General features: G+C 68.7%; 54 protein-coding genes and 1 tRNA gene (2 of these 55 cut by a window edge). 19 read left to right on the top strand and 36 right to left on the bottom strand.

The features are described 5' to 3' along the window. From pgsA to AN478_RS08245, 4 genes are all read right to left on the bottom strand, one after another. On the bottom strand, nucleotides 1-379 hold the 5' portion of the coding sequence (gene pgsA, locus AN478_RS08260) for a CDP-diacylglycerol--glycerol-3-phosphate 3-phosphatidyltransferase (RefSeq protein WP_074471325.1). The gene continues 197 nt to the left of window position 1, outside the view; 379 of the gene's 576 nt are visible here — the first part of the coding sequence; its start codon is at nucleotides 377-379; the stop codon falls past the left edge of the window. After that, complete coding sequence (gene uvrC, locus AN478_RS08255) at nucleotides 376-2202, bottom strand: excinuclease ABC subunit UvrC (protein ID WP_054966140.1); 1827 nt, start codon at nucleotides 2200-2202, stop codon at nucleotides 376-378. The genes pgsA and uvrC overlap by 4 nt, the downstream gene beginning before the upstream one ends. A 29-nt stretch (nucleotides 2203-2231) precedes the next feature. Beyond that, nucleotides 2232-2933 (bottom strand): rhomboid family intramembrane serine protease, encoded by a 702-nt coding sequence (locus AN478_RS08250; RefSeq protein ID WP_054966139.1) that lies wholly within the window; start codon nucleotides 2931-2933, stop codon nucleotides 2232-2234. 137 nt (nucleotides 2934-3070) lie between these two features. Next, nucleotides 3071-3385 (bottom strand): gamma-butyrobetaine hydroxylase-like domain-containing protein, encoded by a 315-nt coding sequence (locus tag AN478_RS08245; protein WP_054966138.1) that lies wholly within the window; start codon nucleotides 3383-3385, stop codon nucleotides 3071-3073. Between the two features lie 192 nt (nucleotides 3386-3577). Between AN478_RS08245 and efp the strand changes: the two genes are divergently transcribed. Next, on the top strand, nucleotides 3578-4141 hold the full coding sequence (gene efp, locus AN478_RS08240) for an elongation factor P (protein ID WP_054966137.1): 564 nt from the start codon (nucleotides 3578-3580) through the stop codon (nucleotides 4139-4141). Between the two features lie 117 nt (nucleotides 4142-4258). Here the strand turns inward: efp and AN478_RS08235 are convergent, their stop codons facing one another. The 4 genes from AN478_RS08235 to AN478_RS08220 all read right to left on the bottom strand — a co-directional run bounded on the left by AN478_RS08235 (nucleotide 4259) and on the right by AN478_RS08220 (nucleotide 9933). Continuing rightward, nucleotides 4259-5407, bottom strand: coding sequence for a choice-of-anchor F family protein (locus AN478_RS08235; RefSeq protein ID WP_054966136.1), 1149 nt, complete (start codon nucleotides 5405-5407; stop codon nucleotides 4259-4261). 556 nt (nucleotides 5408-5963) lie between these two features. Then, the gene (locus tag AN478_RS08230; RefSeq protein ID WP_054966135.1) at nucleotides 5964-7778 is read right to left on the bottom strand and encodes a hypothetical protein; all 1815 of its coding nucleotides are present in this window, start codon (nucleotides 7776-7778) and stop codon (nucleotides 5964-5966) included. A gap of 274 nt (nucleotides 7779-8052) precedes the next feature. Further along, nucleotides 8053-9483, bottom strand: coding sequence for an RtcB family protein (locus AN478_RS08225; protein ID WP_054966134.1), 1431 nt, complete (start codon nucleotides 9481-9483; stop codon nucleotides 8053-8055). 27 nt (nucleotides 9484-9510) lie between these two features. Further along, nucleotides 9511-9933, bottom strand: a complete 423-nt coding sequence (locus AN478_RS08220) for an archease (RefSeq protein WP_054966133.1) — start codon at nucleotides 9931-9933, stop codon at nucleotides 9511-9513. Nucleotides 9934-10052: 119 nt separating this feature from the next. Between AN478_RS08220 and mutS the strand changes: the two genes are divergently transcribed. Next, a complete protein-coding gene (gene mutS / locus AN478_RS08215) occupies nucleotides 10053-12641 on the top strand; it encodes a DNA mismatch repair protein MutS (RefSeq protein WP_054966132.1) in 2589 nt (862 codons plus the stop codon). 210 nt (nucleotides 12642-12851) lie between these two features. Next, nucleotides 12852-13490: a TIGR04211 family SH3 domain-containing protein gene (locus AN478_RS08210; protein ID WP_054966131.1), complete on the top strand. Its 639-nt coding sequence runs from the start codon at nucleotides 12852-12854 to the stop codon at nucleotides 13488-13490. A gap of 21 nt (nucleotides 13491-13511) precedes the next feature. Here AN478_RS08210 and AN478_RS08205 read toward each other — a convergent pair whose 3' ends face one another. From AN478_RS08205 to AN478_RS14120, 23 genes are all read right to left on the bottom strand, one after another. Next, entirely contained in the window at nucleotides 13512-15182 is a 1671-nt protein-coding gene (locus AN478_RS08205; RefSeq protein ID WP_054966130.1) for an ABC1 kinase family protein, read from the bottom strand. Then, nucleotides 15179-15529 carry a hypothetical protein gene (locus AN478_RS08200; protein ID WP_054966129.1) on the bottom strand — a complete coding sequence of 117 codons (351 nt, stop codon included), beginning with the start codon at nucleotides 15527-15529 and terminating at the stop codon, nucleotides 15179-15181. Before AN478_RS08200 ends, AN478_RS08205 begins: the two co-directional genes overlap by 4 nt. 85 nt (nucleotides 15530-15614) lie before the next feature. Continuing rightward, on the bottom strand, nucleotides 15615-17645 hold the full coding sequence (gene ligA / locus AN478_RS08195) for an NAD-dependent DNA ligase LigA (RefSeq protein WP_054966128.1): 2031 nt from the start codon (nucleotides 17643-17645) through the stop codon (nucleotides 15615-15617). A 28-nt stretch (nucleotides 17646-17673) separates the two neighbouring features. After that, nucleotides 17674-18456: a type II secretion system protein N gene (gene gspN, locus AN478_RS08190; RefSeq protein WP_054966127.1), complete on the bottom strand. Its 783-nt coding sequence runs from the start codon at nucleotides 18454-18456 to the stop codon at nucleotides 17674-17676. Further along, complete coding sequence (gspM, locus tag AN478_RS08185) at nucleotides 18453-18959, bottom strand: type II secretion system protein GspM (RefSeq protein WP_054966126.1); 507 nt, start codon at nucleotides 18957-18959, stop codon at nucleotides 18453-18455. Before gspM ends, gspN begins: the two co-directional genes overlap by 4 nt. 1 nt (nucleotide 18960) lies before the next feature. Further along, nucleotides 18961-20223 carry a type II secretion system protein GspL gene (gene gspL / locus AN478_RS08180; RefSeq protein WP_082432966.1) on the bottom strand — a complete coding sequence of 421 codons (1263 nt, stop codon included), beginning with the start codon at nucleotides 20221-20223 and terminating at the stop codon, nucleotides 18961-18963. Next, the gene (gene gspK / locus AN478_RS08175) at nucleotides 20224-21189 is read right to left on the bottom strand and encodes a type II secretion system minor pseudopilin GspK (RefSeq protein WP_082432965.1); all 966 of its coding nucleotides are present in this window, start codon (nucleotides 21187-21189) and stop codon (nucleotides 20224-20226) included. Next, nucleotides 21146-21811, bottom strand: a complete 666-nt coding sequence (gene gspJ / locus AN478_RS08170; RefSeq protein WP_054966123.1) for a type II secretion system minor pseudopilin GspJ — start codon at nucleotides 21809-21811, stop codon at nucleotides 21146-21148. Before gspJ ends, gspK begins: the two co-directional genes overlap by 44 nt. Further along, a complete protein-coding gene (gspI, locus tag AN478_RS08165; RefSeq protein ID WP_054966122.1) occupies nucleotides 21808-22299 on the bottom strand; it encodes a type II secretion system minor pseudopilin GspI in 492 nt (163 codons plus the stop codon). The genes gspJ and gspI overlap by 4 nt, the downstream gene beginning before the upstream one ends. Then, complete coding sequence (locus tag AN478_RS08160; RefSeq protein WP_074471324.1) at nucleotides 22296-22820, bottom strand: GspH/FimT family pseudopilin; 525 nt, start codon at nucleotides 22818-22820, stop codon at nucleotides 22296-22298. The genes gspI and AN478_RS08160 overlap by 4 nt, the downstream gene beginning before the upstream one ends. Beyond that, complete coding sequence (gene gspG / locus AN478_RS08155) at nucleotides 22792-23256, bottom strand: type II secretion system major pseudopilin GspG (protein ID WP_399354197.1); 465 nt, start codon at nucleotides 23254-23256, stop codon at nucleotides 22792-22794. Before gspG ends, AN478_RS08160 begins: the two co-directional genes overlap by 29 nt. A 66-nt stretch (nucleotides 23257-23322) precedes the next feature. Next, nucleotides 23323-24534, bottom strand: coding sequence for a type II secretion system inner membrane protein GspF (gene gspF / locus AN478_RS08150; protein WP_054966120.1), 1212 nt, complete (start codon nucleotides 24532-24534; stop codon nucleotides 23323-23325). A gap of 1 nt (nucleotide 24535) precedes the next feature. Further along, the gene (gene gspE, locus AN478_RS08145; RefSeq protein ID WP_082432964.1) at nucleotides 24536-26203 is read right to left on the bottom strand and encodes a type II secretion system ATPase GspE; all 1668 of its coding nucleotides are present in this window, start codon (nucleotides 26201-26203) and stop codon (nucleotides 24536-24538) included. Continuing rightward, entirely contained in the window at nucleotides 26200-28164 is a 1965-nt protein-coding gene (gene gspD / locus AN478_RS08140; protein WP_176758748.1) for a type II secretion system secretin GspD, read from the bottom strand. Before gspD ends, gspE begins: the two co-directional genes overlap by 4 nt. 9 nt (nucleotides 28165-28173) lie before the next feature. Then, the gene (gspC, locus tag AN478_RS08135; RefSeq protein ID WP_176758747.1) at nucleotides 28174-29073 is read right to left on the bottom strand and encodes a type II secretion system protein GspC; all 900 of its coding nucleotides are present in this window, start codon (nucleotides 29071-29073) and stop codon (nucleotides 28174-28176) included. A 507-nt stretch (nucleotides 29074-29580) separates the two neighbouring features. Beyond that, nucleotides 29581-31089: an AbgT family transporter gene (locus tag AN478_RS08130; RefSeq protein ID WP_269434446.1), complete on the bottom strand. Its 1509-nt coding sequence runs from the start codon at nucleotides 31087-31089 to the stop codon at nucleotides 29581-29583. Between the two features lie 102 nt (nucleotides 31090-31191). Then, a complete protein-coding gene (locus AN478_RS08125; RefSeq protein ID WP_054966116.1) occupies nucleotides 31192-33591 on the bottom strand; it encodes an ATPase, T2SS/T4P/T4SS family in 2400 nt (799 codons plus the stop codon). An 18-nt stretch (nucleotides 33592-33609) separates the two neighbouring features. After that, nucleotides 33610-34035, bottom strand: coding sequence for a hypothetical protein (locus tag AN478_RS08120; protein WP_054966115.1), 426 nt, complete (start codon nucleotides 34033-34035; stop codon nucleotides 33610-33612). Then, complete coding sequence (gene rlmD, locus AN478_RS08115; protein WP_054966114.1) at nucleotides 34032-35366, bottom strand: 23S rRNA (uracil(1939)-C(5))-methyltransferase RlmD; 1335 nt, start codon at nucleotides 35364-35366, stop codon at nucleotides 34032-34034. Before rlmD ends, AN478_RS08120 begins: the two co-directional genes overlap by 4 nt. Further along, entirely contained in the window at nucleotides 35356-36150 is a 795-nt protein-coding gene (locus AN478_RS08110) for a 3'-5' exonuclease (protein WP_054966113.1), read from the bottom strand. Before AN478_RS08110 ends, rlmD begins: the two co-directional genes overlap by 11 nt. A gap of 180 nt (nucleotides 36151-36330) precedes the next feature. Beyond that, nucleotides 36331-37218, bottom strand: coding sequence for a cysteine synthase CysM (cysM, locus tag AN478_RS08105; protein ID WP_054966112.1), 888 nt, complete (start codon nucleotides 37216-37218; stop codon nucleotides 36331-36333). Nucleotides 37219-37263: 45 nt separating this feature from the next. After that, nucleotides 37264-37590 (bottom strand): tetratricopeptide repeat protein, encoded by a 327-nt coding sequence (locus tag AN478_RS08100; RefSeq protein ID WP_054966111.1) that lies wholly within the window; start codon nucleotides 37588-37590, stop codon nucleotides 37264-37266. 143 nt (nucleotides 37591-37733) lie between these two features. Further along, nucleotides 37734-38048, bottom strand: coding sequence for an MTH1187 family thiamine-binding protein (locus AN478_RS14120; RefSeq protein WP_054966110.1), 315 nt, complete (start codon nucleotides 38046-38048; stop codon nucleotides 37734-37736). A gap of 126 nt (nucleotides 38049-38174) precedes the next feature. Between AN478_RS14120 and AN478_RS08090 the strand changes: the two genes are divergently transcribed. After that, a complete protein-coding gene (locus AN478_RS08090; protein ID WP_054966109.1) occupies nucleotides 38175-39038 on the top strand; it encodes a DMT family transporter in 864 nt (287 codons plus the stop codon). Between the two features lie 112 nt (nucleotides 39039-39150). Further along, the gene (locus AN478_RS08085; RefSeq protein ID WP_054966108.1) at nucleotides 39151-39486 is read left to right on the top strand and encodes a hypothetical protein; all 336 of its coding nucleotides are present in this window, start codon (nucleotides 39151-39153) and stop codon (nucleotides 39484-39486) included. A 143-nt stretch (nucleotides 39487-39629) separates the two neighbouring features. Here the strand turns inward: AN478_RS08085 and AN478_RS08080 are convergent, their stop codons facing one another. Together AN478_RS08080 and AN478_RS08075 are read right to left on the bottom strand one after the other, a co-directional pair. Further along, nucleotides 39630-39902, bottom strand: a complete 273-nt coding sequence (locus AN478_RS08080) for a hypothetical protein (protein WP_054966107.1) — start codon at nucleotides 39900-39902, stop codon at nucleotides 39630-39632. A 21-nt stretch (nucleotides 39903-39923) separates the two neighbouring features. Continuing rightward, a tRNA-Ser gene (locus AN478_RS08075) sits at nucleotides 39924-40011 on the bottom strand. A gap of 995 nt (nucleotides 40012-41006) precedes the next feature. Between AN478_RS08075 and AN478_RS13580 the strand changes: the two genes are divergently transcribed. The 14 genes from AN478_RS13580 (at nucleotide 41007) to AN478_RS08010 (ending at nucleotide 54072) form a co-directional block, all read left to right on the top strand. Further along, complete coding sequence (locus AN478_RS13580) at nucleotides 41007-41183, top strand: Flp family type IVb pilin (protein ID WP_074471321.1); 177 nt, start codon at nucleotides 41007-41009, stop codon at nucleotides 41181-41183. 123 nt (nucleotides 41184-41306) lie between these two features. Beyond that, entirely contained in the window at nucleotides 41307-41807 is a 501-nt protein-coding gene (locus AN478_RS08070) for an A24 family peptidase (RefSeq protein ID WP_176758746.1), read from the top strand. A 25-nt stretch (nucleotides 41808-41832) separates the two neighbouring features. After that, nucleotides 41833-43212, top strand: coding sequence for a hypothetical protein (locus AN478_RS08065; protein WP_054966105.1), 1380 nt, complete (start codon nucleotides 41833-41835; stop codon nucleotides 43210-43212). Nucleotides 43213-43245: 33 nt separating this feature from the next. Continuing rightward, nucleotides 43246-44142: a Flp pilus assembly protein CpaB gene (cpaB, locus tag AN478_RS08060; protein WP_054966104.1), complete on the top strand. Its 897-nt coding sequence runs from the start codon at nucleotides 43246-43248 to the stop codon at nucleotides 44140-44142. An 11-nt stretch (nucleotides 44143-44153) separates the two neighbouring features. Further along, entirely contained in the window at nucleotides 44154-45686 is a 1533-nt protein-coding gene (locus tag AN478_RS08055) for a type II and III secretion system protein family protein (protein WP_054966103.1), read from the top strand. A gap of 11 nt (nucleotides 45687-45697) precedes the next feature. Further along, complete coding sequence (locus AN478_RS14115) at nucleotides 45698-45970, top strand: hypothetical protein (RefSeq protein WP_054966102.1); 273 nt, start codon at nucleotides 45698-45700, stop codon at nucleotides 45968-45970. Between the two features lie 20 nt (nucleotides 45971-45990). Continuing rightward, nucleotides 45991-47445 carry a TadE/TadG family type IV pilus assembly protein gene (locus tag AN478_RS08045; RefSeq protein ID WP_054966101.1) on the top strand — a complete coding sequence of 485 codons (1455 nt, stop codon included), beginning with the start codon at nucleotides 45991-45993 and terminating at the stop codon, nucleotides 47443-47445. Nucleotides 47446-47482: 37 nt separating this feature from the next. After that, a complete protein-coding gene (locus AN478_RS08040; protein WP_054966100.1) occupies nucleotides 47483-47932 on the top strand; it encodes a TadE/TadG family type IV pilus assembly protein in 450 nt (149 codons plus the stop codon). Further along, nucleotides 47922-48443, top strand: a complete 522-nt coding sequence (locus AN478_RS08035) for a TadE/TadG family type IV pilus assembly protein (RefSeq protein ID WP_054966099.1) — start codon at nucleotides 47922-47924, stop codon at nucleotides 48441-48443. Before AN478_RS08040 ends, AN478_RS08035 begins: the two co-directional genes overlap by 11 nt. A 48-nt stretch (nucleotides 48444-48491) precedes the next feature. Beyond that, complete coding sequence (locus tag AN478_RS08030; protein ID WP_054966098.1) at nucleotides 48492-49706, top strand: AAA family ATPase; 1215 nt, start codon at nucleotides 48492-48494, stop codon at nucleotides 49704-49706. A 14-nt stretch (nucleotides 49707-49720) separates the two neighbouring features. Next, nucleotides 49721-51058, top strand: coding sequence for a CpaF family protein (locus AN478_RS08025; RefSeq protein ID WP_054966097.1), 1338 nt, complete (start codon nucleotides 49721-49723; stop codon nucleotides 51056-51058). Between the two features lie 8 nt (nucleotides 51059-51066). Further along, on the top strand, nucleotides 51067-52056 hold the full coding sequence (locus tag AN478_RS08020; RefSeq protein ID WP_054966096.1) for a type II secretion system F family protein: 990 nt from the start codon (nucleotides 51067-51069) through the stop codon (nucleotides 52054-52056). A 15-nt stretch (nucleotides 52057-52071) separates the two neighbouring features. Beyond that, nucleotides 52072-53055, top strand: coding sequence for a type II secretion system F family protein (locus AN478_RS08015; RefSeq protein WP_054966095.1), 984 nt, complete (start codon nucleotides 52072-52074; stop codon nucleotides 53053-53055). Nucleotides 53056-53103: 48 nt separating this feature from the next. Continuing rightward, nucleotides 53104-54072 (top strand): tetratricopeptide repeat protein, encoded by a 969-nt coding sequence (locus AN478_RS08010; RefSeq protein ID WP_082432959.1) that lies wholly within the window; start codon nucleotides 53104-53106, stop codon nucleotides 54070-54072. Nucleotides 54073-54087: 15 nt separating this feature from the next. Here AN478_RS08010 and AN478_RS08005 read toward each other — a convergent pair whose 3' ends face one another. The 3 genes in view from AN478_RS08005 to uvrB are tightly spaced (at most 49 nt apart) and all read right to left on the bottom strand, a layout consistent with a single transcriptional unit that may run on beyond the window. Further along, on the bottom strand, nucleotides 54088-54948 hold the full coding sequence (locus AN478_RS08005) for a fructosamine kinase family protein (protein WP_054966093.1): 861 nt from the start codon (nucleotides 54946-54948) through the stop codon (nucleotides 54088-54090). Continuing rightward, entirely contained in the window at nucleotides 54935-55444 is a 510-nt protein-coding gene (locus tag AN478_RS08000; protein ID WP_054966092.1) for a low molecular weight protein-tyrosine-phosphatase, read from the bottom strand. Before AN478_RS08000 ends, AN478_RS08005 begins: the two co-directional genes overlap by 14 nt. Nucleotides 55445-55493: 49 nt before the next feature. Then, nucleotides 55494-56196, bottom strand: partial view of an excinuclease ABC subunit UvrB gene (gene uvrB, locus AN478_RS07995; protein WP_054966091.1) — the 3' portion only. It continues 1310 nt past the right edge of the window; only the last 703 of its 2013 coding nucleotides appear in the window; its start codon lies off the right edge, out of view — the gene reads right to left on this strand; its stop codon occupies nucleotides 55494-55496.

The raw sequence follows: 56196 nt of genomic DNA, 5'->3' as shown, positions 1-56196 counted from the left end.
GCTTGCCCATCCAGGAAACCGCCACGGCGGCCCGCTTGCCGAGCTCCGCCATCCACTCCCGCAGGGCAGAGATGGTGATCTCGCGGCCGATGATGATCACCGTGAGGATGGCCGGAGCGCGGCCGTCGGCGGTAAGCAGGACCAGGGCCGTGGCCACCATGAGCTTGTCGGCCACCGGGTCCAGGAAGGCGCCGAAGGCGCTGGTCTGCTCGTAGCGGCGGGCCCAGTAGCCGTCCACCCAGTCGGTGATGGCGGCGAGCACGAAGACCACTGTGCTCGCCAGGTAGCCGGGCCAGCCCGGGATGAAGAACAGGCCCATCAGCAGGGGGATGGCCCCGATGCGGATGAGGGTCAAGATGTTCGGAACGTTCCAGTTCACCCGTTACTCCCCGAATGGAATTCCGCGTAGATGCGCTCCGCCAGGGAGCGGCTGATCCCCTCCACCTTCTGGAGGTCTTCCACGCCCGCGGTCCGGATGCCCTTGAGGCCGCCGAAGTGGCTCAAGAGGGCCTTCTTGCGCTTGCCCCCCACCCCGGGAATGCCGTCCAGGGCGGACTCGCGGCGAGCCTTGCTGCGTCGTTGCCGGTGGCCGGAGACCGCGAAGCGGTGGGCCTCGTCCCGGATCTGCTGCAGGAGGTGCAGCGCCTTGGAATGCGGGTCGAGGCTGAAGGCGTGCGCCTGGCCCGGCTGCCAGAGATCCTCCTCGCCGGGGCGGCGCTCCGGGCCCTTGGACACCCCGAGCAGCTCCACCCCGGAGATCTGCAGCTCCTCGAAGACCCGTTCTGCCACATGCAGTTGGCCCTGGCCCCCGTCCACGATGACCAGGTCCGGCAGCGGCGCCCCTTCCCGTTTCAGCCGGCCGTAGCGCCGGGACAGGGCCTGCTCCATGGCCGCGTAGTCGTCCCCCGGCTCGATGTCCCGGATGTTGAAGCGCCGGTAATCGGATTTCCGCGGCCCCTCCCGGTCGAACACCACGCAGGAGGCCACCGTGCCCTCCCCCCGCGTGTGGGAGATGTCGAAGCACTCCATGCGCTCCGGGGGCGCTTCGAGACCGAGGGCGTCCGCCAGGGCCTGGTAGCGGGCCTCCAGGCTGGCCGAGTCGGAAATCCTGCGCTGCAGGGCATTATCCGCGTTGTGCTCGGCCATGGCCACCCAGTGGCGCTTCTCGCCGCGCTGCGGATGGGTGATGGTCACCTTGCGCTCCATGCGCTCGGCGAAGGCCTCCTCCAGGGCCTCCTTCTCGTCCAGGGGCTGGTTCACCACCACGCTCGGCGGGACCGGCTTGTCGTCGTAGAACTGGGTCAAAAACGCCTGCAGCACCGCCTCGGGGGGCACCCCCTCGGTGTGGCTGGGGAAGAAGCCCCGGTTGCCCAGGTTGCGTCCGCCCCGGATGAAGAACACCTGCACGCAGGCCACCCCCGCCTCCATGCGTACGGCGATCACGTCGTGGTCGCCGCTGCCGCCGCTGACGTGCTGGTGCTCCTGGACCCGGCGGATGGCCCGGATCTGGTCGCGGAGGCGCGCCGCCTCCTCGAAGCGCATCTCCGCCGAGGCCTGCTCCATCCGCTCGGTGAGCTCGCGGTCGAGTTCCTCGTTGCGCCCGGCGAGGAACAGCTCCGCCTGACGCACGTACTCCCGGTAGGTCTCCTCGTCGACCTCGCCGGTGCAGGGGCCGCTGCAGCGCTCGATCTGGTACTGCAGGCACGGTCGCGACCGGTTGGCGAAGAAGGTGTCCTCGCACTGGCGCACCGGGAAAATTTTCTGCATCAGCTTCAGGGTCTCCCGCACCGCCCCGGCGGACGGATAGGGCCCGAAGTAGCGCCCCTTCTCCTTCTGGGGCCCGCGGTGGAAGGCCAGCCGGGGGTAGTCGTGGCTGCGGGACAGGAAGATGTAAGGATAGCTCTTGTCATCCCGCAGCAGGACGTTGTAGCGCGGCTTGTGGCGCTTGATGAGGTTGCTCTCCAGGAGCAGGGCCTCGGTCTCCGTGTGCGTCAGGGTGGCGTGGATGTCGTGGATCTGGCGCACCATGGCGCGCGTCTTGGCGTCCGTATCCGCGTTCTGGAAATGGCTGCGGATGCGGTTGCGGATGTTGCGCGCCTTGCCCACGTACACCACCACCCCGGCCTCGTCCACCATCTGGTAGACGCCGGGGCCGGTGGGCATCTTATGAATCAGGGCGTTACGCTGCTCGCTTTCGGTCATGCCTTAACGCGGTACAGGTTCCTGCCGGATCAGCGCCCATCGCCGAAAAGCGGGACACCCCGGCGTTTGAACAGGAACAGGAGGACCATGCCGGCGAGGAAACCGCCAATGTGGGCCATCCAGGCCACTCCCCCGCCCCCTTCCTGGGCACCCGCGAACACGTTGGAGAGGAACTGGAATAGGAACCACAGCAGCAGGACTACCACCGCCGGAAGACGCACTAGCTGGAGGATGATGCCGATGGGGATCAGCACCGCCACCTGCGCCTTGGGGTACAGCAGCAGGTAGGCCCCGAGCACCCCGGAGATGGCGCCCGAGGCGCCGATCATGGGCACCTCGGACACGGGGTCCATGTAGATATGGGCCAGGGCCGCAACCACCCCTCCGGCGAGGTAGAACAGCAGGAAGCGGAAGTGGCCCAGGGCGTCCTCCACGTTGTTACCGAAGATCCACAGGTACAGCATGTTCCCCCCCAGGTGCAGCAGCCCCCCGTGCAGGAACATGCTCGTGAACAGGGTGGCATGCGCCGGTGCCGCGCCCGCCAGATCCGGATGCAGGCGCAGCTCGCCGGTGATCACCGCCGGAATGGCCCCCAGCTGGTAGATGAGCCGGGTGGCGGCCTGCTCGCTCAGGGAGATCTGACCCAGGAACGCCAACACGCAGAGGGCGATCAGGGCGACCGTGACCACCGGCGGGCGGCTTGTGGGGTTGTCGTCGTACAGGGGGATCATGGGGTATGGGGTATCCCTTGGACCGGGCCCCGGACCGATACCGGTCCGGGGCATCCGGGAGCGCGGGGAATCCGGGCCGCCCCTGGGGCGGCCCGCGCCTCATTCCTTCCTCGGGACGGCTTGGTTCCCGGAGGCCCCTAGGCCTCGGCGGAGGTGTCCAGCCGGCGCAGGTAGTCCCAGGTGAAGATGCCGGTATTATGGCCGTCGTCGAAGGAAAGCTGGAGGGCGTAGTTCCCCACCGGCTGGAAGTCGGTGATGTCCACGTTCTCCTTGCCGGTGATGGTCTTCGCCTGGTCGGGGGTGTGGCCCTTGCAGTCGGCGCAGGGGCATTCCACCCGCAGGTATTCGTAGGTGAGCTTGGAGATGTGGCCGTCGTCCCACTCGATCTCGAGGATCTTGGATTTGGTGTGGGGGCGGATCTCCACCGGCTGATGGCTGCTATTCTGGCTCATGGCCGTAAACGCTCCTCGATCTCGGTTCACTGACGTCCCGGGACCGACTTAAGCTGGCTGCACGGGATATGGTAAAAACGGCCCCGGCCTCCGGCCCCTTGGGAAAGCCTGATTCCTTGGACCGGACCGTAATTTATCAGTTCTTGATAATATGTTCGCCCCACCCCACCGGAAATCGAAGAGAAGGGAACCATGAAGCTTGAGGCACTGCAGATCCGCAAGGGCAATATCATCGAGTTCGAAGGCGGCCTGTGGCGGGTCCTGAAGACCGAGCACACCAAGCCCGGCAAGGGGGGCGCGTTCATTCAGGCGGAGCTCAAGAACATCGAGACCGGGACCAAGACCAACCACCGCTTCCGCTCCGAGGAGAAGGTAGAGAAGGCCGTGGTGGAGCCCCGACCCATGCAGTTCCTCTACCACGACGGCGCCCACTACGTCTTCATGGACCAGGAGACCTACGACCAGGTGACCATCGGCGAGGACGTCCTGGAGGGCTCCACGGACTTCCTCCTGCCTAACACCGAGGTGGAGGTCCTCTTCCACAACGAGCGCCCCATCGGAATCGAGCTCCCCAAGGCCGTGGAGCTCAAGGTGGTGGAGGCGGAGCCCGTGGTGAAGGGCCAGACCGCCAGCGCCTCCTACAAGCCCGCGGAGGTGGAGACGGGCGTGACCGTCATGGTACCGCCCTTCGTTGAATCCGGCGACGTGATCCGGGTGAACCCCGCCGACGGCACCTACGAGGACCGGGTGAAGTAACGCACCGTCCGGGGCTCCCGCCCCATACGACGATGCCCCGGCTCCCCGAAGGGGAGCCGGGGCATTCTTTTCCTGGGCCCTCGGGGCGGCCCCGGGCCGGGGCCGCCTTATCCCGGGTCAGCAGGGGCCGGCTTGGCGGCGCCGGCCGGCGACCACCAGGGCCAGGCCGGTCAGCAGCAGCCCGGCGGTCTGCGGGGCGGGAACGTCCACCGCCCTATCCGGGGTCAGCCGCAGGGTGAAGGTCCCCACGCCCTGCTCGTAGGTGCTCCAGTCGGTGACATTACCCACGTTGACGAAGTAGTTGAGGTTGAGGTTGGCCAGGTCGGTGACAGCGGCGCTGTAATACCCGTCCTCCAGCAGCTCCGCCTCGGAAACCTCCGTGGGCTCGATGGGCACGGCCTCGCCGTCCTGCTCCTCCCGGCGTTGGATCCAGGCGCCCTCCTCCTCGTCGTAGGTGGCCATCAGGATGTCCTCGGTCTCCGGGTCGTTGTCGTGATCCCAGAAGTACCCGTCCGGGACCTCGCCGTTGTCCAGCCAGTCGCCGAAGAAGTCCCCGTAGGCGCCGTAGAACCCGCTGCTGGCCATGGAGTCCTCCGCCAGGTCCAGCTCGTAGCCGGAGGTGGCCGTGGGGTCGTAAAACCCGGACAGCTCATGGAACGGGTGCTCTTCCGCGTCCCCGAACAGCTCGAACGGGAACTGGGTCCGCGCCTCGCTGCCGAAGCTCAGTCCATCCTCGGCGGTGGACTGGGTGAAGTCCTCGCCGATGCCGAAGCCGAGCTCCCGCTCGAAGCCCTCCAGGGAGCCACCGGTGTAGTTGCTGATCTTCTCGAAGACCCGGTAGTCGGTGGTCTCCTGGGAGTCCACCACGTTGAAGACCAGGTCAATGGGCTCGGCTTCCGTCGCGTGCAGCTTGTAGCGCTTGCCGCTCTGGAAACCGCTCTCGCAGGTGGCGTCCCCCGCCGCCATGATGCAGTTCCCGATGTCCTGGCCGGGATTGAGATCCGGGGCATCGTTCATCACCTTCATGCCGGGGGCCGCACCCTCCGGGGGCTCGAAGGCCATACGTCCGTTGGTGGCTGCATCCCCCACCCCGCCCGTAACGGGCTCGTCGTAGATGGTGCTGTAGTAGGTCGTGCCGTCCGCGTAGGGCCCGGGGTCCACCGCGACATTGTCGAGGTTCCAGTTGAGGATCGTCCCCCCTTGGGCCCCCGTTGCGGTGCCCAGCAGGATGCCTGCCGCCGAGAGGCCAAACAGCTTGGAGCGCATATGTCCCTCCTTGAAATCGGTTCATGGTCCGGGAAGGTATTCCAGACCTCTTCCCGTTGCATTTATGCCTATTCAAATAGCGAGCCAACTTAAAAGGTTTTTAAAAACAAACAACTAAAACTATTGGTAAAATATTAAAAATTCTGTCCGTTTGCCTTCTGTAAAGCCCGTCAACGGCCTAGTGCCGGTGTGCGGCGCCGCATTTTTCGTGGAGAAGGGCTCGGTGGGATCGGCCACTGCAAAGTGGCCGACGGGATCCGTGGAATACATGTTATCCAAGGCAGGCAGGATCCCGGATTGCGAGGGCTTCCGCCGTAAAAGCCATCGAAAAAAAGGGGCCCTTACGGACTCCGGCCACGTGTCCCATGCGTACGGCTTGCCGGCCGGCGGGCATGTGCAGTACGGGGGAAGATCCCTCCTTATTGTCCGGATGGAAAATTTTCCCCTGCAGGGATGGAAACGCCCTGGAGAGGGAAATGGCGCGGGCAGGCAGGGCCAAAAAAAGGCCGCGGGCAGAGCCGCGGCCGGACAGGTTCGAGGGTGGGCCCGGGGCCGGTCAGGGCAGGCTCCGCTCCATGACCGCCAACTGTTCCACCGCCGGTGGCATGGCCCCGTACATGGCCTTGAACCGGCCCACCTTCTCATCCTCGGCATGGAGGCCCTCTACGAAGCTGGGCCGGATGGTCTGATAGCGGAGCTCGGCCCGGACCGTCAACGACCCCTGAGCCTCCGCTAACGGGATCCGGTAATGGACCGTGTCCCGGCCGGATCCGGGGCCGTCGGCGTTGCGGTTGAAGTCGCCGTCCTCCCGGGCCGCCCCGGCCACCGCCGTATCCGGAACGAATCCCGCCCCGGATTCGGTAAAGCCCTCCGGCGGGATGCGGTTGTCCTTGAGGTAGGTATCGGCGTGCAGGAGCACGTGGGTGACATGCCCGTTCACATCGCCAAGCACCGCCTCGTACACCGCCACCTCCTCCTCGGACCGGATCTCGTTCCGGTGCGGCTCGTAGCAGCCGGCATTGGTGAACCCTTCCGGCTTCTCCACCGCCAGGCAGTTCTCCCGGAGGGGGTCGCTGCCCATGAGAAGCCGGCCCTTCTCGTCCACCGCCCCGGACTCGAACACCACCTCGCCCTCCGCGTCGGTGACGGTGAGGTGCAGCCACATCCGCCGGCTGGGGAAGCTGGTGGGCAGCTTGTGTCCGGTAAGGTTGTGGATCTCCACGTCCGCGAGAAGCTCGGCCCCCGAGCGTTCCAGGCGGGGGATCCGCAGTTCGGCGGCCTGATTGCCCAGGAATGCCCGGGTCTGTTCGGCCTTTTCCTCCAGCTGCTCCTCCACGCCCGGACGCAGGCCCAGCTCCTCCCGGAACTCCTCCATGACATCCAGCATGTAGGCGTTGCCGCCCAGCAGCGCATGGCGATGGAAGGGGGTGCGCTCGGGCAGGGCCGGTTGCGGCTCGCCGCTCTGCCGGACGGCGATGCGGGTGGCGTACCCATCCTCGGGCTGCGGCATGTGGCAGTCCTGACAGGAGCGCTCGCCGGCGAAGCGGCTGTTCTTCCACTCCAGATGAGGGCCCTGCTCCAGGAACTCGTCCCCGGTAGGGTTGCCCTCCAGATCGAAGGTGGGCGTGTACAGGTTGTGGCAGGTGGCGCAGGTCTCGGATCGGTCCATGTGGGGGGCATGGACCGGGGTGTAGCCGGAGATGTTGGCCATGCCGGTGCCCCGGGGATTCTCGAAGGGGCCGAAGATCTCGGGGGTGGAGGGGTCCGCGGAGATGGAGTACTTTCCGGAGTAGCCCTCCTTGGTCCCCAGGCTGCCGTCGTCCTGGATCTGGTGGCAGACCGTGCAGCTCACCCCCTCCCGGGCGTGCTCCTGGCCCCAGGCCGTCTCCATGCGGAAGCAGCCGTCAGGATTCAGCTGGCAGTTCTCGCCGGACAGCCCGGTGCCCGTCTGGTGGGCGTGGGTGCGGGCCATGGGCGCGTGGCAGGTCAGGCATTTGTCCTCGATATCCCCCGCGTAGTGGGGGAACCGCTCGGCCTCCTCGGCCACCACCGCCTGGTAATAGGGGTCGTGGAAGGCCTGGTCCATCATGCTGCCGCCCCACCCGCCCGCCGGGCTCACGTCCGCGCCGTCGGCGTCCGGGTAGCGCATCACCGCGGGGGTGGCCCCTTCGGGAGAGGCACGGTGGCACCGCTGGCAGGTGGTAGCCTCGGTGAAGACCCCTACCTTGCCCCAGTGGGGCTCGAACGGGGCGATTCCCGTTTCCGGCACCGCCTCGCCGCCATCGGTTTCCGTGGCCCCCCCCGATCCGCCTTCCGATTGATTTTCGGAATCGTTTCCGGGGGTCTGGGTGGCGGAGTCCTCGTCCGCCAAGGCGGGGTTCCCCCCTTCCCCCGCCGAATCACCGCATCCCGCCAGCAACAGGGCGCCGGCAAGCGTACCGGCAAGTACCAACCATGCAATTCGAGGCCTATTCCCCCCCATGCTCCCCTCGTTCGGTGCCGGATCAGAACACGCGGGCTTCCCTCCGGCTCTGGCGAAGCCCGGAAAGACCCTACATTAATTGTCACTAACATGCCAAGCGGGAAATTCCGCGAGCGAATGAGGGGAAGGTGAGCGGGAAAGAAAGGCTCGCGGTGGTAAGGTGTTATCCCTTGATGGTGACAAGGGGCTCCACACGGGCGACCCGGCGGGATAGCCCGGCGGACTCCGCCGCCTCCACCACTTCCTCCACGGCCTTGTAGGCCCCGGGGGCCTCCTCGGCCACGCCGCGCATGGAAGGGCTGCGGATGAGGATGCCCCGGTGGGCGAGCTCGCGGACCACCTGGTCGCCGCGCCACTGCTTCTTGGCCTGGTTGCGGCTCATGCGCCGCCCGGCGCCGTGGCAGGAGCTGCCGAAGGAGCGGGTTTCGTTGCCCTCCTCGCCCACCAGGATGTAGGAGGCGGTGCCCATGGTGCCGCCGATGAGCACCGGCTGGCCCACGGGGCGCAGGGGTCGGGGCAGATTGGGATTGCCGGGGCCGAAGGCCCGGGTTGCGCCCTTGCGGTGCACGAACAGGCGGCGGGTCTCCCCGTCCAGCCGGTGCTCCTCTTCTTTGCAGGTGTTGTGGGAGACGTCGTAGAGGAGCTCCAGGGTCGCTTCGGGGAAGATGTCCTGGAAGCCCTGCCGGGCCAGGTGAGTGATGATCTCCCGGTTGGCCAGGGCGCAGTTGATGCCGGCCCGCATGGCGCCGAGGTAGGCCTGCCCCTCCGGAGACCGCAACGGCGCGCAGGCCAGCTCGCGGTCGGGCAGCTCGATGCCGTGCCCGGGGGCGGACCGGGCCATGGATTTCAGGGTCTCGGTGCCGATCTGGTGGCCCAGCCCGCGGGAGCCGCAGTGGATGGTCATCACCACGTCGCCCTCCCGGAGGCCGAAGGCGCTGGCGGTATCCGGATCGTAGACCGCGGCTACCTTCTGCACCTCCAGGTAGTGGTTCCCGGACCCCAGGGTACCCATCTCGTCCTTCTGGCGCTCCTTGGCCCGTGCGGAAACCTGGCCGGGGTCGGCGCCGGGCATGCAGCCGTACTCCTCGATCCGCTCCAGGTCCTCCGGCTCGCCGTAGCCCTCCTGCACTGCCCAGCGGGCCCCGCCGGCGAGCATGTCGTCCATCTGGCCGGGGGACAGGTGGATCTTGCCGTGGCTGCCCAGGCCCGCCGGGATGCGGTGGAAGAGCATATCGGCCAGGGCCTTCTGGTGCGGCCGGATATCCTCTTCAGTGACTCCGGTGCGCAGGGTGCGGACGCCACAGGAGATGTCGAAGCCCACCCCGCCGGCGGAGACCACCCCGCCGGCGTCGGGGTCGAAGGCCGCCACCCCGCCGATGGGAAAGCCGTAGCCCCAGTGGGCGTCGGGCATGGCGTAGGAGGCCTTGACGATCCCCGGCAGGGCGGCGACGTTGGCCACCTGCTCCAGGACCCGGTCGTCCATGCCTTCCAGCAGTGCTTCGTCCGCATAGAGGACGCCGGGCACCCGCATGGCCCTTTCCGGCTCCAGCACCCACTGGAAGTCGTCCACCTTGTGCAGCCGGTCGATATCCATGCCAGCCTCCTCCCGTGGGGTTCCGGTCTAGACGTCCACCACGCACTGGGCCGTCCAGGTGCCGGCCTCCGTTCGGGCTACCCGCAGGTCGGTGAGGGTCGCCCCCTTCACCTCCACGGCGGGCTGGTGGCGCGCCCGGTCCACGGGCTCGCCCCAGGCCGTGGCGGCCAGGCCCTCCTCCGTCAGGGACACCTCGAAGGCCCCGAACAGCATGGAACGGGTGGCCATCTCGTAGACGAGGGCGTCGAGCCACTCCACCAGGAGGAATTCGGGATCGGGGGCGGACACCTCGATGGGAACGGGATCCTGGGGGACCACCGCCTCGGGCTCGGTAATCACCGCCGTCAGGCCCAGGGCGGCCTGGACCAGGGTTTCCTCCAGGGTGGGACCGAAGGCGCGGATCCCCACATCGGCCTGGTGCTCGTAGTGGGACCATCCGGACTGCGCCATCGCGTTGCCTCCGGCACCTGAAAGCGCGGCAAAATTTGAGTATGTTACCGTTTCCCGGGCCGCTCAAGCGGCGCCCCGTCCGTGGGTTCCCCTACTCCCTGCACCAGACGCGAGCACCCATGACCCAGGCCAACGCCCACACCCCCATGGTCCAGCAATATCTCCGCATCAAGGCGGAATACCCGGACATCCTGCTGTTCTACCGCATGGGGGACTTCTACGAGCTCTTCTTCGAGGACGCGCAGCGCGCCGCGGGGCTGCTGGACATCACCCTCACCCAGCGTGGCGAGAGCGGCGGCCAGGCCATCCCCATGGCCGGGGTCCCGGTACACAACCTGGAGCCCTACCTGGCGCGGCTGGTGAAGGCGGGAGAATCGGTGGCCATCTGCGAGCAGATGGGCGACCCCAACGCCGCCAAGGGGCCGGTGGAGCGCAAGGTGGTCCGGGTGGTTACCCCCGGCACCCTCACCGAATCCCACCTGCTGGAGGAGCGGGCCAACAACTTCCTGGCCGCGGTGGTACCCGGGCCGCAGGGGGACCGTTGGGGCCTGGCCGCCCTGGACCTGTCCACGGCGCGGTTCACGGTAACGGAACTGGACTCGGAGGAGTCCCTGGGCGGTGAGGTGACGCGCCTCGACCCTGCGGAGATCCTCCTCCCCGAGGGCCACGCCCTCCCGGAGAGCGTGGGCCCGCCCTACCGGGACCGGGCCCAGCCGCGCCCCACCTGGGGCTTCCAGGAGGACACCGCCCGTGAGTACCTCACCGAGCAGTTCGGCACCCGGGACCTTTCGGCCTTCGACTGCGAGGGCCTTTCCGCCGGCCTCCCCGCGGCGGGGGCCCTGCTGATCTACGCCCGGGAGACGCAGAAGGGCCTGCTGCCCCACGTGCGCACCCTGGAGCGCGAGCGCACGGCGGAGACGGTGGTCATGGACGCCGCGACCCGCCGCAACCTGGAGATCGACCGCACCCTCTCCGGAGAGGGCGACACCCACCTGGTGGGCGTCATCGACCGTACGGTGACCCCCATGGGAGCGCGGCTCCTGCGTCACTGGCTGAACCGGCCCCTGCGCGACATGGAGGCCCTCCGCCGGCGCCACCAGGCGGTGGGCTCCCTGCTGGACCGCGGCCGGTTCCTGGAGGTGCGCGAGATCCTGGACCGCGCCGGGGACATGGAACGGATCCTGACCCGGGTCGGCCTGGGCTCGGCCAATCCGCGGGACCTCAAGAAGCTAGGCGAGACCCTGGCGGTAGTCCCCGCGCTGCGCGAGGTCCTGGAGTCCCACGACAGCCCCCGGCTCGCGGAGCTGGCGGAGGCCTTGCCCCCGCAACCGGAATGGGTGGGCCACCTCCAGCGCGCCCTGGTGGATCAGCCTCCGGCCACGGTGCGCGACGGCGGCTTCATCCGGCCCGGCTTCGACGCCGAGCTGGACCAGCTCAAGGACGTGGGCGACAACGCCGGCGACTACCTGGTTCGCCTGGAGGCCGAGGAGCGGGAGGCCACCGGCATCGACACCCTCAAGGTGGCCTACAACAAGGTGCACGGCTACTACATCGAGGTGTCCAAGTCGCGCCTGGGCCAGGTCCCGGAGCGCTTCATCCGCAAGCAGACCCTCAAGAACGCCGAGCGCTTCGTCACCCCCGAGCTCAAGCGCTTCGAGGAGCAGGCCCTCTCGGCCGCCGAGCGGGCCCTGGCCCGGGAGAAGGCCCTGTTCGAGGAATTGGTGGAGTCCCTCCGGGCCGACCTGCCCGCCCTGCAGCCCCTGGCCCAGGCGATCGCCGAGGCGGACGTGCTCGCCTGCTTCGCCGAGCGGGCCGAGGCCCTGGATTACGTGCAGCCGGAATGGACCGAGGATCGCTCCCTCACCATCCGGGAGGGCCGCCATCCCGTGGTGGAGGCCGCCAGCAGCGATCCCTTCGTGCCCAACGACCTGATCCTCAACAACCGGCGGCGCATGCTGCTCATTACCGGCCCCAACATGGGCGGCAAGTCCACCTACATGCGTCAGGTGGCCCTTATCACCCTGCTCGCCCACGCCGGCAGCTACGTGCCCGCCGCTGAGGCGCGCCTGCGCCCGGTGGACCGCATCTTCACCCGCATCGGCGCCCGCGACGACCTCGCCTCCGGGCGCTCCACATTCATGGTGGAGATGACCGAGACCGCCAACATCCTCCACAACGCCGGTCCCGACTCCCTGGTGCTCATGGACGAGATCGGCCGCGGCACCTCCACCTTCGACGGGCTCGCCCTGGCGTGGGCCAGCGCCGAGCGCCTCGCCGAGCACAACCGCTCCTGGGCCCTGTTCGCCACCCACTACTTCGAGCTCACCGATCTGGCCGACCGGCTCTCCGGGGTGGCCAACGTCCACGTCTCCGCCCGGGAGCACGGCGACCGGGTGATCTTCCTGCACACCGTGCGCGACGGCGCGGCCGACCGCAGCTACGGCCTGCAGGTGGGCTCCCTGGCCGGCCTCCCCGCCCCCGTCATCGAGCGCGCCCGTGACCTCCTGGAAGAGCTGGAGTCGGGGGCCGTCACCCCCACCCACGAGCCCGGAGATCCCCAGCCGGCCCCGCAACTCGATCTGTTCGGCAGCGCCGCGGACCCCCTGGTGGAGCGCCTGCGGGAGACCGATCCCGACAGCCTCACCCCCCGCCAGGCCCTGGAGCTTCTCTACGAGCTCCAGGGCCTGGCGAGCGCCCGGAAGTCCTGACCCTGCCCTGGATGCCTCCAGCCCTCCCCTTCCTCTTCAGTATCCCTTATGGGAATACAGGAAATTTCTAATCCAAAAGGCGGCTTGAAATCAGGAGTTTATTCCGAATGTTGGCGTTCCGGAGTGCAATGGGGTTTGAACCCGGGCCGGGAAATGGGCATCATCTAGGCCCGAACAAGGCCATCCCATACGGTTTTAGAATTCCAAGAAATGCTACGCAAGACCACATTCCTGCTCATGCTTCTCCTTGCCTTCTCGGCTATCGCTGCCCAGGCGGAGACCCGCTACGTCAGCGACCAGCTGGAGATTACGCTCCGGCGCGGCAAGTCCGTCCAGCACAAGATCCTGGCGTCCCCCGATAGCGGCACCCCGCTGGAAGTCCTGGAGGTGGACCGGGAGGCAGGGTTTTCCCGCGTCCGGACGCCTTCCGGCACGGAAGGCTGGGTCCTGACCCGCTACCTGATGGACGAGCGGCCGGCGCGGGACCGGATCGCCAACATGCGGGAGCGCATGGAACGCAACCAGGCCCGCATGGAAAAGATGGAGGGGCAGCGCGAAGAGCTGGAGGCTCTGCAGCAGGAAAACGGGGAGCTCAAGCGGGAGCTCGAGGAGCTCAAGGAGACAAGCTCCAACGCGGTCGCCCTGAAAGAGCGCGCGGAGACCCTGGAGCGGCGCAACCAGGAGCAGGCCGAGGAGCTCAAGCGGTTGCAGGAAGAGAACAGGCAGCTTCAGGACCTCTCCGCCCAGACCTGGTTCACCCGCGGGGCCGGCGTGGTTGTTGCCGGGATGCTGGTGGGCCTGATCCTGCCGCGCATCCGCTTCCGCAAGAAGCGCCGCTACGAGCTGTAGGCGGAGGCAAGCGCCGGGGCGTCAGAGGCGCCCCGAGCGAGAGATGGCCACGATCAGCCACAGGCCGAAGAAGGCCGCCACGCCGAAGCCCACCAGGCCGAACATGGGCAGGCCGTAGACCTCCGGGCCCGCTCCCGCCACCACCAGCTGGGCGGAGCCGATGACCAGGGCGGCAACCACCAGGGCAAAGGCGATGCGGTTGCTGGCCCGGTCCAGCTCCTGCTCCAGGCTGCGCAGCTGGCGGAACTCGAACTGGATGGGGGTGCCCTGCCCCAACCGGCGCAGGGCGCTGCGGAAATCGCGGTAGATCGCCTGGGTCTCCGCGCCCCCCGCCTCCACCCGGCCCAGCATGCGCCTGGCCATCTGGTCCGGGCGATAGCGCGCCCGCATCACCGCCCGCAGGTAGGGCTCGGCCTCGGAGACCATGTCGAATTCGGGGTCCAGGACCTGCCCCAGCCCCTCCACCGTGATGAGGGCCTTGGCGAGCAGGGCCAGGTCGGGCGGGAGGGTGATGTGGTGCGCCCGGATGAGGCGCACGAACTCGAGCAGGATCTCGCCGAGCTGCAGGTTCTCCAACCGCACGCTGTGGTAGCGCTCGATGAAGCGCTCGGCATGGAGCAGCAGTTGGTCCCGGTCCAGGTCCGCCGGGGCCCGGCCGATGCTGAGGAAGGCGTCCACCGCTTCCTCGGAATTGCGCTCGATGAGGGCGAGCAGGAGGCCCAGGAGCTGCTCGCGCAGCTCGGGCCGAAGCCGGCCCACCATGCCGCAGTCGATGAAGCAGACTCGGTCGGGCTCCGGGAAGATGACGTTGGACGGGTGCGGGTCGGCGTGGAAGAAGCCGTCCTGGATGATCATCTTGAGGAAGGCCCGGGCGCCCACGCGGGCCAGGCGGTGGCGGTCGTAGCCCAGCTCGTCCAGCTCCTCGGGCGGGGTGAGGGCCATGGGGCCGTCGATGAGCTCGGTCACCAGCACCGTCTCCCGGGTGTATTCCCAGTGCACCTCGGGGAACCGTACCTCGCGCCGGTTGCGGAAGTTCTCCCGGAACCGTTCCAGGTTGCGCCCTTCCTGGGTGAGATCCAGTTCGGCGCGGAAGCTCTCCGAGAACTCCTCGGCAATCTGCACCGGATCGTGGTGGGCCAGCTCGGTGATATGGTCGGCGGCCAGCTGGGCGAGCCGCTTGAGGATCCGCAGGTCCACCTCCACCTGCCCCTGGATCCCCGGCCGGCGCACCTTCACCGCCACTTCCTCCCCCGTGTCCAGGGTGCCCCGGTGGACCTGGGCGATGGAGGCGGTGGCCATGGGCTCGCGGTCGAAGCGGGCCAGCCGGTGCCACCCCTCGTCCCCCCAGGCGGCGCGCAGCTCCTCCTCGATGTCGGCGAACTCGATGGGGGGCAGGCGCCCCTGGAGGTTGGAGAGCTCTTCGATCCAGTCGGGGGGCAGCAGGTCCGGACGGGTGGACAGGATCTGACCGATCTTGATGAAGGATGGCCCCAGCTCCTCGCAGACCCGGCGGACCCGTTCGGCGGTGGTCAGCCCCCGGGCCCGCTCGGGGCCCTTCCGGGCCCAGGAGGGCAGGAAGCGCCCCAGCCGCAGCTGCTGGACCAGCTCGCCGAACCCATAGCGGGCGAGTACCCCCAGAACCTCCCGCAGCCGATTGATCTGCCGGAGCCCGTCGAAGCCGAACCGGCTCACTCCCGGTTTCCCGTGTCGGAATCCGCCATCCGGCGCTCCATCTCGGCCACCCGGGCCTGGAGCTGGGTGATGCGGCGGGTCAGTCCCTCCAGGTCCTCGCGGGTCACGAGGTGCATGCCGTGCAGCACCCGGGTGCTCTCCTCCCGGACGCGCTCCTCCACCTCGTGGATCGACTCCCGGCCCGACTCCCGCCAGGTCTCCGTCTCCCGGTCCACGCGCTCCTGGAAGCGCTCACGACTGGCCCGGCCGGTCTCCGCCAGCCCGGCCGCACGCCGCCGCGCGCCCCGCCAGCCGGTTACCGCCGCCCCCAGGGCGACATCCACCGCGGTCCTCAGCCGCTCGCGCATCCTCCCGCTCCCTTTCTCGCTGGGGGTATGGGGGTTATTCGTACCTAGGACCCTAGCAGAAGAGGCGCGGAACAAGCCACGGGGTTCAGGCAGCCCCCTCGTGAAGCAGCCGCTCCAGGCCCTCCTCGTCCAGGATCCGAACCCCCAGGGATTCGGCCTTGTCCCGCTTGGAACCCGGGTCTGCCCCGGCCACCACATAGTCGGTCTTGGCCGACACCGAGCCCGTGACCCGGGCGCCCCGGGACTCCAGGGCAGCCCGAACCTCGTCCCGGGTCCAGCGCTCCAGGGTCCCGGTCAGCACCAGGCGGAGTCCCGAAAGGTCGGGCCCCTCGGTAGAACCCTGGCCGCTCTCCTCGATCCGAAGCTCCCCCCGGAGGCCGTCGATGACCTCCTGGTTGTGGGGCTGACGGAGGAAGGCGACGATGGAGCTCGCCACCGCCGGGCCGACGTCGGGGACCTCCTGGAGCTCCTCCTCGTCGGCGGACACCAAAGCGTCCAGGGTGCCGTAATGGCTGGCCAGCCCCTGGGCCGTGGCCTCCCCCACCAGCAGGATGCCCAGGGCGTAGATGAACCGCGCCAGGGTGGTGTCGCGGCTGGCGTCGATGGCGTTGACCAGGTTGGTGGCGGACTTCTCCGCCATGCGATCGAGCCCCTGCAGATCCTCCACCGTCAGGTGGTAGAGGTCCACGGGGGTGTGCACCAGGTCCCGGTGGATGAGCTGCTGGGCGATCTTCTCCCCCAGGCCGTCGATGTCCATGGCCCGGCGGCTGGCGAAGTGGAGGATGGTGTGCAGGCGCTGGGCCGGGCACGAGAGGCCCCCGGTGCAGCGGGCGATGGCCTCTTCCTCCGGGCGGATCACCTGGGAGCCGCACACGGGGCAGGTGTCGGGGAGGCGGTAGGGCCTGGCGTCGGGGGGGCGGCGGTCGGTGACCACCTTGACCACCTCGGGAATCACGTCCCCGGCGCGGCGGACCATCACCCAGTCGCCAATGCGGACGTCCTTGCGGTCGATCTCGTCCTGGTTGTGCAGGGAGGCCCGGGAGACCGTGGCCCCGGCCACCTCCACGGGGTCCAGGTGGGCGATGGGGGTCACTGCCCCGGTGCGGCCCACGGAGGGCTCGATGTCGCGGATCCGGGTCAGCTCCTCCAGGGCGGGGAACTTGTGGGCCAGCGCCCAGCGCGGCGAGCGGGCGATGCTGCCCAGCTCCTCCTGGTAATCGAAGCGGTCCACCTTGTAGACCACCCCGTCGATCTCGTAGGCCAGGTCATGGCGCTGGTCGAGGAGGCCCCGGTAGGCCTCCAGGCAGGCCTCGATGCCCCGGACGGCGCGCACCTCCCGGACCATGGGGAATCCCCAGCCGCGCAGCCGCTCCAGCACCTCGCTGTGGCGCTCTCCGATGTCGCCGTCCACCTCGCCGAGGCCGTAGATGGAGATCTCCAATGGGCGCTCGGCGGTGATGCGCGGATCGAGCTGGCGCAGGCTGCCGGCGGCGGCGTTGCGGGGATTGGCGAAGGCGGCCTCGCCCCGTTCCCGGCGGCGCTCGTTGAGGCGCTGGAAGCCGGCCTTGCTCATATACACCTCACCGCGCACCTCCAGCCGGGACGGCCAGCCGGAGCCGCGCAGGCGCAGGGGGATCTGGCGGATGGTGCGCAGGTTGGAGGTGATCTCCTCCCCGCGGTAGCCATCGCCGCGGGTGCCGCCGCGCAGGAGGACGCCGTCCTCGTAGATCAGGGAGACGGCCAGGCCGTCCAGCTTGGGCTCCACCGTGTAGTCCACGGCCTCGTCGGTCTCCAGCAGGTCGCGGACCCGGCGGTCGAAGTCGTAGGCCTCCTGGTCGCTGAAGGCGTTCTGCAGCGACAGCATGGGGACCGCGTGCCGGATTTCGGGGAACTCGTCCAGCGGGGCCGAGCCCACCCGCTGCGTGGGGGAGTCCGGCGTCACCCACTCCGGATGGCGGGCCTCCAGCTCCTGCAGCTCCCGGAGCAGCCGGTCGTACTCGCTGTCGGGGATCTCCGGGTCGTCGAGGACGTAATACCGGTAGTTGTGGTAGTGCAGCTGCTCGCGGAGATCCTGGAGACGTCGGTAGTCGTCCTGGTCGCTGCCTCGATCGGCCATGGGAGCCCCGTGGTTGCTGTTTGCCTCGCTACGGGAGGCGGCCCTGCTGCCGGATGGTCACGCGGCCGTCGCGCACGGTGCCGAGCATGGGAAGCATGTCGCGCAGCACCTCGGGGGCCTCGGCGCCGGCCTGGCCCTCGCCGTTGAACCGGTAGGTCCGAGCTTGCAGGTCCACCCGGTAGCGGCCGCTGATGTCCAGCGTGCCCCCGTTGAGGGTCTCCACCGTACCCTCCAGCCGGCCGGGCCCCGAGACCTCACCCTCCAGGGCGTACTCCCCCAGGGGCCCGGCTGTGGGGACCAGGCCCACCCGCAGGTCTTCCAGGGTGGCCCGGACCTGCCCCCCTTCGGGAAGGGAGCCGCCGTGGAGTTCCTGGCCGGCGAAGAGCAGCCCACCCCGGGCCTCGGCCATGGCCAGCCGGGGATCCACCTCGCCGAGGTTGGCCAGGTCCAGGCGGCCCTGGATCTCGGGGATTTCCCAGCGGTCCCCGAAGCCGTGGTTCAGCCGACCCCGCACCTGGCCGCCGAGAAGCTCGGCGCGAAAGGTATAACCCAGCTCCCCGGTCAGGAGCTTGCCGGGCTGCATCCGAACCTCCCCGGGACCAATGAGCAGCCGGCCGCCGTTGGGCAGGGAGACGGCGACGCGCTGGAAACGGGGGCTCCAGACGGTGCCCTCCACCCCTTCCCAGGCTACCGTATCCGGGACCGAGCCGCGGGCCCAGTGCAGGGCCCAGGAGGCGGGGAATTGAACCACAAGGGCCAGGAGGTAGACCACCACCCCCAGGCCGATCAGCCGTACCCAGCGTTTTTTCACGGCTCCTCTCCCGGGACGAGGGTGAGCTCCGCCTCCACCACCCCTTCCTGCTCCTCGTTCCGTTGGATGCGGGCGGTGCGCACCTTCGCCCCGGAACGCTGTCGGAGGTCGCCCAGCCAACCGGCCAACTCCGGGAAGGCCACCCGGGTAAAGGCCACCTGCACCCCCTCGTCCCCGGAGGAGCGCAGGGTCTCCACCTCGTCGGCCAGCCCGGCCCCCCGCAGGGAGTCCTCCACCAGCGCCGGCCCGAAGGAGCGCTCCCCTTCCACCGAACCGGAGGCGGGGCCGGCGGATTCGCCGCCCAGGCGCTTGACCTCCGCGACATGCTCCCGCATCCAGGACAGATCCTCACGCAGCTCCGGGATCTCCCGGGCGAGGCGCTGGCGCTCCGCCAGGTGGGGCTCGATGAGGAGATAGGCGAGCACCAGCAAGAGCGCGGCCCCGCCCCCGGCAAGTACGGCCCGTTCCCTGGGGGGGCGCTCCCGCCACCATTCCCGGAGCACCTCAGCCCTCCTCCCGGAGGCGGAGGCTGGCGTTCACCCGGCCGTCCTGCATTTCCGCATTTTCCACTTCCACGCTGCCGTTCTCTCCCAGGCGCCGTTGCAATCGCTCCAGGGCCTCGTAATCGGCCATGCTGACCTCCAGGGTCAGCTCGCCGCGCTCATAGGCGAGGGACTCCACCTCCGCGTCCTCCCCCGCCTCCGTAAGCCGGGGGGCGAGCCGCGCTATCCGCTCCAGGAACCCGTCGGACTCCTCCGTGTCCTGCCCGCGCCGGCGGAGCCGTTCCAGGGCCTGCTCCATCTGGTAGCGCGGATCCACCAGATTGCGGGCGTCGGGAAAGGCCTCCCGGTAGGTGTCCTCGATGGCCGCTTCCAGGCGGGCGTGCTCGGCGCTGATGCGCTGGCCCTCCAGAGCCCACTGGATGCCGGCCACCACCAGCAAACCAAGCGCCAGGCCGGCGGCCGGGGCCAGGCGGCGCCCCCACACCCGCGGATCCTCGCGGGAGGCGTAGGGCCCGGTGAGCAGGTTGCAGCCCGCACGGGGCTGCTCCTGGCGGGCCAGCCAAGCGGAACGCGCCCGGCTGTCCTCCTGGATCTCCAGATCCAGCTCCCGGGGCTCCAGCCATGCGGACCACTCGGCCACCCGGGCCCGCTGTTCCTCATCCGCGACCCGCACCCGGAGGATGGCCGGCGCCACGCGAGCCTGCTCCAGGGCCAGCAGAAGGGAGCCCGGGGGCTGGCTGCCGAGGGTGCCGGGCAGGGCGGCGCCCCCGCCCCCACTGGGGAGGCGCAGGAGGAACGGCGATTCGGCCGCATCCAGGAACCAGGTCCCAGGGGGCGGCGGGGGCACGGCCAGAAATTCGGGCACCAGGACCCGGGGCCGCCAGCCGTTCTCCTCCAGCCCGTCCAGCCATTGGTCCATGAGCTCCCGCTCCACCACGGCGACGGGTGTATCCGGCTGGCTCTTGGGGCGCGGCAGGGGAACGAAGTGGTATTCGCCCGGATCCCGGAGCAGCTGCTCCTCCAGGGCGTAGGGGAGGATGGCCCGCTGACGGCGGCGGCTCCCGGCCGGAAGGTGTACCCGGTGGACCCGGACACGCTCGCCGGGCACGCAGAGCATGAGGCGGGCCCCGGCCGGAGCGGGGAGCTCCGACCAATCCACGCACCGCCCTTCCTGCCGGGGTGTGCTCTCGCCGCTCATGCAGCGGGCCCAGTCCAGGCCGTCCGGCCGCAGGCGGACCCACCAGTACTCTCCACGTAACGCCACCTATCGGATCTCCGTGCTATGGCGGATGATTCGGGCCTCTCCCCCGGAACGACGGTACACCGTGGCCAGGCTCCGGGATACCGAGCCGAAGCTCGCCTCGGTCCGCACCAGGAAATAGTTCGTCTGCACGGTGAGGTTGGGCGGCGTCTCCCCCCCGGGGCCGTCGCCGAGGGCCTGGGCGGCGAAGGTGGCGGGGTCGGCGAACGGCTCCTCGCTGGTCTTGGCCGCCCATCGCTGCGCCTCGCCCAGGGCCACGCGGGGCGATCCCCAGGCCTCCACCACCGCGGCGAGTACCTCGGGCGAGGCGGTATTGACGTTGACCCCGGTGGCCTCCGGCAGGGCGGTGATGTGGGGCTCCAGGGCCTGCCAGGCCTCGCCGTCCACCCCCCGCAGGAGGCGGATTTCCTCCGCCTCCCCGAAGGGGCGATTGGCCGCCAGGTAGGGGGGCTGTCGACCCTGGTACATGCCGTCCTCGGCCCCGCCCCCGCCGTAGGGGGTCTGGTCGGGGTCGATCCAGTCCACCGCAGCATCGGCGATCCCCGGATCCAGCTCCAGGATCCGGAGAAGCCTCTGGAACTGTTGGTGGGCCACGGGATCCACCTCGCCCTCGGCCGTCACCAGATTGTTCAGGTTGAACCGCCCCTGGAGGTCCTCGACCCGGCCGTTGAGCTCGCCCCAGTCCACCGGGATCGGGGGGATGGGCCGGGCCCAGAGGTCGGTGTGGCCGTCGAATTCGTTGGTGTCCCGCTCCAGGAGCATTCCCACCCAGTGCTGGGCCGCCCGGGATACCTGGTCCGCCTGCGCGAGGGCGCCGTCCCCCTGCACCTGGCGCACCCAGACCTCGTTGGAGAGGCTGAGCCGGGCCACCACCGCCGTCAGCACCGTGACGATCAGGAGCACGGTGACCAGGGCCACGCCCCGCTCATCGCGGGTGGCCGACATGGAAGACACGCTCGAAACGGCCATGCTCCTCGAATTCCAGGGTAATTTCCACGGCCCGCGGCAGGCCGGCGTCCGCGCTCCCGCCCGGGCCTGCCCCGGCCCCGCCTCGGGGCCATCGCTGGGCCCAGCGCCGATCCTGGCCGGCCAGGTACCGGATCGTCACCTCCTCCACGCCGTCCATAAGCGCCACCTCCCGGGGCTCGAGGCCGGTCGGGGCGTCCAGGCGGGGCCAGGTGAGGCGGAAAAGCTCGCCCTCCCGCAGCCGGTAGGCCACCCGCCGATAGGGGCTGGCCGGCCCCTCGCGGAAGGAGGTGCTGCCGCCCCGGACGAAGCGGAACAGCGTGTCCTCGCCCGTCCTGCCCCCCATGGCCGCGCCGCTTTCGGAGCCCTCGAAGGCCAATGTCCACTCCCCGGCCGGGCTGCGCGGGGGACGGTTGCGCACCTGGCCGAGGTCGCGCCGCATGAGGCTGAGCACCGACCCCAGCCGCTGCCAGAAGGCCCGGGTATCCTGGAGCCGCTCCTCGGTCCGCAGGCCCTGGCTGAGGGCGGTGTACCCTGCCGCCGCCACCAGGGCAAAAACGGCAAGGGCGATGAGCACCTCCAGCAGGGTCATGCCCGCCTCCCGGTTTCCGGGGGAACGGGTCATGGCTGTTCCCTTCCCTGCTCTACCGGACCTTGCCCGCCTGGCCGTTGCTCCCCCGGTGCCTGGTTACCCCGCCCCTGGTTTCCAGGACCCTGATTTCCCGTGGGCGTTTCCTCCCGGGGCTGCCGCAGGAACCCCTCCAGGGAGGCCAGGTCGCGTTCGTCCTCGCCGGGCCCCACCTCCACGCTGATGCGGCGCAGGGCCTCCTCCTCGGTCTCCCGCACCTGCTCCCGCCAGAACCACTCCCGGCCACCCATCTCGCTGGAGCCCTCATAGGTCCGGGTCTCGGGCCAGTCCTTCCGGGCCTGATGGAGGACCACCCGGTTCTCGGCCACCCAGCGGGCCATGAGCCGGTCGGGGAGGCCCTGGGAGATGGCGATTCCCTGGCTCAGGCCCTTCCAGAGTGCGGCCAAGGCGAAGGCCACCACGGCCAGGGCCACGAGGACCTCCACCAGGGTGAATCCCGCATCCCGACGGCCGGACGCCGTCATTCCGGCCGCTCCACGCGGGCCCGGCCCACCGGGTCCAGCACCACGGTTCGCCGGATATCCTCATCCCCCAGGGTAAGCCGGAAGGCGTCCTGCTCGCCGGTGGGGTACAGGTAGACCTCCCCCTCGCCGGCCGCCTCCTCGCCGTTTATGGACAGACCCGCCCATTCTATGTCGGGATCTTGGCGCACGGAGGCGAAGGGCGACTGTTTGACCCGCTCGAACTCCTGGCCCTGGCGCACCTGGAAGCGGTAGGAGCGCTCCTCCGTATCCAGGACCACCCGCCAGGTGCGGGAAGAGAGCATGGCCTCCTGCCGCACCTGGTTCACCAACAGGACCATGCGGTCCGCGGCCTCCGCGACACCCCGGCCGCCTCCCCCATTCAAGGAAGGCACCATGAGGCCGGTGATGATCGCCACCAGGGCGATCACCACCAGGATCTCCAGCAGCGTGAAGCCGTCCTGCCCGGCCGGGGCCGTGCACGAGAAGCCCTGCCTACAGCTCCCAGGAGCCGATGTCGGCATTCTCGCCCTCGCCGCCTTCGCGGCCGTCGGCCCCGAGGCTCACGATGTCCACCTCGCCGTGCTTGCCGGGGTTCAGGTACTGATAGGGGTTGCCCCAGGGGTCCTTGGGAACCTGGTCCAGATAGCCGTTCCAGTTGGGCGGTTCGGGGTCGGAGGTGGGCTCCTCCACCAGCGCCTCGAGCCCCTGGTCCGTGGTGGGATAGCGATGGTTGTCCAGCTTGTACATGTCCAGGGCCGACTGGATGGCCCGGATGTCGTTCTTCGCCGCCGTGACCCGGGCCTGGGCGGGCCGGTCCATTACGCGCGGGACCACCACGGCGGCCAGGATGCCCAGGATCACCACCACCACCATGAGCTCGATGAGGGTGAAGCCCTCCTCCTCGCCGCGCCGATCGTGCGGAGCGGGGGCGGCCTGGGTCGCGGGTACGAATGGGATGCGGATCAAGATCATTCTCTCCTTGTTCGGCCGGTATACGCCGAACCGGTCTGGTTGAAACACCTTCTAGCCCACCATCTGGTTCATCTCGAAGATGGGCAGCAGGATCGCCAGTACGATGACCAGCACGATGCCGCCCATCACCAGGATCAAAACCGGCTCCATAAGGGCCGTAGCGGCGGAAACCGCCGATTCCAGCTCGCGCTCCTGGTTGGATGCGGCCCGCTCCAGCATCTTCTCCAGCTCCCCGCTCTCCTCGCCCGCCGAGAGCATGTGGATCATGAGCGGCGGGAAGTAGCCGGATTGGCCGAGGGCGGTGTGCAGCCGCCCGCCCTCCCGGACCGTGACCGCGGCCTCTTCCACCGCCTCGCGAATGGGCTGGTTGCGGACCACCCGGCCGCCGATGCGGATGGCCTCCAGCAGGGGCACCCCGCTTTCGGTGAGGATGGCCAGGGTGCGGGCCAGACGCGCCGAGTTGATGGTCCGGGACAGGCGCCCGATGAAGGGCAGACGCAGCAGCATGCGATCGAAGGCGTAGCGCACGCGCGGCCTGCGCAGGGCGTAGGTGGCCAGCAGGGCCGCTCCGCCGAGCAGCACCACCAGCAACAGACCGTTGGCCCGCAGGAAATCGCTGGAGGCGATCAGGCCCCGGGTGAGCAGCGGCAGGGTCTGCCCCGTGCTCTCGAACACCCGCACCACCTCGGGGACCACGTAGGTGAGCAGGGCCACGACCACCAGCACGGCCACCACGGTGACCAGGATGGGGTAGATCAGCGCCACCCCCAGCTTCTGGCGCATGGCCTGGCGCTGCTCGGTGTAGTCGGCGAGGCGGTCCAGTACCTCCTCGAGGCGGCCGGAGGCCTCCCCCGCCTCCACCATGACCCGGTAAAGCTCGGGAAAGGTGCGCGGGAAGCTGCCCAACGCCTCCGTGAGCGTGGCACCCTCGGTGATCTGGGCCCGCACTCCCGCCACCACCGATTGCAGCTGCCGGCCGCTGACCTGCTCGCCAAGGGCGCGCAGCGCCTCCTCCAGGGGCATGCCCGCGCGCACCAGGGTGGCCAGCTGCCGGGTCAGGAGGGCCAACCCGGAGGCGGAGACCCGGCCGCCGAGCATGGGACGGCCCTGCCGGGTCCCCTGCTCGGCCACGGGCTGCACTTCCACCGGATAGAGGCCCTGGTCGCGGAGCTGGGCCCGGATCTGGCGGGGGGAGTCCCCGGTGAGGATGCCCTTGCGGTTGCGTCCGCGCGCGTCGAGGGCTTGGTACTCGAAGGCGGCCATATCAGGCTTGGGTCACGCGCAGGACTTCCTCGAGGCTGGTCTCCCCGGCGAGCACCAGCCGGATGCCGTCCTCGCGGAGAGTGGTCATGCCCCCCTCGCGGGCGGCCTGCCGCAGGGTCTGCTCGCCCCGGCTGTCGTGAATGAGGTGGCGCAGCTCTTCGTTCACCGTCATGAGCTCGTAGATGCCCGTACGGCCCCGGTATCCCGTGTATCCGCAGGCCTCGCAGCCCACCGGGTGATGGATGACGGCGGGCTCCTCCGGACCGAGCCCAAGGAGGGCGTGCTCGCCCTCGTCGGCCTCCTGGGGCGTTCGGCAATCGGGGCACAGCTTGCGCACCAGGCGCTGGGCCATGGCGCCCAGCAGGCTCGAGGCCACCAGGTAAGGCTCCACCCCCATGTCCACCATGCGGGTGATGCTGCCCACCGCGTCGTTGGTGTGCAGGGTGCTGAAGACCCGATGGCCGGTGAGGCTGGCCTGCACCGAGACCTCGGCCGTCTCCAGGTCGCGGATCTCGCCCACCATGATCACATCGGGGTCCTGGCGGAGAATGGCCCGCAGCCCGCGGGCGAAGGTCATGCCGGTCTTGGCGTTCACCGGGATCTGCCCCACCCCCTCCAGGTCGTACTCCACCGGGTCCTCCACCGTGATGATGTTGATCTCCGGGCTGCGGACCCGCTGCAGGGCCGCGTAGAGGGTGGTGGTCTTGCCGGAGCCGGTGGGGCCGGTCACCAGGAAGATGCCGTAGGGCGAGCGGATGAGGTCCTCAAAGCGGTTGCGGATGGACTCCGGCATGCCGATCTGGGCCAGGGTCAGGGGGCCCTGCTCCTTCTCCAGGATCCGCATGACCACCCGCTCGCCGTATTGGGTGGGCAGGGTGGAGACGCGCACGTCCACGGTGCGGCCGGCCAGGCGCAGGCTGATGCGCCCGTCCTGGGGCACCCGGCGCTCCGCGATGTTCATGCGGGCCATGACCTTGACGCGCGCGGCGATGCGGCCCGACAGGCCCGGCGGGGGCTCCACCAGGTCCCGCAGGACCCCGTCCACGCGGTAGCGGATCACCACCCGGGACTCGAAGGGCTCGATGTGGACGTCGGAGGCCCCCTCCTCGATGGCTTGGGTCATCACGGCGTTGAGGAGGCGGATGATGGGCGCGTCGTCCTGGCTGTCCAGGAGGTCCGCCGATTCCGGAAGTCCCGCGGAGGCGGCGTCCAGGTCCACCGCATCGCCCAGGTCCTCCACGGCGTCGGCGGCGGCTCCAGTGCGCTCGAAGGCGCGTTGCAGGGCGCGGTTGAAAGGCTCCTCCGGAATCATGACCGGCCGGTAATCGGTCCCCAGCTCCCCCTGCAGCTCGAGGAGCGTCTCCCAGGCCACATCGGGGCGCACCCAGACGACCGTGCCCTGATCCTCCTGGTAGGCGGGAAGGACGCCAAGGCGGCGTGCCTGCCCGAAACCCAGCAAGCTGGCCACCTCCGGGTCGATCCGCCCCAGGTCGGGATCCGCCTCGTGCGCCCACCCCAGGTGGCGGGCCCGCTCCATCGCCCAGGAGGCCTCGCTCAGGCTGCCCCGATCGATGAGCTGGCGGGCGGCGGCCAGACTGTCGCCGCTCTGGGCTTCCAAGGCTTCCCGCCATTCCTCGGGGGTGATGGTGGAGGGGGGCGGCAGGCTCATTGCTCCGTTTCTTCTCCGTTGCCGTTGGTTGGCCCGTTCAGATCCCGGGGCGCGATGCGCTCCCACTCCTCCATGGGCGGCGGAGTTTCCTCCTGGGAGCCCTCGTCTTTCTGAAGGTCCTTGATGAAGTCGTACTTGGTGCTGGTGCGCTCCGTCATATCCTCCGGGCCCCGCACGATGCGCGGGCGGAGGAAGACCATGAGGTTGGTCTTCGTCTCACTAGTCCGCTTGTAGCGGAAAAGGTTCCCCAGGATGGGGATCCGGCCCAGGATCGGCACCTCCTGAACGCTCTCCTGATTGTCGGTCTGGATGAGGCCGCCGAGGACGATCATCCGGTCGTTCTCGGCGATGACGGTGGTCTCCAGGGAGCGCTTGCGGGTGACGATGTCCCGGGCCTCGCCGCGCTGGTCCACGCTGGAGACCTCCTGGTAGATGTTCATTTTGATGGCGCTGCCCTCGGTGATCTGGGGCGTGATCCGCAGGGTCAGGCCGACGTCCTCGCGCTCGATGGTCTGAAAGGGGTTCTGCACCGCCGAGCCCGCCCCCGTGTCCGTGGAGCTGTAGGAGCCCGTCACGAAGGGCACGTTCCGGCCCACCATGATCTCGGCCTCCTCGTTGTCCATGGTCAGGAGGTTGGGCGTGGACAGGACGTTGGTGTGGCTGCGGGTTTCCAGGGCCCGCAGTAGCCCGGCCATGTTGATGATTTCCGTGCCGCCGGGAAGCTCGAGCGTGCCGTCCACGTAGCCGACGCTGAGGCCGGAGCCAAGGCCCAAGGGGTTCTGGGCGCTGGCCTGGATGCTGTCACCGACGGAGAAGGAGGTTCCACCCACCACCCCGGTGCCGTCCTCCAGATTCTCCGAGGCCTGCCACTGGATGCCGAACTCCCGGGCCTGGTCCACCGAGATCTCGGCGATGAGGGCCTCCACATAGACCTGCAGGCGGCGGACGTCGAGCTTATCCACCACCCCCTTGATGGCCCGGAAGTCGGACTTGGAGGCCCGTACCACGAGGGCGTTGGTCTGGGAGTCGGCCTTGATGGTGATGTCGGCAACGGCCCCGGCGCCTTCCTGGCCACCGCCATTTTCCTCGGTGACCGTGCTCTCCAGCACCTCCACCATGTCTTCGGCGTCCGCGTTCTTCAGGTAGATGACCCGGGTGTTGCCCTCGGTTCCGGTGGGCGTATCCAGCCCGTCGGCGAGCTCCTGGATCTCCTCCCGGGTGGTCTCCCGGCCGCGGATGATCAGGCTGTTGGTGCGCGGATCGGCCAGAACTACCGTCTGTTCCTCGTTTTCCTGCCCCTGGTCGGTGTAGAGCCGGCCGAGCATATCGGCAAGCTCCTTGGCCGAGGCGTTGGAGAGGGGGATCACCTCCAGTTCCCCGGCCTCGGTGGGCTTGTCCAGCCGATCGATGATGTTCGTGAGCCGGTTGATGTTGGAGGCCCGGTCCGTGAGGATCAGGGCCGCGGTGTCCGGGTAGGCCACCAGGTGGCCGTAGGCGGGCACGAGGGGGCGAAGGATGGGCACCATGCGCTGGGCGGAGACGTGTTCCAGGCGGACCACCTTGGTGATCATGCGGTCGCCGTCTTCACCTTCGTTCACCTCGATGGCCCGGTGCTTCCCCTCCTCCTGGGGCACGATCTTTGTGACCCCGCCCTCCCGGACGGTCATATAGCCGTTCACCTCCAGGACCGACTCAAAGGCCTTGAAGGCCTCCTCCTCGGTGAGGGCGGTGGGGGCGACCACGGTCACCTTGCCCTCCACCCTGGGGTCCACGAGGAAGTTCCGGCCGCTGAACTCCGCCACCGCCTGGATGACCGCCCGCAGGTCGGCATCCTCGAAATCGAAGTTGACCTCCGCCCGTGCCTTTCCGGACCAGACGGCCAGGCTGGCCAGGAGGAAAACGGCGAGCAGGATCGCCCGCGGAAAGACAGGTTCCGGAAGGCGTGTCTGTACGTGTCCCATACCCATGGATTACCGAACGGAGTAGTTGAGGGTTTGTTCCTGGCCGTCCCGTTCCAAGCGGACCTTGTATTCGTCCGCGTTCTTCAGCTCCCGGTAGGCGCCCAGGGCGTCCGAGGGCGTGCGAATGTCCTGCCCGTTCACCGATTTCACCACGTCTCCCTCCCGCAGGCCGAGATCCTCGTAGATGCTGCCGGACTGGATGTTCACGATGCGGAAGCCGGCCGGCTCCCCGTTCACCCTGTGCGGTACCGCCTTGGCCTGGCGCAGCAGGGAGGGCAGGTTCTCGAGGTTCTGGCGGACAGTGCGCCGGGAGACCACCCGCCGGTTCGCACCCTCTTTCCGGATGCCCGATCCTGACCCTGCGGAGCCCTGCCGGGATGCCCTCCCCTCCAGCTCGGTTACCTCCAGGTTCAAGGCCTCCGTCACCCCGTTGCGGCGCAGGATCACCCGGCGCGGCTCGATACGCAGGATCTCCGCACCCCCGGGAAGCGAGTCACCCACCCGGTACACCCCCTCCTCCCCTTCACCGCTGGCAATCAGGGCCACCTTTTGCGTGCCCTCCTGGCGGGCAAGGATCCCCTTGAGAGTCAGATCCAGCCGGGTCTCGCGCACCGGGGCGTCGGCCCCGGGGCCATTCCCCTCCGAGGCGGGAACGCCGAACAGGCGCCGCGTGCTCTCGGAGACCGGTCCTTCCCTCCCTTGTGCCCCCGGGGAGCCGCCCACGGGCGCCTGGAAGCCGCCGGGGACGGACGGGGACTCCGGGCCCTGCGAGAGTCCCGCCGAGGGTGGGGAAGGGGGAAAAACGTCCCAGGTGAGATCGGCCAGGGCCACGCCAAGCGCCACCACCAGCACCCCCTCGGCCAAGCGGATGCCGGTGGTGGGCGAGAACCGGGAAAGCAAGCTTGTCATATCGGGCGCTGGGATATGGGCCATGGGTTAAAGCGTCTCGTAGTGCGGTCGTGGAGAGGGTTCGGTCCGGGGCTTGCGGCCCCGATGGCACCCTGCTACCGGGCCGTTCAGGGAAATAGCCCGGCCTTCTCGCCGGGTTAGGCGGTCCTGGAATACCCCTCCGCCAGGGAGGATGACCGCATAGTGTAAATGGTCTCGCCCATGAGGCAATGGGAACCCCGCATTTCCGCAACCCGCTCCGGGGGCTACCCCTTATTAGGAGAGTTGCAGGGACGGGTCATGGGTCCTGGGTATCCCGGGGCGATGCGAGCGCCCTGCCCCGGCCAGGCATTCCCGAAAAGAATAAAATGGCCGGGTCCTTCCGTGGCTACTCCCCCACTATTGCAGGAAACATTTAAAATCACCACCTTACTTCCCGGCCTGCAAACCGTTGGGGCGCAGGGGGCCGGCCCCTCAATGGGAAGGCCGTTGTGGGTAGTGGGCCCGAAGGAGGCTTCCGGGGCGGACTCAGGAGAGGGAGGCTACGGTCAGGGGCGCACCCGGACCCAGCGGCCACCCGGCTCCCACCCACACGGTCAGGAGGCCTATCCACACGAGAAGGAAGACCACGGCGTACGGGAGCATGGTGGCCACGAGGGTGCCCAATCCGGCACCGGGAACATACCGCTGCATGAGTGACAGGATGATGACCATGTAGGGGTTGAGGGGGGTGACGACGTTGCTCACGGAATCCCCCACCCGGTAGGCCGCCTGGGTGAGCTCGGGGCTGATGCCTGCCTGCATGAACATGGGGACAAACACGGGGGCGAAGAAGGCGTATTTGGCCGAGGCCGAGCCGATGAACAGGTTGCCCACCACTGTGACGAGCACGAAGGCGGCCATGAGCACGGTGGCCGGGAGGGACAGGGAGGCCAAGAGATCGCCGCCGACGATGGCGAGCATCTCGCCGAGGCGGGAATAACGGAAGGCTTCGATGAACTGGGCGGCGAAGAAGGCGAGCACGATGTACGGGCCCATGTCCGCCATGGTCCGCCCCATGAGCCCGGCGGCGTCGCGGTCGGACCGGATGGCCCCGGCGTGGACGCCGTAGGCCACGGCGGGGATCAGGAAGAGGATCAACAGGATAGGGACGATGGCCTCCACCCAGCGGGCGAAGCGCGCCCCTTCCCCGTGCAGGGGGGCGCCCGGTACCAGTACGAGGGCCGCCATCGCTCCCAGGGTGAGTGCCAGGGCCCAGCCGGCCGAGCGCAAGGCCGCCGCTTCGACCCCCCGGTCCGTACGGTGGGCCCGCTGCCCTCCCTCCTGCTCGGCTTGCTCCAGACCGCGGGTTCCCAGGCGCGGCTCCACGAAGCGCCGGGTCACCCACCAGCCCGCCAGGGGCAGGAGGATCGTGGAGGCGATCATGAACCACCAGTTGGCGGTGACGGCCACCCGGTAATCGGGGTCCAGGATCCGGGCGCCGGCCGTGGATAGGCCCGCCAGCATGGGATCGAGGCCGGTGATCACGAGGTTGGCGGAAAAGCCCGCGGATACGCCGGCGAAGGCGACGGCGATGCCGGCCAGCGGGGAGCGCCCCTGGGAGGCGTACAGGGCGGCGGCCAGGGGCGGCAGCACCACGTAGCCCGCGTCCAGGGTCAGTGAGGAGAGGATCCCAACCAGCAGCAGGGCCGGGGTAACCAGGCCCGGGGCCACCCCGCCCAGGGACCGTTCGATAAGGGCGGGCAGCAGCCCCGTGCGCTCGGCGAGCCCGATGCCGAGCATGGCCACCAGCACCAGCCCGAGGGGCGGGAAGGTGACGAAGTTCTCCACCATGCTGGAGAACAGCCACCATAGGCCGCCGCTGTCCAGCACCCCACGGGCGGCCACCGTTTCCGTGGTGGGGCCGTTCTCCCCGGTAACGGTCTTCTCCACCGCCCAGCCGCCGCTCTCGGCCACCTGGGAGACCGCCAGCACCACCAGGGTCCCAAGGAAGAACAGGGTGGCGGGCTCCGGAAGCCGGTTGCCCAGCCGCTCCAGAACCGCCAGCCAGCCATGCTCTCCCGTCTGAGGCCCCGCGCTGATAGTCCGCTCCTTTCCCCGTGCGGAACGAAACCGCCCGACCCCTCCAGAGTAGGGTGCTCAGTCCTCGGTGGCGGTTTCCGTTTCGTCCCCTTCCCCCGAATCCCCCTCTTCCTCCTCCGGAGGAGCGGACGGTTCGTCCAGCTCGTCCGCGGCCTCCTCCCCCTCTTCCTCTTCGGAGGCATCCGGTTCATGCGGTTCTTCCTTCCCCGCCAACTCCTCACCGGCAAGGCGCCGGTAGGTCGCCAGCAACCGGTTAACCCGTGCCAGCAGGCGGCGGGGGTCGAGGGGTTTGGCCAGGAAATCGTCGGCCCCCGCTCCCAGGGCGGCGGCCTCCCGCCCCACGTCCTCTTCCTCGCCGATCAGAATGAGGGGAATATCCCGCAGGCTCTCCTCCCGCCGCAAGGTCTCGGCCAGGGCCTCGCCGGCAAGCTCGGGGGCGTCCGCCTCGGCCACCACCAGCTCGGGGCGATGGTGCCGGATGAGGTCCAGGCCCTGCCGCCCGGAATCGCTGGTCTCCACCTCCAGGCCCTCGTCCTCCAGCAGCAGGGCCAGCATCTTGACCGTGGCCGCCTCGACGCCGATCACCAGGGCACGGCTTCGGCGCTCGCCCTCCCCGTCCTCCCCCTGGTCCCGGAAGGTGGCGGCGCGGTGGGCGGCCGGGCCGCGGTCCGCCCAGGGCTTATCGGACTCCTCCCACAGGCGGCCGCCGTCCACCTCCACCCCGGGGGGCAGTTCCAGTGCGCGCAGCACCTCGGTCAGGGACACCTTGCCCTGCATGGCCTTGATCAGGCCGTCCTCGAACATCAGGTGCATGCCGCTGGTCCGCGCCGTGTCCACCAGCTCCGATTCCATGACCCCCTTGTGGATCCCCTCGCGCACCTCGGCGTCGGCAAGCAAAAGCTCGTAGGCGCCGATCCGGCCCTTGGTGCCCTGGCCGTCGCAGGCGGAACAGCCCTTGCCCTCGTAAAAGACCACCTCCTCGGGGATGTTGTACTTGGTGCGGAGGCCCTCCCCCACCTCCACCGGCTCGCTGCATTCGGGGCAGTTGCGGCGCAGGAGGCGCTGGGCGAGGACCCCGGAAACGCTGGAGGCCAGCAGGTAGCCGGGCACGCCCATGTCGAGGAAGCGGGTTACCGCGCCGGCGGCGGAGTTGGTGTGCAGCGTGGAGAAGACCATGTGGCCGGTCTCCGCGGATTCCAGCGCGATCTCGGCGGTCTCCTGGTCGCGGATCTCGCCCACCATGATGACGTTGGGGTCCTGGCGCAGGATGGAGCGCAGCCCGGCGGCGAAGGTCATGCCGGCCTTGGGGTTCACCGGCACCTGGTTGATCTTGGCCAGCTGGTACTCCACCGGATCCTCCACCGTGATGATGTTCACGTCCTCCTGGTTGATGGCGCCGAGGACGGAATACAGGGTGGTGGTCTTGCCCGATCCGGTGGGTCCGGTAACCAGCAGCATGCCCTGGGGCTGGTGCATGATGGCTTCGATCCGCTCCCGCTCCCCGGGCAGGAAGCCCAGCTTGTCCAGCTCCAGTCCCTCCCCCGACTGGTCCAGGACGCGCATCACCACCTTCTCCCCCCAGTAGGTGGGGAGGGTGGACACGCGCAGGTCCAGGGGCTCGTCGCGGTAATGGAGCTTGATGCGGCCGTCCTGGGGACGCCGGGCCACGGAGATGTCCATGCCGCCGAGGACCTTGATGCGCGAGACGATGGCGTTGCGGGCCTTGGCGGGGAGGTTCATCACCTCGCGGAGGGCCCCGTCCACCCGGAAGCGCACCGTGACCATGGACTCCTGGGGCTCGATGTGGATGTCCGAGGCCCCCTTGTGGATGGCGCGGATCAGGATGTCGTTGACGATCTTGACGATGGGCGAGGCGGTGCTTTCCTGCAGCAACCGCTGGGCGGCTTCGTTCTGCTCCTCCTCCTCGTCGTCGGCGTGGCCCTCGTCCTCCATCTCGTTGAGGGCGTCCTGGAGGAAGTCGTATTCCTCCTCTTCCGGGGCTTCCTCCTCAGGCTCCTCCGGGGGCGGGAACAGTTCATCCAGTTTTTCCCGCAGGGCGGACCGGGCGGCAAGGACCGGTTTGATGGGCCGCCCGATGGAAAAGCGCACCTCGTCCACCCGGGCGACGTTCCAGGCCTCGGCCATGGCCACCACGATGGCGTGGCCCTTCTTGTGCAGGGGAATGGCCAGGTAGCGGCGCGCGGTGCTGACGGGAAGCAGGGGCAGCAGGTCGGCGTCCAGCGGGGCTTCGTCCAGGTCCACGGTGGCCACGTGGTAGCGGTCGGCGACGAACTGGACCAGCTCCCCTTCGGCCACCGCGCCCGTGTCGATGAGGGCCTGGTCCAGGGGGATGTTCTCGGCCCGGGCGTGCTCCCGCGCCTCCTCCAGGGTTTCGGGGTCCGCCAGGCCGCTTTCGATCAGCTCCTGGGGAAGGTCCGATGGCCGTGCGGTGGTCAAGGCTGGCTCCGCGCCCCCTCAGCCGATGCGCAGCGAGGAGGCCACGTCCAAGCCGATCCGGTAGCCGTCCCCCTCCGCCCGGCAATTGGTGATAAGGCCTTCATGGATCTCCTCCTCGCTCTCGCCGTCGATGTCCAGGCGGGCGTAGGTTTCCGGCGTCAGCTCCTCGAAGGCCCGGAGGCCGAAGCCCGTGGCGGAGCGGTCGACGATCTCAACGGGGTAGGCCACGCCGTGGACCACGAGACGCCCCTTGCCGCCGTCCTCCTCCCGGGGGGCGAGGCGCCGCTCCTCGCCGGTCCGTTCCCGCAGGCGCACCAGCCGGTCCCGGGTCATGCGCAGGTAATCGGTGATCACGGGGTCGATGGGGCCCTGCTCCGCGGCGTCGGCCAAGCGGTCCAGGCGCGCCAGGAGGTCGTCGAAGCTGCGGATCGGGTCCTCCGTCATTCCCCACCCTCCAGCTCGAAGCGGGCCATGGACTCCACATGGGCCGTGTGCGGAAACATGTTGGCGATCCCCGCCTCCTTCAGCCGATAGCCGGCCTGGGCCAGGATGGCGGCGTCGCGCGCCAGAGTGGCCGGGTTGCAGGAGACGTACACCACCCGCCGCGGCCGCAGCTCCCCGGCCAGCTGCTTCACCGCCTCCACGGCCCCGCTGCGCGGCGGGTCGAGCAGAACCTTGTTGCATTCCGCGGCCCCGGGGATGTCCGCCAAGCGCGTCTCGGTGAGATCCGCCGTGGCAAACCGGGTCCGCTCCTGCAGCCCGTTGGCGGCGGCGTTGTCGGCGGCCCGGGCGACAAGGGCCTCCTCCCCTTCCAAGCCCACTACCTGGGCGCCGCGGACCGCGGCGGGCAGGGAGAAGTTGCCGATCCCGCAGAAAAGGTCGAGGAGGCGGTCGCCCTCCCCGGGCTCCAGAAGGGCCAGGGCCCGGCTCACCAGCTGGCGGTTTACCTCAGCGTTGACCTGGATGAAGTCCGTGCTGCCGAAGCGCAGGGTCAGGCCGAACTCGGGGAGGGAGTAGCGGAGGTCGGCGGGGCGCTCGGGGTCGATGGGCATGGCGGTCTCCGGGCCCTTGGACTGGGTCTCCACCACCACACCCTGCTGCCGCTGGAAATCCAGCAGAAGCTGCCGGTCGGAATCGGTGAGCTCGGTGAGATGACGGAGCACCACCACCGCGTCGCCTTCCGTGTCGGCCACCTCCGCCTGGGGAACGCGATCCGGCCGGCTCAGGCTCGCCACCAGCTCCTTGAGCGCGGGGATCAGGGGCTCCAGGCGCGGGGCCAGCACCGGACAGGCGTCCATCTGCGTCACGTAGCTGCTCGCCCGCTCCCGGAAGCCCACCAGGACCCCCTTGTTGCGCACCGACCGGATGCTCAAGCGGGCCTTGGCCCGGTAGGCCCAGTGGGGACCGTCGAGCGGGTCCAGCCGGCGCTCCGGGGACACCCCGCCGGTGCGCTCCAGGTTGTCGGCGAGCATGCGGTCTTTCGCCGCCACCTGGGCCTCCGGGTCCAGGTGCTGGAGGGAGCAGCCGCCGCACAGGCCGAACACCGGACAGGGGGGATCCCCGCGGTCCGGACTGGCCTCCAGGATCTCGGCCACCCGCGCCTGATCGTAGTGCCGGCCCCGCTTGGTGTAGCGGAAAGTCACCCGCTCCCCGGGCAGGGCGCCGTCGACGAATACCACCTTGTCCTCCACCCGGCCCACGCCCCGTCCGTCGTGGTCCAGGTCGTCGATGCGGACCTCTCCCGCGATTTCCTGGCTGGACGCCTTAGCCGTCATGCCGTCCCGTCCATGCGTCGTGGAAGGCCTGGAGGTGCTCCTCGCCGGAGCCGGTCAGGTGCCCCGCCAGGAGCCGGAACTCCTCGTCCCGCTCCCCGGGAGCGAGCTGCCCCGTGTTCACCAGCCAGTGCAGGTAGACCCCGTAGGTGTTCAGCACGTCCGTCTCGCAGTATTGGCGGATGCCCGCGATATCGCCCTCCAGCCAGGAATCCAGCACCTGGCTGCCGTCCATGCCCATCTTGCCCGGGAGCCCCAGCAGGGTGGCGATCTGGTCCAGGGGGGCGTTGGCGTTGCCCTGGTAGCCGGCCAGGACGTCCATGAGATCGGTGTGGCGCTTGTGGAAACGGTTCAGGTAGTTGTTGAAGCGGAACTCCCGGTCGCCGTCCCCCTCCTCCCAGTAGCGCGGGGCCACCACCTCGTTGATCAGGCCGCGGTAGTGGAGCACGGGGAGGTCGAAGCCGGAGCCGTTCCAGGACACCAGCGTAGGGGTGTAGCGCTCCAGGCCGTCGAAGAAATGCTGGATGAGCTCGCCCTCGGTGGACTCGGCCTCGCCCAGGGACCAGACCTTGACCCCCTCCTCCAGGCGGGGATGCCGGAAGATCACCGAGATGGCCACCACCCGGTGCAGGTGGTGGCGCAGGAACTCCCGGCCGCCGCTCTCCTGACGGCGCAAGGCCAGCATGGCCCGGACCGTGTCCTCGTCGGAGAGGCCGTCGAGGCCGAACAGGCGGCGGCCGCCCTCGATATCGGGAACGGTTTCGATGTCGAAAACCAGTACGTTCACCCTAGGCATTCCCCGGTTGGCTCGCGTTTGGGGGCCGCGACGCGCCTGCTGGCGCTTCCGGCGCGCAGGCTCAGGGTAGCACGGGGCCTGCCCCCTGTCCCGACCCTTCGGGGGCGGGTTGCTGGGGGAACGGGATCCCTACGTGGGACGGGTGTGGGGTGCGGTTGGGAGGGGGCGGCCTCAGGCGTACAGGCCGGTGCTCAGGTAGCGGTCGCCGCGGTCCGGGGCGATGCCCACCACCACGCCCTCGTCGAGGGCCTCGGCCACCTCCAGCATGGCCACCACCGCGCCGCCGGCGGACAGGCCCAGGAACAGGCCCTCCTCGCGGGCGAGGCGTCGGGCCATGTCCTCGGCGGCCGACTGGTCCACGCCCACGATGCGGTCCACCTGGCTTCGGTCGTAGATTCGGGGCAGATAGGCCTCGGGCCAGGCCCGGATGCCGGGAATGCGGGAGCCCTCGCTGGGCTGGGCGCCGACCACCTCCACCTGGGGCGCGTGCTCCCGGAAATACTGGGAACAGCCCATGATGGTGCCGGTGGTGCCCATGGAGGAGACGAAATGGGTGACCCGCCCCTGCGTGTCCCGCCAGATCTCGGGGGCGGTGGCCTCGTAGTGGGCGCGCGGATTGTCGGGGTTGGCGAACTGGTCGAGCATGACCGCGCCCGGATCGGCCTCGATCATCTCCCGGGCGCGGTCGATGGTGCCCTCCATGCCCTGGTCGGCCGGGGTAAGCTCCAGCCTGGCGCCGTAGGCGCGCATGAGCATCTTGCGCTCCTCGCTGGCGCTCTCCGGCATCACCAGGGTGATCTCGTAGCCCCGCACCGCCGCCACCATGGCCAGGGCGATCCCGGTGTTGCCCGAGGTGGGCTCGATGATGCGGGAGCCCGGGGCCAGTTCCCCCCGTTCCTCGGCGCCGAGGATCATGGACAGGGCCGGACGGTCCTTCACCGAGCCCGCCGGGTTGTTCCCCTCCAGCTTGATCAACAGGCGGACGGGCTTGTCCCGGGGGCCTATGCGGCGCAGCTCGCAGAGCGGGGTGTTGCCGACCAGCTCTTCCAGTCTCGCCATGGGGTCCTCTTGCCGGGTGGGTGGAAGGTCGGGAGGGCTGTGGGCTCAGTCCTCGGAATGCTCCAGGCGGTGGAGGTGGCGCCGGGCTACCGGGTCGCCCTGCTTGGCCGCGGCGGCGTACCAGCCTCGGGCGGCGTCGGGGTCCGGATCCAGGCCGATGCCCTGCTCCAGGAACTCCCCGTAGCTGCGCTGGGCGGGGGCGAGGCCCTGCTCGGCGGCCTGCCGCATCCAGTAGGCCGCCTGGGCCGGATCGGTGGGGAGCCCGCGGCCGCGCAGATACCGGTTGGCGAGGTGCCGCTGGGCGCGGGGCTCGCCCTCCTGTGCGTCCGCTTCCAGAAGGCGGACCTTTTCCTCGTCGCTTTCCCGGGCCATGGCGCACTCCCCCTCACCGGATGCAGCCCTATTCTACAAGACACCCCCGCCAGGTCCCGATCCCGGTGGCGGGCCTGACGGGGGCGTGGTACGGGTGGGCCGCTCCGGGGCCGTGGAGCCGGCGGCCGGGGCCCTGAACAGGCTCAGTGCTTCACCTCGTGGCCCAACCGGGTCTCCACGGACTGGACCTTGTCCGTCAGGGCGCCCTTCTCACCCCGCTGATAGTCCATGGTCAGGACCGTGTAGAAGCGTTCGCTGTCCTTTTCCACCAACCGCTCGCAGTCCTTGATGAGGTCGAAGATCTCGTCGAGCTCGCCCTCGATCTGCGTGCCCATGGCCGTCAGGCGGTACTCCAGGCCGCTCTTCTCCACCCGCTCCACCACCTGGGCAACCAGGTCGCCGACGTGGCCGCCGCTGTGGGTCAGGGGGATCACGGAGTAATTCACGGTATAGGCCATCGGAAGCTCCCCGTAGGTTGAAGGCCCGCCCCGTGGCCGACCGGAGCGGTTGCTGTACAATCGTGGGCCCCACCCGCAGGCTGGCTGCGACCCGGCCCAAGCTTTTGCAGGATCGGCATTACCGGCATGGAGCACGACCCTCGGCGGGCCGCAGGCTATATCGTTGCCTCGGCATTCATGTTTGCCCTCACCGGGGCGACCGTCAAGGCGGCCTCCGCCCATCTCCCCTACACCGAGGTGGTTTTCTTCCGGAGCTTCCTGGGGCTGGTGGCCCTGGCCCCCTGGTTGATCCGCGGTGGCATGGCGGGCCTACGCACCGAGCATCCCGGCCTGCACCTGTTCCGAGGGCTTACCGGCCTGGCGGCCATGTACTGCTTCTTTTACGCCCTCGGCCACCTGGAGCTGGCCACGGCGGTGCTGCTCAATTACAGCGCCCCCCTGTTCATCCCCTTCATCGCCGCCCTCTGGCTGGGCGAGCCCGTGCCCCGGGCCCTGCGGTGGGCCATTCCCATCGGTTTCGTGGGGATCGCCCTCATCCTGCAGCCCGGGAAGGGCATGCTGGAGCCGGCCGCCCTGCTGGGCGTTATTGCTGGGGTGCTGGCGGCGGTGGCCTTCGTGGCCGTTCGCCGGCTCCACGCCAGCGAGCCCACCACGCGGATTGTGTTCTATTTCGGGGTCATCTCCACCCTGGGCTCCGCCCTGCCCCTGCCCTGGACCTGGCAGACCCCCGAGCCCGCCCTGTGGGCCCTGCTGGCGGCCATGGGGATCTGCGCCACCGGCGGGCAGCTCCTGCTCACCCGGGGCTACGCCTATGCCCCGGCCGCGCAGGTGGGTCCCTTCACCTACACCGTGGTGGTGTTCTCCGCGGTGGTGGGCTGGGTGGTCTGGGGCGAGGTGCCCGGGACGCCGGCCGTGTTCGGGGCCCTGCTGGTGATCCTGGCCGGAGGGCTGGCCATCCGCGAGCGGGGAGCGGCGCGGCGCCGGAGCTGACCGGTTTGCCACCCATCCGGGCCGGGTTTATCTTGCCGAGTAAGGACCAGGAGCCCCGGTTGGATCCTCGCCTCGTCACCGCCACGTCCGGGTTAGCAAGGAGGTATGCGCCATGGCCGATTCGGAGTTCCAGGAAATCCGCCGCCACATCCGCGACCGCGTGCCCTTCGACAACCCCTTCCCGGAGGAAGAGGTCCGGGAGCGCTACCACGAGTACGGCCTGACCCCGCTGGAGTACACCTGCGACTGGCCGAAGGAGTACGAGCACGCCCCGCCCGAGCCCTTCATCGAATTCTTCTGGGATGAGCAAGAGGGTCTGTGGGTCCTGCGCCACGCCTACGAGGATGGCGTGGAGGACACCAGCACCATGTGGCCCTTCAGCTACCTCGAGGAAATGGAGCAGAAGGAGATCCGCAACTTCCTCTGGCAGCACGAGATTGAGGTTTAAGTCCCCCTAGGAAGGGAGCGGGGGATGCACACCGGAAGGGGGTGGGACTTCGGCCTGTCCCGGGAGAACGCGCCCTCCCCTGACAGTCCTTTCAGGGCGGGGGCAATGGGCGCGGCTTTTGCCGCCGTTCCGGTTCTTTTCCGCTAAAGGTAGGCCCCGACCTTCCGCTCGAAGTCGGGAAAGTACTTGGCGATGACGGAGACGTCGAAGGTGCCCAGGATGGCCTCCTTGGGCTCGCGGTCCAGGAGGAAGCGGAAGGCCGCCTCCAAGCAGGCCTCCGGGGAGGCCTGCCCGCAAATCCGTGCCTGATGGTCCGCGGCGAAGGTCACCCGGTGGCTGGACTGGCCACCGCCCTCGCTTACCGTGACCTCGAATTCCATGGGGTCGCCGTCGCCTACCCGCTTCACCTCGATCATCCATCACCCCCAAGGGCTGGTTGGCGGAGGGGGAGGGATTCGAACCCCCGGGGCCCGAAGGCCCAACGGATTTCAAGTCCGCCGCATTCGTCCACTCTGCCACCCCTCCGACGGTCCGTATCCTAGCAAAGATGGCCCCGGGCCGCCTTGCCTCCCGGGATCCGGCCACGGGCCTGGTGTTGTCCCCTGCCCCGTAGTCTCCGGGCTAGCCTGGAAACCCGGAGGAAGGTCCGCGAGGGACGCCCCGAGGCTACCACCCCACCGACTGCAAGCAAATCCGTCCCCAGCCGCTTCCCCGGCAAACCGAGAAATGTCCGGATTCCCTCCCTAGGGCGCCCCGCTTACGCTGCTACCCCCTTGGTTTCACCTAACGGTGCTTCCTTCCCGGACATTAACTGAACAAAGAGTTCGGTCTTTTGTCCTTTACTTCCCTACCACTTTCGACAAAAAAGATTTCAACCATCAGAAAAATAAAGACTTTCCAGCCAAAAAGGCAGGACTGGAGAATATGGGAAAGCCGCAGGAAGTTACGGGTTCTCCCGATGTTGTCCTTTTTCCCCGCTTACGTCCTACTGACCGTAAAGGACACCGACGGAGCCTGTCCTCGGGACCCGGGATAAACAGGGATGGTAGGGGCACGCGGAATCGACCGACCCTTGCCGGCACGATGGGCGGGAGCGGGCGCCTCGGGGCTCCTTGGCGTAGGCCCCGAGGCCTTTCGCAGCCCGATCCGCAGGTGCCGTGCATCGGACTCGGGCTGCCTCCCGGCTTTTGGGTTTTCGCACAGGCCCGCTTCGCGTGAACCGGGAAAGCCGACGCGGGATTTTACAGCTCCCAGCTGGCTGGAGGGTAACGAAATCCCCTGTTTTCCTTGCAATTTCTAAGAATAGAGAAGCATTCCCGGGTGGAGCGCCCTGTAAACAAACCGTATAGCCATAGGGAAAGCGTTTAGAGGCGTTGCCTTCCGCGCCCGCATCCGACGGATTCCAAAGGGGGGGGACCCTGTTGGCACGGCGGATGCAAAGAAGATTGGGAAGGCTGTCTTTGCCATACCCAGGGACGGTCATTCCTAGCATTAAGAACTTCTTGCCAGGAGGAGATCCCATGCAAGAGCTGATCCGCCGTTTCGTGCACGAAGAATCCGGGGCCACCATGGTGGAATACGCCATTATGGTGGCGTTAATCGCCGTTGTTGCGATTGCAACTGTAGTCACCTTGGGCGGTGAAGTTGAGGCAGCCTTCGATAACATCGTAACAACGCTCCAAAATCCAGACGCGTAAAAGTTATTACGGGTTTTCCGGTCGGGAACAACCCGGCCGGTTTCCTAGTTATCTATCTGAATTTGGTGAGCCCGCAAAATGCCCGCAGTTTTATCCAGCCTGACATCCTTGCCTGTTATCGGGGTGCTCATTCCCATACTCATAGCTGGGTGCTTTTTCGATCTGCGCGAGCACCGCATCCCCAACCGGCTGGTGCTTGCCGGACTGGGGGCGGGGCTGGCGGTCAACGCCTGGATAGGCGGCCTAGCGGGGCTTCTTTATGCCCTCGCGGGCGCCCTGCTCCTGCTCGGGCTCACCTTTCCGCTGTTCGCCCTGGGCTGGTTCGGGGCCGGGGACGTGAAGCTGCTGACCGCCGTGGGCGCCATCGTCACCTGGAAATTGGCCCTGGCCGTCCTGGGGGGGGTGGTCCTGGCGGGGGGCCTCCTGGGCGTATTTGCCCTGATCTGGCGGGCCGGGCTGCGGGCGTCCTGGCAGCGGCTGGGCCTTTCGCCTGCAACCAGGCAGCCTCTGACCGGAAGCGAGGCCGGCTCCGGGCCGGTGCAGCTGCCCTACGCGGTGGCCATTGCCGTTGGGACCCTCGCCGGCCTCTTCCTGGCCCCGAGCTTACCGGCCTTGATCTTGTGACGGTTCCGAAAAGGGGTACCTGGTCATGAGTCTGCCCTCCCCCGCCGCGGAGGCCACCCCGGAGGTCCTGGGGCGGTTCCGCCACCGGAAGCTTTCCCGCCAGGGCCAACGCCGGGCGGATGGACCCACCTATCCCGGCGCACCCCGCGAGCAGGCCGATTTGGGGGTGGGCCCGGAGACCCTGGTCCGGCTCCTGCTGAAGCACCTGCACACGGGCGGTGCCCAGCGTCTCGACGAGCTGGGCCGGAACCTGGGGGTGCCCGTGTCCCTGCTGCAGGAAACCATCACCTTCCTGCGGCGCGAGCACCTGGTGGATGTCCAAGGCGCCCGCCCGGGGGCCCCGAGCGGCACCGAGACCTACTTCCTCAGCCAGCAGGGCCGGGACCGGGCCCGCTCCCACCTCGAGGACGACGGCTACGTCGGCCCGGTGCCCGTTCCTCTGGAGCAGTTCCAGCGCCAGATCGAGGCCCAGAGCGTGCGCTGGACCGTGGTGGACCGCACCGCCATGGACGAGGCCTTCGCCGGCTTGGTGGTCCCCGAGCGGGTCCTCGAGCAGCTCGGAGCGGCCTTCAACAGCGCCAGCTCCCTGTTCATCTACGGCCCGGCGGGCACCGGCAAGACCCTGCTGGCAACGCAGTTCGCCCATCTCCTCCAGGGCGATGTGGCGGTGCCCCACGCCGTCTCCGTGGACGGCCAGATCGTGCGGGTCTTCGACCCCGTCTACCACAAGCCCGCGGAGGCCCCCGCCGCCCGGACCCCGGACCCTTCCCTGGACCGGCCCGGTGAGGACTGGGATCGACGCTGGGTCCGGTGCCGGCGTCCGGTGGTGATTGCCGGCGGCGAGCTGACGGCGGACATGCTCGATCCCGCTTACCACGCCGCCGGCAACTTCTACGAGGCTCCGCTGCAGGTGAAGGCCGCCGGGGGCCTGCTCATGATCGACGACCTGGGCCGGCAGCAGGTGGAGGTCACCACCCTCCTGAACCGGTGGGTGGTGCCCCTGGAGGCGGGGATCGACTACCTGGCCCTGCAGAGCGGCGCCAAGTTCCCCGTCCCCTTCGACGTGTTCCCCATCTTCGCCACCAACCTCCGGCCGCAGGATCTCGCCGACAACGCCTTCCTGCGTCGCCTGGGCTACAAGGTCTATCTGGGGCACCTCGACGAGGCGGACTACCGGGCCATCTTCGCCCAGTACTGCCGCGCCAACGGGCTGGAATACCGTGACGAGGCGGTGGACTACCTGCTACGGGCCCACTACGAGCCCACCGGCACGCCTTTGATCGCGTGCCACCCGCGGGACCTGATCAACAAGGTCATCGAGTTCGCGCTGTTCGAGGGCGAGGAGCCCAGGCTCTCCGAGGAGGCCCTGGCGCGGGCCTGGCAGGTTTATTTCGTTCAAGGGTAGGCCGGACGCGGCCGCCCCTCGGTGGGAGGCACCATGGAGAGACGGGCCCTGATCACCCTTTCCGTCGCCGTCGTCATCGGTGGCATCGCCGTCTGGCTGCTCAACACCCAGCTGCAGCCCCCGGAGCCGGAGGTGGTGGAGACTTCCGCGGTGGAGACCCGGCCCGTGGTGGTGGTCACCGAGGACCTGGCGGCCGGGGACGACCTCCGGGACCTCCTGGTGACCACGGTGGACTGGCCGAAGGAGGCCGTTCCGGAGGGGGCCTATGCGGACCCCGACAGGCTGCTCGGGGGGGACGCCCCACCCACCCTGACCAAGGAGATCCGCAAGGGGGAGCCGGTCCTGGACTACAAGGTGGCCGGCAAAGGCCGGCTGCGGGGCCTGACCGCAAAAATCCCCGAGGGGATGCGGGCCATAACCATCCCCGTCAACGAGGTCCGCGGCGTGGGCGGTTTTGTCCTGCCCGGCGACCGGGTGGACGTCCTGCACACCACCACCGCGGGACGGATCCGGGAGGACAAGGTCACCCGCATCCTCGAGCAGAACCTGCGGGTCCTGGGGATCGACCAGGTGGCCTCCGAGGAGGAGGAGGAGCCCAAGGTGGTGAATACGGTCACCCTGCGGACGACCCCCGAGCAGGCGCAGCGCATCACCCTGGCCGAAAGCGTCGGGGAGCTCAGCCTGGCCCTGCGCAACGAGGGGGACGGGCAAACCCCCAGGCCGAACGTTATCGCCACCGGCAACCTGATCACTCCACCCGCCAACCCCCGGCCCGTGGCCTCCTCTTCCTCAAAGGAAAAGACCAAGAAGGCCTCTTCGGACCGCAAGGTGGAGCTGATCCGGGGTTTGGTGGTCGAGGAGAAGCGGGTCCCGGAAGGCCAGGAGGCCTCGCCGGATGGCCCCGAGCAACAGGCGAAGGCGGACCAATGAGGGCGGCAAGATTGCTGGGGAAGACAAACGGAGCACGGGGCAACGTCGCCCATTGGCTGGGTGCGGTTGTCGCCCTTCTGGGAGTGGCGGCCCCCATTACCGCCATCGGCCAGGGAGACCAGGGAAAAAAGGTGGAGCTGGAGCTCGGCGATCAGGAGAAGGAGGAATTCCGGCTCGCGGTGGGGAAATCCAAGATCCTCCGCTCCCCCCGTCCCGTTGAACAGTTAATCCTCGGCAGCCAGGAGGTGGCCGACGTCAAGCTCCTGACCTCCCGGCAGGTGCTGATTCTCGGGAAGTCGCCCGGCCTGACCAACCTGGCCCTGCGCAGCGAGCAAGGCGATCTCATCGCTCTGCTGGACGTCCTGGTGGGCCACGACCTGACCGCCATCAAGCGCAAGCTCCATGAGGTTCTCCCCGAGGAGGAGGACATCCAGGTCCGGGCCTCCAGCGGTTCGGTCCTCCTCTCCGGCCAGGTGTCCAGCAAGGAGGCCATGGACACGGCCCTTGCCGTCACCCGCAGCTTCGCCGGCGAAAATGTCACCAACCGCCTGCAGGTGGGCGGGGGGCAGCAGGTCCTCCTGGAGGTGAAGGTGTCCGAGGTGAACCGGGATGCCCTGCGCTCCCTGGGAGTGGATACCACCAACAACCTGGGCGATACCCCACAGGGCGGCAACAACTTCGGCAGCCCCGCGCCCGGCATGGCGGGAACCCCCGAGGCGGGGGCCTCTGGGACCGCGGGCGACGATTTCGCCTTCGACTTCCTGCAGGAAAGCACCCTCCAGGCCACCCCCTTCGGGACCCTGGGCATGCTGTTCGAGGGAGTGAACTTCCAGGTCAAGGCCCTCGAGGAGAAGGGCCTGGCAAGCACCCTCGCCGAGCCCAACATCATCGCCCTGTCCGGGCAGGAGGCCAGCTTCCTGGTGGGCGGGGAGTTCCCGGTGCCGGCGGCCCAGTCCTCGGCGGGGGCGGAGGGCATGAACGCCATTACCGTGGAATTCAAGGAGTTCGGTGTGGGGCTGGAGTTCACCCCCACGGTGCTTTCCCCCGGCAAGATCAATATCAACCTGCAGACCGAGGTCTCCAACATCGACCCCACCGCCAGCTTCCGGACGCCGGGCGGGTTCAATATCCCCGGCCTGGCCACCCGGCGGGCGTCGTCCACGGTGGAGCTCGGGGACGGGGAAAGCTTCGCCCTCGCCGGGCTGATCGAGAGCGAGGACCAGAGCACGGTGACCAAATTCCCCGTCCTGGGGGACATCCCGATCCTGGGGGCGCTGTTCCGCAGCACCGATTTCCAGCAGAACCAGAGCGAGCTGGTGATCATCGTCACCCCCCATCTGGTAAAGCCCGCCCGGGCGGAGCGGATGGCCCTGCCCACCGACGGCGTCCTGCCCCCCAGCCGGTTCGACCAGTACCTCATGGGCCGGGTGGAAGGACTGGCCCCCGAGGAGCCGGGAGACGGGCACCGGGAGGCGGATGAGGCCCCGGCCGGGACTCCGCCCGAGGACGGGGGCATGGAAGGCGCCTACGGACATCAGCTGTGAGGGAACGGACCATGAACCACAACGCACCCGCGGCGATTCTGGCAATCGCCCTGCTCCTGGCGGGCCCGCCGGCCCTCGGGAAGGCAGGCGGCGAGGACGCCCGACACGGCGACGCGGTCCGCAACAACATGAAGGTCCAGCTTCTGAATCCCGAAGCGCCCCGCCAGGACCCTACGGCCACCCCTCTCGACGGGCCCAAGGCCGAGCGGGTGCTGGAGAACTACCGAACCGAACAGAACGAGGCGGACGGGGAGCGGCTTCTCGAGAACATGCAGGGACAATGAGGCCCCGGGAGGTAGGTGCCATGCGGGGCATCCAAAAGCGGGAAGGCGGGGCGGTCCTGCCCATGATGGCCATTCTGATCGCGGTCTTGCTGGGAATGACGGGCCTGGCCCTGGATTTCGGCCGCCTGGCGCTGTGGAAGAGCCGGCTGCAGAACGCCGCGGACGGGGCGGCCCTGGCGGCGGCCACGGAGCTGAACGCCCGATACGGGGCCCTGGAGCGGGCCCGGCAGGCCGCCCGGGAGATGCTGGAGCCCCAAGGAATCCCGCTGGAGGACGTCCTGCCGGACGAGAACTTCACCTTCTACGCCACCATTGGCTCCAGCCGGGACCCCGAAGGCTCCGGAAAGGTGGAGACCACCTCCTACCGGGAGGCGCATTACGCGGAGGTCCGGATCGAGCAATGGCCAGTGGACCTCCTATTCCTGCCCGTCCTGGACGTCCTGCCCGGGGTTTCCATGCAGGACGAGCTTCGGGTGGATGTCCGGGCACTCGCCGGGCGGCACTACTATATGTGCGAATTCCCGCCGGTGATGTTCTGCAACCCCTTCGAGGCGGAGGGGGAGACCTTCCGGGAGGCGGTGGACCCCCACCGGCCCGAGGGGCCCCTGCTGGAGCCGGGGGACTCGATGTACCTCAAATACCAAGCGGACCACTGGGAACCCGGCAACTTCGCCTTCCTTCGCCCCTCGGACGAATCGGGGGATCCAGAGCATGGCGCCAAAGCCCTCGGCGAATACATCGCCGACCCGAGCCGCCAGGGGTGTACCTACCCCGACCTCCACACCCGTACAGGCACCGTGCAGAGCTGGCCCAACCACGGTTGGAACACCCGCTTCGATCTCTACAAGGGGATGACCCCCGATGATTTCCCCCCGTCCCCGGGCGTCATGGGCTACCCCCAGGACCAGAGCTTCCGGGACATCGGCGGGATGTCCGAACGCTTCGGCAAGGGGGATTGGCCGGCCGCCGACTATTGGGCCGATTATCACGCCTACCACGGCCAACCCAAGCCGCTGGACTGGGACTCCTGGACCCGCAGGGAGGCCCACTTATGGGAGCTCACCGAGGGCTACCCGCCCTGTGACCCGGACGCCGGCGACGGGGTTAGTTGTCCCGCGGATGCCGATCTGCCCATCCCCGTTCCGGACCACGACACCTACACCGATCCGGCCCCGACTCCCGAGCGGCCCGATCCCGTCCCCGACGGCCTCGCCGACCCGAACCATCTGGATTTCGATTCGGAACCGGCCTCGGTTCCGGGGCGGCGCACCCTGCTCGTGGCCGCGGTTAACTGTGAGGAGCAGGAGGTGAAGGGGGACATGGACGTGATCGCCGAGACCTTCGCCAAGTTCTTCGTCCTCCAGCGGGCCAAGCAGGGGGCCTCGGACACCGACATCGACTTCCTAGTGGAGTACATGGGCCTAGCGAGCGGCAAGGACGAGGAATACCACGTGGATGTTCAGCTCTATGAATAGGGCAAGGGCCGGTGGCGAGGAACGAGGGGCTGCCCTGGTGGAGCTGGCCCTTGTGCTCCCCGTGCTTATGCTCCTGCTGGTGGGGGTCGTCGAGCTGGGGCGGGGCCTCTACCAGAACCACATCCTCGCCAAGGCGGCGGAATCGGGGGCCCGCTATCTGAGCCGGGAGCCCGGGGCATTGGACTGGGAAAGCTGTGCGGAGGGGGAAAACTGGGGCGAGGGTGTCGAGAGGGCCACCCGCCTGGTGGTTTTCGGCGACCCCTTCGGGACCACGGACCCGCTGGTTCCCAACCTCGGAACGGAGAACGTAACCATCGAAGGGCTCGGCCCGGAGCCGATTTCGGGGGAAGGCATGGCGGGCTCTCCCTGCGTGATCCGCGTCCGGGCCGCCGCGGATTTCGACCCGGTGATCGCCACGGGGGAATTCCTCCCCCTCGGTGACCTAGTCCTCCGGGCCATGGCGGAGGAACGCTACGTTGGGGAATGAGCCTTTACCACGGGCCGAGGAATTCCAGGATCAGGCCGGCGCGGCCCTGGTGGAGCTGGCCGTGGGTCTGATGCTCTTTCTCGTGCTGGTTCTGGGTGTACTGGAATTCGGCTACGCCCTGTTCAACTGGTCGAGGGTAGCCGAGGCCACCCGCGCGGGCGTCCGCACCGCCATCGTCAACGACCCCCAGGCCGACCTCGGTGAGCTGCTCTCCGAGTGCTCCGAGGGGACCTCCGGAGAGGTCCAGGCGGGCCCCAGCGACCGGGTGCTTGCATCCATGAAGACGCTCTACGCTCCGCTTGAGGAGGAGCAGGTGGTGGTGACCTACCGCTGTTCGGGAACGGGCCATGCGGACCGGCCGACGCCGGTGCTGACGGTCACGGTGGAGGTTCAGGACGTGGAGCACCGCCTGATGGTCCCCCACATCCTGGGACTGGAGACGGAGGTGACCCTGCCGGCGTTCGCGTCCAGCCGGACCTCCGAGGATCTGGAGACCCAGCCCGTCTCCTGAGGCTCCTCAAGGACGGATTTCTCGGCAAATGAGAGGTTTTCCACCCCAATGATTATCGGGCTCAAGGTGCTGGCGCTCCTCACCGAACCGGCCACTGCGCGGGAGATCAACGAGGCCGCCCAGGGGGTGGAAGGGATCGACCTGGACCTGCGGATGGTCGGCGAGGAAGGGCCCCTGAGCCATATCGAGGCGGCCCGCCTTACCCACCTCGTCCTGCTGGAGATCGACAGCCAGGATGAGGGGGACCTCCAGCGGACCCGGGAGCTGGTGGCGACGGTCGGCGACCGGGCCAATGTCTTCGTTACGTACGCCCAGGGTGACCTGAAGGCCCTGCGCACCCTCATGCGGGCGGGGGTGCGGGATGTCCTGCCCCAGCCGGAACTCCCCGACCAGCTCGCCCGGGAGCTGGAGGGGGTCCTCGTATCCGAGCGGGACAGCCTGCGGGCCGACCAAGCCCCCCGGGGCAAGGCCATCGCCTTCCTTAACGCCAAGGGCGGGGCCGGGGCCACCACCCTCGCCACCAACGTGGCCTACCATCTGGCCGCAGGCGGGGAGGCCAAGGTGGCCATCCTGGACTTGGACCTCCAGTTCGGCGCGGTGGCCATGTCCCTCAACCTACGCCCCGAGCGCACCATCCAGGACGCACTGGATGCCCCCGAACGGGTGGATCCCCTGTTCCTGGGGGCGCTCATGACGGAGCACGACAGCGGCCTCCATGTGCTTGCGGCTCCGGAGTCGATCCAGGGCAGCGGCGAGATCCCGGGCGAGGTTGCCAGGCCTATCCTCGGGGCCGCCCTCGAGAGCCACGACTACGTGATTCTGGACCTGCCCCGCGTTTTCAACCCGCTGATGGTAACCACCCTGGCCATCGCCGACCCCGTGCACCTGGTCATCCAGCAGGACATCGCCACCCTGCACGACGCCCGGACCACCCTGGATGGCCTTGCCACCTTGGGGGTTCGGGCGGAGAAGCTGGAGCTGCTCCTGAACCGGGCCACCGGCAAACGGCTTGGCGACATCCGGGAGGAGGACATCCCCGCCCTCCTCGGCCGGGAGATCGGAGCCCGGGTGCATAACGATTTCGAGGCGGCCAACCGGGCCCAGGCCGAGGGGCGTCCTGTGGCCGAGGTCAAAAGCCAGTCCCCGCTCGCCAGGGACCTCCAGGCGCTCGCCAGCCGTCTCGCCCAGCCCTCCCAAGCCACCCCGGGCAGCGCCGGGGATCGGCGGAAGGGGGGCTCCTTGTGGAACCTTTTCCGGCGATAACGGAGTAGGAAGCCATGGCCGAAGACCGGGAGCACGCTCTGCGATCCCAGGGGGGTGGGTCCCAGGGGGCCCACAACCTGCCCGATTTCCAGGAGATGAAGGGGCAGATCCATCGCCGTCTCCTGGACCGCATGAACCTGGCCATCATCGAGCACCTCGATCCCCGGGAGGTCCGAGAGCAGATCGGCGAGCTGGTGCGGGAAATGCTGGCCGAGGAGGACATCCCGCTGAACGCCGCGGAACGGGACCGCCTGGTGCAGGAGATCCAGGACGAGGTCCTGGGCCTCGGTCCCCTGGAGCCCCTGCTCGCCGACCCCACGGTCAACGACATCCTGGTGAACACCTCCCAGACGGTCTACGTGGAGCGCGCCGGGCGTCTGGAGGAGGCCTCGGCCCGGTTCCAGAACGACGACCACCTGATGCGCATCATCGACAAGATCGTCAGCGGCATCGGGCGGCGGATCGACGAGTCCTCCCCCATGGTGGATGCGCGCCTGGCGGACGGGTCCCGGGTGAACGCGGTGATCCCGCCCATCGCGGTGGACGGGCCCATGCTGTCCATCCGCAAGTTCAGCGAAGATCCGTTGACCATGGAGAACCTGGTGGAGCGGAAGAGCCTCACCGCGGGCATGGCCGATTTCCTCCGCTCCGCCGTGCGCTCCCGGGTCAATGTGCTCATCTCCGGCGGCACGGGCACGGGCAAGACCACCCTGCTGAACGCCATGTCCGGGTCCATTCCGGAATGGGAACGGGTGGTGACCATCGAGGATTCCGCCGAGCTGCAGCTGCAGCAGCCCCACGTGGTCCGCATGGAGACCCGCCCGCCCAACATCGAGGGCGAGGGCGAGATTACCCAGCGGGACCTGGTCCGCAACGCCCTGCGCATGCGCCCCGACCGCATGGTCCTGGGCGAGGTGCGCGGCGAGGAGGCGCTGGACATGCTGCAGGCCATGAACACGGGCCACGAAGGCTCCCTGACCACCATCCACGCCAACACCCCGCGAGACTCCATGACCCGCCTGGACCACATGGTGGGCATGACGGGCATCTCCATCCCACCCAACGTCATCCGGCACCAGATCTCCTCGGCCCTGCACCTGGTGGTGCAGCTGGAACGGCTCATGGACGGCCGCCGGCTGGTGTCCAGCATCCAGGAGATCACGGGAATGGAGGAGGAGGTGATCAGCATGCAGGAGATCTTCCGCTTCCGGCAGCAGACGGTCTCCTCCGAGGGCCGGGTGCAGGGAGTGTTCCAGGCCTCCGGAATCCGGCCCCAGATCCTCGGCCGCTTCCAGGAGCAGGGCATACGGCTCGACGACGCCCTGTTCGATCCGGACCGGGCCTACGAATAGGGCACCCTATGGACCAGAACCTCGGCTTCTACGCGATCTCGGCGCTGGTTTTCCTGGCGGTGGTGCTGCTGGTGGAAGGCCTGTACCAGCTCTTCCGTAGCTTCCGGTCCCAGGGCCGCTCACGCTTCCTCAACCAGATCCGGACCCTGTCCGCCGGCGGCGAGCACGGCATGGAGGCCCCCGATCTGGTCAAGCGCGAGCGGTTCAGCGATCTGCCCTGGCTGGATCGCCTTCTTGCTTACATCCCACGGATCCAGACCCTCGACCGGATGCTGGTCCGGAGCGGGGTCAACCTGACCGTGCCCCGCTTCCTGGCCCTGGGCGGTGGGACGGCCCTGGCGCTCTTCCTGGCCCTGGGGGTGGTGGCCCAGTGGCGCCTCCTGCCCGCCCTGTTGGTGGGCGGCGTGGTGGGATTCGGGGTCCCGCTGCTCTGGCTGCGCCGACAGGTGGCCAAGAACCAGGCCCGGTTCGCGGAGATCCTGCCCGACGCCCTCGACTTCCTGGCCCGCAGCCTGCGCGCTGGGAACCCCTTCCCCGCCTCGCTGAAGGCCGCCGCGGGGGAGCTCCCCGAGCCGGTGGGCAGCCAGTTCCGCCTGACCTTCGAGGAAATCAACTTCGGGCTGGACCTGGAGTCCGCCCTGTACAACCTGGCCTCCCGGGTGGGCATCCCCGAGGTCCACTACTTCGCCACGGCGGTCAACCTGCAGCGCTCCACCGGCGGCAACCTGGCCGACCTGCTTACCCGCCTCGCCGACATTATCCGGGCCCGCCAGAAGACCTACCGGGAGGTCCAGATCAACGCGGCGGAGATGAAGATGTCGGCCCACGTCCTCATCGCCCTGCCCTTCGTGGTTGGCGGGGCAATCAGTGTGATGAACCCCGGCTATATGGCGCCCCTGGTCAACGAGCCCTTCGGCCGGATGATCCTCGGCGCCCAGCTTCTGCTCTTCCTCGTGGGCTATTTCGTCATCCGGCGGATGGTCAATTTCCATATATGACCGGGGGTTCGGGAAGTGGAGGAACTGTTCACCAATTTCTCGCAGGAGCAGGTCTGGCCCCTGGCCTCCGGTCTGGTCTTCATCGCGGTGGTGCTCGCCGTGCAGAGCGTGGCCGCCCTGTTGCTCAACCGGCAAAGGCCAGTGCGCAAGCGCATGGAGACCTTCTTCCGCCCGCGCCAGCGGAAAGAGGCGGGAGAGCAGGCCGAAGGACAGCAAGGCTTCCTCCTGCGCCTCTCCCAGCGGCTGTCCCAGGTCACCATCCCTACCGAGGACTGGCAGAAATCCCGGATCCGGAAGAAGCTCGTCCAGGCCGGGATTCGCGGACCGCACTCCCTGGAGGTGTTCATGGGCCTGAAGGCCCTGCTGGCGGTGGGGCTGCTGATCCTGTCCCTTACCCTGGGGGTACTCTTCTTCGGCAGGTCCCTGTTCGTGGGAAACATCGCCGTCCTGGCCGGTGTGCTCCTCCTGGGAATGATCGGCTATTACCTACCCGACTGGCTGGTGGAGCGCCGGCACCAGCGGCGGCTTACCGCCTTCCGGGACGGCTTTGCCGATGCCATGGACATGATGGTGGTGTGCGTGGAGGCGGGCCTGGGGTTCGATGCCACCCTCCAGCGGGTAAGCCGCGAACTGAAGCTCAGCCACCCGGAGATCTCCGAGGAGCTGGCCATCGTGGGCTGGGAGCTGCGCGCGGGGAAGAGCCGGGAGGAGGCCCTGAAGGACCTGGCCGAGCGCACCGAGATCGAGGAGGTTCGCTCCCTCGTAAGTGTGCTGATCCAGGCGGAGCGTTTCGGCACCGGGATCGGCAAGGCCCTGCGGGAGCAGGCCCAGGAGATGCGCACCCTGCGCATCCAGATCGCCGAGGAGAAGGCCGCCAAGCTGCCGGTGAAGCTGATCTTCCCGGTGATCCTGTTCATCTTCCCGGCGCTGTTCCTGGTCATACTGGGACCGGCGGTGATCCAGATCATGCGGGGCCTAGGGCCCGCCCTGGGCGACTAGCGGCCCGTGGCATCCGGCCGCCCTTTCCAACGTAACCGCGAGGGCCCCATGCAATTACTCCCACGGAAAATTGGCCTCCTCGTTGCCGTCCTCTTCGGCATGACGGCATGCGCGACCCAGCAGTCCCCGACCTCCGAGATGCAGCCGGTCCAGCGGGGGGACGTCACCCAACGGGACCCCAGCCCGGAGGACCTGGACCTCCGTCCGGAGGAGCACCTCGAGCGGGGTCAAACGGCCCTGGAGGAGGAGAACTGGCGGGAAGCCGAGCGCCACTTCCGCGAGGTGGTCAAGGACCGCTCCGAGGACGGCGAGGCCCTGCTGGGCCTCGGCCGGGCCTTCGCCCGGCAGGACGAGCACCGGCGGGCCGCGGAGGTGTTCGGGCGGCTGGCTCGGCTGGAGCCGGAGAACGGCGAGGCCTTGGAGGGGCTCGGGCTGGCCCGGTTGCGCCTGCGGAAGCTGGCCGCGGCGCGAGGGACCCTGGAGCAGCTGGTGGCGAAGGAGCCGGGCCGTTGGCGGGCCTGGAACGGCCTCGCCTTCATCCACGACTTGTACGGGGAGTTCGCCCGGGCCGATGAGGATTACCGGCGCGCCCTGGAGGTCTCCTCCGGAAACCCCCGCGTGCTAAGCAACTACGGCTTCTCCAAGACCATGGCCGGCAACCTGGAGGCGGCGGAGCGGATCCTGCAGAGGGGGCTGGAGCGAGGGAGCGAATACCCTCCCCTGCGCAACAACCTCGGGGTGGTTCTGGCCCGGCAGGGGCGGTACCGGGAGGCGTTCCGGATCCTGAAAAGGGGCATGAAGCGGCACGAGGCCAGCAACAACGTGGGCTACGTGGCCATGCTCCAGGGCGACTACGAGGCCGCGGAACGGCTTTTCCGCCAGGCGCTGGACGCCAGTCCCACCTACTACCAGCGGGCGGAGCGCAACCTGGAGGAACTGGCGGCCCGCCGGCGAAAGGCGGAGGCGGAGCGGCAGGACGGGCCCCACAAACAGATGCGGGTGTCCGAATCGGACTGACCGGCCGGGGCGCCCCTAGTAGCCGAACCGTTTCAGGGTGTTCTCCACCGAGGAGCGGTAGGGGCCTCCGAACAGCCGGACGTGGACCAGGAGCGGATAGAGGTTGTACAGGGGCCGGCGCACCTCGAAGAACTCCGGCTCGATGGGACGCTGTTCGCCGTACCGGGCGTAGAAACGGTCGCTGAAGGTGCGGAACATGGTGGTGAAGGCGAGCTCCACCTCCGGGTGACCCCAGTACAGGGCCGGATCGATGAAGCCGGTAATCCGGTCGCCGGCCGCCAGGATGTTGTTGTCCCAGGCGTCGCCGTGAAGCAGGGCCGGGTGCTCGGGCTCGGGGAACCAGTCCGCCGCGTCGGTGGCGAAGCGCTCGATGCGGCCGTACAGGGCGTCGTCCAGGCGCCCGGCGGTTCGGGCTTGACCGGCCATCTCCAGCAGGCGGGCCTCAGCGAAGAAGTCCGCCCAGCGCTCGTAGCGAGGGTTGGGCTGGGGCAGCCCGCCGATGACGGTGTCGTACTCGAAACCGAAATGCGGGGCGGGTTCCGTGTGCAGGGCGGCGAACAGGTCCGCGGCGTGCTCCTCGGCGGCGGGCCCGAAGTGGTGGTCGCCCTCGATGCGCGGCATCACCAGCAGTCCGGGCTCGAAATGCAATGGATCGGGGGCCGGTAGGGGGCTGCGCTCCGCCAGGTGGCGCAGCATGCGGCCCTCCGTCTCCAGCAGGTCCGTGGCCGGGGTCTCCACCTTGACCACGTACTCCCGTCCCCCGGCGTGTGCGCCGTACACTTCGCCGACGCAACCGCCGCTCAGGGGGGCGGCACCCTCCAGGGGCGCGCCGATAATCTCCTGGGTCCGTTCGCGCAGGGCTTCAGGCAGAGGCATAGGTGACCCACTCCCCCGTTTGCACCGCTTCCACCAGCCCGTCGGCGGCCTCCTCCGCCAGGTCCAGGACCCGGTCGAAGGCCTCGTCCGCCTCGGCGTAGGGGTCCGGCACCTCCTGGTCCGGGGAGGCGGCGAAATCCAACAGAAACCGCACCTTGTCGCGGTCCGCCGCGCTGGGGGCCAGGGCCACCAGATCGGCGTAGTTCTCGCTGTCCGCCGCCAGGATCAGGTGGAAGCGCTTGAAGTCGCCGGGCTCTACCTGGCGGGCCCGCAGGCCCGTGAGGTCGTAGCCGCGCCCGGCGGCCGCCTCGCAGGCGCGCGGATCGGGCATTTTGCCGATGTGGTAGTCGCCGGTGCCCGCGCTGTCCACCTGCACACGCCCGTCGAGGCCGGCGTCCTCCAGCTTGCGCTGCAGGACGCCGTGGGCGGTGGGCGACCGGCAGATGTTGCCCAGACAGACCACGAGGATGCGGATCTCGCCGTCGTGCTCGTTCATTCCCTATCCCGGTTGGTGCTGGCAATTGCGGCGGCTCGGGGAGCCGGGCCTATTCCACGCCCAGGGCCTTGGACTCCAGCTCCTGTACCCGATCGCGCAGCCGGGCCGCCTCCTCGAACTCCATATTGCGCGCCTTCTCGAACATCTCCTCGCGGAGGCGCTTGATCTCCTTGTCGGCCTCCTCGGGGCTCAGGGCCTCGTACCCGCCCTTCTTGTCCGCCACCTTCTTGGGCGCCGGGCCGGTGTAGCCGCCCTTCTCGGGGACCCCTTCCAGGATATCCTGGACCTCCTTCTGGATGGTCTCCGGGGTGATGCCGTGCTCCTCGTTATAAGCCTGCTGCTTCTCCCGGCGGCGCTCGGTCTCGTCAATGGAACGGCGCATGGAGCCGGTCATGGTGTCGGCGTAGAGGATGGCGGTGCCGTTGACGTTGCGCGCGGCCCGCCCGATGGTCTGGATGAGACTGCGGTCGGAACGCAGGAAGCCCTCCTTGTCGGCGTCGAGGATGGCTACCAGCGACACCTCGGGGAGGTCCAGCCCCTCGCGCAGCAGGTTGATGCCCACCAGGACGTCGAACTTGCCCAGGCGCAGGTCGCGGATGATCTCCGAGCGCTCCACCGTGTCCACATCCGAGTGCATGTAGCGCACCCGGATGCTCATCTCCTCCAGGTAGCTGGTGAGGTCCTCGGCCATGCGCTTGGTGAGCGTGGTCACCAGTACCCGCTCGCCGGCGTCGATGCGCTCGTTGACCTCC

It is taken from the genome of Thiohalorhabdus denitrificans, assembly GCF_001399755.1.
In the GTDB taxonomy this organism is placed as follows: domain Bacteria; phylum Pseudomonadota; class Gammaproteobacteria; order Thiohalorhabdales; family Thiohalorhabdaceae; genus Thiohalorhabdus; species Thiohalorhabdus denitrificans.
This window is presented reverse-complemented; position numbering and strand designations above follow the sequence as displayed.

Excerpts from the sequence above, each read along its gene's own strand:
- uvrC (WP_054966140.1), bottom strand. The coding sequence starts at position 2,202 with ATGACCGAAAGCGAGCAGCGTAACGCCCTGATTCATAAGATGCCCACC.
- AN478_RS08250 (WP_054966139.1), bottom strand. The coding sequence starts at position 2,933 with ATGATCCCCCTGTACGACGACAACCCCACAAGCCGCCCGCCGGTGGTC.
- AN478_RS08245 (WP_054966138.1), bottom strand. The coding sequence starts at position 3,385 with ATGAGCCAGAATAGCAGCCATCAGCCGGTGGAGATCCGCCCCCACACC.
- efp (WP_054966137.1), top strand. The coding sequence starts at position 3,578 with ATGAAGCTTGAGGCACTGCAGATCCGCAAGGGCAATATCATCGAGTTC.
- AN478_RS08235 (WP_054966136.1), bottom strand. The coding sequence starts at position 5,407 with ATGCGCTCCAAGCTGTTTGGCCTCTCGGCGGCAGGCATCCTGCTGGGC.
- AN478_RS08225 (WP_054966134.1), bottom strand. The coding sequence starts at position 9,483 with ATGGATATCGACCGGCTGCACAAGGTGGACGACTTCCAGTGGGTGCTG.
- AN478_RS08220 (WP_054966133.1), bottom strand. The coding sequence starts at position 9,933 with ATGGCGCAGTCCGGATGGTCCCACTACGAGCACCAGGCCGATGTGGGG.
- mutS (WP_054966132.1), top strand. The coding sequence starts at position 10,053 with ATGACCCAGGCCAACGCCCACACCCCCATGGTCCAGCAATATCTCCGC.
- AN478_RS08210 (WP_054966131.1), top strand. The coding sequence starts at position 12,852 with ATGCTACGCAAGACCACATTCCTGCTCATGCTTCTCCTTGCCTTCTCG.
- AN478_RS08200 (WP_054966129.1), bottom strand. The coding sequence starts at position 15,529 with ATGCGCGAGCGGCTGAGGACCGCGGTGGATGTCGCCCTGGGGGCGGCG.
- ligA (WP_054966128.1), bottom strand. The coding sequence starts at position 17,645 with ATGGCCGATCGAGGCAGCGACCAGGACGACTACCGACGTCTCCAGGAT.
- gspK (WP_082432965.1), bottom strand. The coding sequence starts at position 21,189 with ATGGCCGTTTCGAGCGTGTCTTCCATGTCGGCCACCCGCGATGAGCGG.
- gspJ (WP_054966123.1), bottom strand. The coding sequence starts at position 21,811 with ATGACCCGTTCCCCCGGAAACCGGGAGGCGGGCATGACCCTGCTGGAG.
- gspI (WP_054966122.1), bottom strand. The coding sequence starts at position 22,299 with ATGACGGCGTCCGGCCGTCGGGATGCGGGATTCACCCTGGTGGAGGTC.
- AN478_RS08160 (WP_074471324.1), bottom strand. The coding sequence starts at position 22,820 with ATGCCGACATCGGCTCCTGGGAGCTGTAGGCAGGGCTTCTCGTGCACG.
- gspF (WP_054966120.1), bottom strand. The coding sequence starts at position 24,534 with ATGGCCGCCTTCGAGTACCAAGCCCTCGACGCGCGCGGACGCAACCGC.
- gspE (WP_082432964.1), bottom strand. The coding sequence starts at position 26,203 with ATGAGCCTGCCGCCCCCCTCCACCATCACCCCCGAGGAATGGCGGGAA.
- gspD (WP_176758748.1), bottom strand. The coding sequence starts at position 28,164 with ATGGGACACGTACAGACACGCCTTCCGGAACCTGTCTTTCCGCGGGCG.
- gspC (WP_176758747.1), bottom strand. The coding sequence starts at position 29,073 with ATGACAAGCTTGCTTTCCCGGTTCTCGCCCACCACCGGCATCCGCTTG.
- AN478_RS08120 (WP_054966115.1), bottom strand. The coding sequence starts at position 34,035 with ATGACGGAGGACCCGATCCGCAGCTTCGACGACCTCCTGGCGCGCCTG.
- rlmD (WP_054966114.1), bottom strand. The coding sequence starts at position 35,366 with ATGACGGCTAAGGCGTCCAGCCAGGAAATCGCGGGAGAGGTCCGCATC.
- cysM (WP_054966112.1), bottom strand. The coding sequence starts at position 37,218 with ATGGCGAGACTGGAAGAGCTGGTCGGCAACACCCCGCTCTGCGAGCTG.
- AN478_RS08100 (WP_054966111.1), bottom strand. The coding sequence starts at position 37,590 with ATGGCCCGGGAAAGCGACGAGGAAAAGGTCCGCCTTCTGGAAGCGGAC.
- AN478_RS14120 (WP_054966110.1), bottom strand. The coding sequence starts at position 38,048 with ATGGCCTATACCGTGAATTACTCCGTGATCCCCCTGACCCACAGCGGC.
- AN478_RS08090 (WP_054966109.1), top strand. The coding sequence starts at position 38,175 with ATGGAGCACGACCCTCGGCGGGCCGCAGGCTATATCGTTGCCTCGGCA.
- AN478_RS08085 (WP_054966108.1), top strand. The coding sequence starts at position 39,151 with ATGGCCGATTCGGAGTTCCAGGAAATCCGCCGCCACATCCGCGACCGC.
- AN478_RS08080 (WP_054966107.1), bottom strand. The coding sequence starts at position 39,902 with ATGATCGAGGTGAAGCGGGTAGGCGACGGCGACCCCATGGAATTCGAG.
- AN478_RS13580 (WP_074471321.1), top strand. The coding sequence starts at position 41,007 with ATGCAAGAGCTGATCCGCCGTTTCGTGCACGAAGAATCCGGGGCCACC.
- AN478_RS08065 (WP_054966105.1), top strand. The coding sequence starts at position 41,833 with ATGAGTCTGCCCTCCCCCGCCGCGGAGGCCACCCCGGAGGTCCTGGGG.
- cpaB (WP_054966104.1), top strand. The coding sequence starts at position 43,246 with ATGGAGAGACGGGCCCTGATCACCCTTTCCGTCGCCGTCGTCATCGGT.
- AN478_RS14115 (WP_054966102.1), top strand. The coding sequence starts at position 45,698 with ATGAACCACAACGCACCCGCGGCGATTCTGGCAATCGCCCTGCTCCTG.
- AN478_RS08045 (WP_054966101.1), top strand. The coding sequence starts at position 45,991 with ATGCGGGGCATCCAAAAGCGGGAAGGCGGGGCGGTCCTGCCCATGATG.
- AN478_RS08030 (WP_054966098.1), top strand. The coding sequence starts at position 48,492 with ATGATTATCGGGCTCAAGGTGCTGGCGCTCCTCACCGAACCGGCCACT.
- AN478_RS08025 (WP_054966097.1), top strand. The coding sequence starts at position 49,721 with ATGGCCGAAGACCGGGAGCACGCTCTGCGATCCCAGGGGGGTGGGTCC.
- AN478_RS08020 (WP_054966096.1), top strand. The coding sequence starts at position 51,067 with ATGGACCAGAACCTCGGCTTCTACGCGATCTCGGCGCTGGTTTTCCTG.
- AN478_RS08010 (WP_082432959.1), top strand. The coding sequence starts at position 53,104 with ATGCAATTACTCCCACGGAAAATTGGCCTCCTCGTTGCCGTCCTCTTC.
- AN478_RS08005 (WP_054966093.1), bottom strand. The coding sequence starts at position 54,948 with ATGCCTCTGCCTGAAGCCCTGCGCGAACGGACCCAGGAGATTATCGGC.
- AN478_RS08000 (WP_054966092.1), bottom strand. The coding sequence starts at position 55,444 with ATGAACGAGCACGACGGCGAGATCCGCATCCTCGTGGTCTGTCTGGGC.